Below are 56,811 nucleotides of genomic sequence, written 5' to 3'. Positions count from 1 at the left end.
GGCCTCGATGCGCAGCTCTTCCAAAGGAACGCCTCTCCTTCGAGGATAAAAGGTGGGTGTGACACCCATCATATACTCAAAGTTGCCTAATGTGCATCATCTGTTTACGAGATCCGGAAGCTATACATACCGGACGCTCAGCAGGAGCGCCCGAAGTTGGGCATACTGCCCGGTGCGCATCCACGCCTTGGCCGCATCGAGGCTGGGAAAGGCCACATCCTCGAAAATCACCCTGGCCACGAGCGCACCATTGGGCAGCAGGAACTGCGGCGAGCCGGAGCTTGCAAAGCCAGGACTAAACTCCTCACCCCTGCGAATGCCCATGGAGAAATGCCAGTAGCCGGAGACTTCGTCGGCGATGAAGCCGAAAGCGGCCTGCTCCCCGGCGGTGTTCACCAGGCCAGGCACAGGCTCCGCGTCCAGAACCGTTCGTACGACGGGCCCCGCGGCGCCGTCGCCGTACATGCCGCTGGTAATGGACACCAGGTCGTTGCCCGCAGCGTCCGCGAGGATCGCCTCGCGGGAAGCGCGGCGGCCCGCTTCGTCGAGGTAGGGCGCCTGGACGACGCGCACCGTCCAGGCGGCGGGGTACGAGAAGGACACATGCCCATCAGGAAAGGTGAACTTCTTCAGGGCTGCCCGAGCAGAAGGCGTCGGATTCGGGACGGCGGACCGAGGCGACGGCGCCACCGACTGGGGCGACGGCGTCAAGGACGGCGCGGCGGGAGGCGCCACTGGAGAGGAAGCGGGGGCAGAGGGGGCGGCCGAGGAGGCCGCGGGGGCGGCCGGCGGCGTGGACGTCAGGGCCGCGGAAGCCGACGGCGAGGTTGTACCTGGAGACGCCTCCGAGGGCCCGGAACCCCCCGCTGCGCATGAACTCAGCCCCAGGGCAACGGCGATCGATGCGGACAAAAACAAGCGCTGGCGACTGCCCATGCTTCCCCCAATATGCAATGCCCGGTGAAGCGCTACCGTGCGCTCATCGTAACGCCGGCGTTTCCAACGCAACAGTCACGATTGCGCAACCGGGAGAAGCGGGACCGGCCAGCAGACCTTAGCGGCTGGCGGCAGGAACCAGGACCCACAGCACCTCAACGGACTCATCCGTGGGGTTAGCCCAGGTGTGCGGTTCTCGGCCCGGGAAGGTGACAGTGTCACCGCTGTGGAGTTCGTATTCCTCATTGGTGAGGATGAGCTTGATGGTGCCCTTAATGACGTGCAGCACATCGACGTCGCAATCAACAGCGTAGAGCTCGGACTCGCCGCGCCCGCGCGGCTCAATGACAGCCTGGATGATTTGGAGCCGACGCTCCGAGCGGGCGGTCAGCAGCCGCTCAACGATCCCTTCGCCGCCCAGCGAGATGCGGGGGCCGGCGTCGCGCTTTGTCAGGTGGGTTTCCGGCGCGGCGAACAGATCGCCGATGGAGATGGACAGGACCTGGCACAGAGTCACCAGTGACGCGACCGAGGGCGAGGTCAGGTCCCGCTCCACACGGCTCAGGAAACCTTTTGTCAGTCCGGTGGCGTCCGCCACCTGTTCAATCGTGAGCCGCTGAGACTGTCGTGCGGCACGGATTCTTGAACCGATGGCAACCGGAACATTGCTCGGCTCAACTGGAAGTGCCTTCATTTACGAACCTTTCACGGCCGGCCGCTCGGCCCCATCTTTGGAGCCATACTAGCGGCACGCCGCTGATCAGATGCGGCAGGTAGCCCGTCACACAGGATTGCGTCTTGACTGTTACTCCGATCACAGCCTACGCTTTGAAGCAACAACTGTTGCCTACGAAGCAACAGGAACGAATCCCTTCAGTTTCCCCTCCGAGCAGCGCAACCCGTGCACCCAACTGCCCTCCCCCGGGTTGCCGCAAAGCTGCCAGAGCTCCAAGGAGCCCCAACATCATGGATGCAAATATCGTCAATATCGCCATCGTGGTGGCGTACCTGGCCGCGATGCTGGCCTTCGGCTGGTGGGGCAAGTCCCGCACCAGGAACAACAGTGACTTCCTCGTGGCCGGGCGCAGGCTCGGGCCCTTCCTCTACACGGGGACCATGGCGGCCGTCGTCCTTGGCGGTGCCTCGACAGTGGGCGGCGTGGGACTCGGCTACAAGTTCGGCATCTCGGGCATGTGGCTCGTGGTGGCCATCGGGACCGGTGTGCTGGCGTTGAGCCTGCTCTTTGCCGGCACCATCCAGAAGCTGAAGATCTACACCGTCTCCCAGATGCTGTCGCTCCGCTACGGCAGCCACGCCACCCAGACGTCCGGCATCGTCATGCTGGCGTACACGCTGATGCTCTGCGCCACGTCCACGGGAGCCTATGCCACCATCTTCGTGGTGCTGTTCGGCTGGGACCGGGCGCTGGCCATCGCCATCGGCGGCGCCATCGTGCTGGTCTACTCCACGATTGGCGGCATGTGGTCCATCACCCTCGCCGACCAGGTCCAGTTCATCATCAAGACGGTCGGCATCTTCATCCTCATGCTGCCCTTCACGCTCAATGCGGCCGGCGGCCTCGACGGCATCCGCAGCCGCGTCGATGCCAGCTTCTTCCAGATCGATGGCATCGGCCTGCAAACCATCATCACGTACTTCGTCGTCTACACCCTGGGCCTGCTGATCGGCCAGGACATCTGGCAGCGCGTCTTCACCGCCAAGACGCCCCGGGTGGCCCGCTGGGGCGGCGCCACGGCAGGAATCTACTGCATCCTCTATGGCGCAGCCGGCGCACTGATCGGCCTCGGCGCCCGCGTCGCGCTGCCCGACATCGACGTCGCCACCGCCGGCAAGGATGTCGTTTACGCCGAGGTGGCGCAGAACCTGCTGCCCGTCGGCATCGGCGGCCTCGTGCTTGCCGCCGCCGTGGCAGCCATGATGTCCACCGCGTCCGGCGCCCTGATTGCCGCGGCAACGGTAGCCCGTGCCGACGTCCTCCCGTTCGTGGCCAGCTGGTTCGGCAAGACCATCAACACCGACGACTCGGACAATCCCGAGCACGACGTCAAGGCAAACCGCATGTGGGTGCTGGGGCTCGGCATCATTGCCATCCTCATCGCCATCATCACCAAGGACGTGGTCGCTGCGCTGACCATCGCGTACGACATCCTGGTGGGCGGCCTGCTTGTCGCGATCCTCGGCGGGCTCGTCTGGAAGCGCGGCACGGGAGTGGCGGCAGCAGCATCGATGGCCGTCGGTTCAGTGATCACGCTCGGCACCATGATCGTCCTGGAAGTCAACGCGAAGGCCCCGCTGGACGGAATCTTCGCCAACGAACCGATCTACTTCGGTCTGCTGGCATCCGCCCTGGTGTACGTGGCCGTCTCACTGCTGACCAAGCCCACGGATCCATCTGTCATGCGGAACTGGTACCGGCGCGTGGCTGGCCAGGAATCCGAGGAAGTGCCGGTTCCCGCCGTGGCCAGCTAGCAGCCAACCCCTGGTTTTTGACAGGACAGCCATCGGCTCGCACGACTTAACGCCCGACGGCGGTGCCTTCCCTTCGAGGGGAAGGCACCGCCGTCGGGCGTTACGCGAGTGGAGCGTTATGCTTCGTAGTCTTCGTCGTCACGGAATTCGTCCGCGTCCAGCGCCACTACCCGCTCGTCCTCGTCCACCGCGGGCGGTGCGACGGGCACAACCCGTTCCTCGGAATCGAGGAACTCATCTTCGGCATCCCAGTCTTCGTCCACGGGCACGTCCTCGGCGAAGTCATAGGCGGGATCGGATTCGATGGTGCGGCGGGCGTCGGGCTCGGGGTGTGATCCGGTGGTGTTCATAATGCAGACCTCCGTGTGATTGAACTTCCGTGCCCTCCGTCAGCGAGGCACGTTTTCATCAGAACACCACCCTTGCAGGGGGTCAAGGGCCGCGCGGCAGGCTGGCCGGAAACCCCTAAAAGAACGGCAGAATTACGGGTTCCCTAAACTTTCGACTGAGGACCACCGGCCCAAAATCCCCGGAATTGCGGGGTATGCTGGGCGTGCAGTGGGGCCAAGCATGCCTCATCGAGTCCAGGAGTTCCCGTGTCGCAGCACGCAAAATTTGACCCCCTCAGCGAAACCGCCGCCGGTGTAGACGCCTCATCCGGAACCACCCCGAGCGCGGCCGACGTCAAACGCTGGCGTCAGTACTTGGCCGACGAACGAGCCGAGGCTGCCGTCTACCGGGATCTCGCGCAGAGCCGCACCGGCGAAGAACGCGCCATCCTCCTGGCCCTGGCCGAGGCCGAAGGCCGCCACGAGGCACACTGGCTAAAGCTCCTCGGCGGACAGGCGGGAAAGCCCCGCCGCGCCTCCGCCCGCAGCCGGCTGCTGGGCTTCCTCGCCCGGCACTTCGGATCGGTTTTCGTGCTGGCACTGGCGCAACGCGCTGAGGGACGCTCCCCCTATACCAGGGATCCATCCGCGACACCGGCCATGGCAGCGGACGAACAGATCCATGAGGAAGTGGTGCGCGGCCTGGCCACCCGCGGCCGCAACCGGCTGGCAGGCACCTTCAGGGCGGCCGTTTTCGGCGCCAACGATGGACTGGTCAGCAACCTGTCGCTCGTGATGGGCATGGCCGCCACGGGCGTGACCAGCACCGTGGTCCTGCTGAGCGGCATCGCGGGCCTGCTGGCCGGCGCATTCTCCATGGGTGCGGGTGAATTCGTTTCCGTCCGTTCGCAGCGTGAGCTCCTCGCCGCCACCCGGCCCACCCAGGTGACCCTCGCCGCGGCGCCGCAGCTGGATATTGAGCACAACGAACTCCTGCTCGTGTACCTGGCCCGGGGCATGTCCCGGGAAGCCGCCGAGCACCGGGTGGCGGAACGGATGGGCCTCTTCAGCTGCGACTGCGATCCGAGCCTCTCGCTCCAGCCTGAACTCCCCCGGGCGGCGGACGAGCACGAGGCGGTGGGCACCGCCTGGGGTGCGGCACTGTCCAGCTTCTGTTTCTTCGCCTCCGGCGCGATCGTGCCCATCATCCCTTTCCTCTTCGGCATGACCGGCACCGGCGCCCTGGTGGTGGCCGCAGTGCTGGTCGGCATTGCCCTGCTGGCAACCGGCGGCATTGTCGGCCTGCTGTCCGGCACTTCTCCGCTGACCCGGGGTCTTCGTCAGCTGGCCATCGGCCTGGGCGCCGCCGGCGTCACCTACCTGCTGGGCATGGCGTTCGGCGCCGTAATCGCATGACGCGGCATCGGGGAGGCCTCCGCTTCCCGGAGACGCCGTAGTGGAGGAGCCGAGCGGGGAAGGCACCCGCGCACCCGTATCCTCCGGCGAACCCCGGAACGGGAACAGCGGGCACCGCCACCGCATGCATCCACGCCATTCCGGATCCGCGCGCGCCGCCAGCCGGTTCATCCGCAGTCTGGTCCTCATCGCCGTCATGGCCTGTGCCGCCTTCGTGGCGACCGGGCTCGCCTACTGGGATCCCCGGCTCGCCGGCCTGCTGGAGTTCCGTCTGGGCGCCGGCAGTGAAGATCCTAAGACGGGTACGCCTGCACACCCCGGCAACACCGGGCACGCCGGGGAGCCAGGCTCACAGGCCGGGGCGGCCGACCGCAGCGAGCTCGCACCGCCACCCGGTCTCGAGGAAGCGGACGAACCGCTCGGAACACCGGAGGCGCCGCCGAACCAGAGCGATTCGTATAAGTTCCTGGCCACGAACGACGACGGCACGCCGGTCGGCTATTCACCGTGCCGGCCGCTGCACTATGTCGTGAACGCTGACCTTGCCCCGGAAGGCGCGGCCGGGCTGGTTCACGACGCTATCCGGACCATTTCGCGCGCGACGGGTATCCGGTTCGTCAACGACGGCGCCACCGACGAGCAGCCGTCGGCCCAGCGCTCCCCGTACCAGCCCGGAACGTATGGAGAGAGGTGGGCGCCGCTGCTCATCAGCTGGACGACCCCCGAGGCAGCCCCCAAGCTCAAGGGGCAGATCATCGGCACGGGAGGCAGCACGCACTTCAGCTTTGGGGACGGTCCCAAGAGCTTCGTCACCGGCAGCCTCGAACTCGACGCGCCACAGATTGGCGCGGAGCTGCACCGCATTGACGGGACCGGCTACGCCACCGCCGTCATCCTGCACGAACTCGGCCACGTCATGGGCCTTGAGCACGTGGACGACCCCGTCCAGCTGATGTACCCCGAGATCGGCACGCCTGACGGCCTGGCCGCTGGGGATCTCAACGGCCTGCAGGCGCTGAGCAAGGCCCCCTGCCGGAAGGACCTGTAAGCGGCAAGTGCCCCCAAGTGCTTCATCTGCGGGCAGCGGCGGTCACGTGCCCAGCACCGCGAGCGCCTCCTCCACGCTGTCCACCAGGAAGATCCGCTGCTCCATCGGCTTGCCGGCGGCCAGGCTTTGCAGCATGGGCCAGGCCGGATACCGGTGTTCCCAATGCTCCCGGCCCACCAGCACCATGGGTGTCATGGTTTCGGGTGCGCCGTAGTAGTTCTCGCACGCATCCTGGAATATCTCCTGGATGGTCCCGGCCGACCCGGGCAGGAACACAATCCCGCCCTTGCACAGCTCCAGGAGTATGGCTTCCCGGATTGCGTTGGCGAAGTACTTGGCGATGTGGGTCGCGAAGTAGTTGGGCGGTTCGTGGCCGTAAAACCAGGTGGGGATGCCCAGCGACAGCGTTCCGCCCGGAAACCGTTCGACGACGGCTGCCGCGGCACGTGCCCACGCAGACACTGAGGGCCGGAAGCCGGGGACAGCGGCCAGTTCGGCGATGACCTCCCGGAGATCTTTTTCTGGCATTTCACTGAGGTAGGCACCGAGGTTTGCCGCCTCCATGGCCCCCGGTCCGCCCCCGGTGGCCACCGTCCGTCCGCCGCGGGCCAGAAGCCTGCCCAGCCTTGCAGCGTCGGCAAAGCCCGCACTCCCCCGCTGGGCTGCATGGCCACCCATGACGCCGACGATCATGCGCCCGCCGTCGAGGACCGTGTGGGACAGCTCCTCCAGTGCATCGCCGATGGCGTGGTCGTGCAGGGCGGCCGCCAGAGTGGCGTCGAGACGGTGCCGCTGGCCGGGCCGCATGCTCCACTGGTACACCAGCGCATCCGGCGTTGCCTCATACGGGGTGTGTTGGATTCCGGCGTAGAGCTCCTGCGGCGTGTAGAGCTGTCCGCGGTAGGCGTTGAACGGCACGCCCTCCAGCTTCGGAAAAATCAGGGCGCCCCGCCGGCGGAGCGAGTCCTCCACTCCGGGATCGAACGTGCAGCCCAGGAAGATGGCGCCTTCCGCGTCCAAGGCAGCGAGCGCCGGAGCCCTGCCGCGCAGGTCCAGTGATTGCGCGTGCCAGCCGTGCATCGTCCGGGCTCCGGCGCGGACCAGCTGGTCGAATCCGGAAAGGCTCTCGACGTCGAGGGTCCGCGGGCTGGGGTTCAGGCTGCCGGAGGGGTTCATGATGCCAGCCTAGCGAGCCGTGCCAGCCTGGGAAGCAGGCCGGGCTGACGCCCCAAACCGGTGCTGGACGCGGAAGTGCCCCGCAGCCGGCCGCGGGGCACTTCCAGGGCGTTGCTGGTGGGACCGGGTCAGGAAACCTGGAGCCCGCCGTTGATGTCATAGGTGGCGGCGGTGATGTAGCCGGAGTCCTTGCCGAGCAGGAAGGAGATGAGTGCAGCCACTTCCTCCCGGGTGCCGACGCGGCCCATCATGATGCCTTCGGACATCTGTGCCTTGCGCTCTTCGGTCAGGGTGCCGCCCATGATGTCGGTGTCGATCGGACCGGGGGCGATGGCGTTGACAGTGACGCCGAACTCGCCGACTTCGCGGGCCAGTGCACGGGTGAAGCCGATGATTCCGGCCTTGGAGGCACTGTAGGCAACCTTGGAGTAGGTGCCGCCGCCACGCTGTGCCGAGATGGAGGAGATGCTCACGATGCGTCCAAGCTTGCGCTCGATCATGCCCTTGAGCACCCGCTGGGAAACGATGAAAGTTCCGCGCATGTTGATCGCGAAAACCTTGTCCCACTCTTCCACGGTGGTTTCCATGAAGGTCGTCGGAGAGCTGATGCCTGCCAGGTTCGCCAGGGCGACAATCGGCGGCAGCGACTCTTCGATCTCGGTGATCGCCCGGTCTACGGACGCGGCGTCGGAAACGTCGGCGCCGACACCGATGGCCTTCACGGCCCGGTTGGAACCGATCTCCGCGGCGGCCGCCTTGGCGTCCTCGGCGTTGATGTCCAGGATCGCGATGGACCAGCCTTCGCTGGCCATGCGGTCGGCCGCTGCTCGGCCGATGCCGCGGGCGGAGGCCGCGCCGGTCAGCACGACTGTACGGTCGGCGGGGAAGGGAGTGGTTGAGGTCATTGCAGGTATTCCTTTAAGTGGTTCTCTGGGTGGTTCTTAGTGGGTAACAGTGACCTTGGCGGCTGCCTCGACAGCAGGATCCAGGGCAGCGTCGCCTTCGGGGCGCTTGCGGGCGTAGAGGTAGGTGGCGACAGCCGTGACGCACAGGCAGAAGGAGAGGAACAGCAGGCCGCTCTGGTTGCTGCCGGTGGCGTCGTTGAACAGGCCGACGGCGTAGGGGGCAACGAAGCCGCCGAGGTTACCCAGGGAGTTCACCATGGCCAGGCCGGAGGCTGCTGCTGCTCCGGTGAGCGCTGCGGACGGCATGGACAGGAACGGGGCGATGGCTCCGTAGATACCCATGGCCGCGGCGGTGAGGGCGATCAGGGCCAGGATGGGGTTGACCTGGAGTAGATAACCTGCAGACAGCAGACCCACGCCGGCGAGCACCATGCTGACGGAACTGTGCCAGGCACGCTTGCCCGTCTTGTCGGCTCGCTTGCTCCAGAAGTACACGAAGACGGCCGCAATGGCGTACGGAATGAGGACGATGAACCCGACCTGGGCGGTGGAGAACTTTCCGAGGGCGGCAACGATCGTGGGCATCCAGAGTCCGAGGCCGTAGATACCGCAGACGAGGCCGAAGTAGAGTGCCGAGTAAACGATGGTTCGCTTGTCCTTGAGGCCGGCCAGGAAGTTGTGGCTGCCGCCTTTGGACTTGGCTGCCAGTTCGGCATCCATGGTGGCGGAAAGCCATTCGCGTTCGTCGGCGTTGAGCCACTTGGCGTCCCGGGGGCGGTCGGTCATCAGGATCGGGGTCAGCACGCCGAGGAGGATGGCCGGGATGCCTTCGATGATGTAGAGCCACTGCCAACCCTGGAGGCCCATGACACCGTCCATCTGGAGCAGCAGGCCGGAGACCGGAGCGCCGAGGGCGTTGGAGATGGGCTGGGCGAGGATGAAGATGCCCAGGACGGTGACGCGCTGCGCCGCCGGGAACCACAGGGTCAGGTAGAAGAGGATGGCCGGGAAGAAGCCTGCCTCGGCTGCACCGAGCAGGAATCGGATGATGTAGTAGGTCGTCTCGCCGTTTACCAAAGCCATCGCTGAGGCAAAGATGCCCCAGGTGATGAGGATGCGGGCCAGCCATTTGCGGGCGCCGAAGCGGTACATTCCTGCGTTGCTCGGGATTTCCAGCAGCGCATAGCCGAGGAAGAAGATGCCGGCGCCCAGACCGTATGCTGAAGCGCTGAGGCCAATGTCCTCGCTCATCGTCAGCTTGGCGAACCCGACGTTATTCCGGTCCAGGTAAGCGATGAAGTAGAGGAGAACGATCAGGGGCATGACGCGGCGGCGGACTTTGCGGAGGGTGCGGTCACCAAGCTCGCCGAGTCCCGTGGACTTAGTGGTTAATGAAGTCATCATCGACCTTCTGTCTGTCGGTTCCGGACCGGCGGCTTCGCGCGGAGGGATCCGATGATTTTTATTGGGGGGTTCTGTCCGCTCGAGTGCCGAGCATCATTGAGGATCTATTTGTATCTGATGTCAGACATCTGACGGAAGAACATGAGCAAAATACTAGAAGGTGATGCGTATTACGTCAAGGCTGGGATGAGCGAGGGGTCAGTGCTTGCCGTGGACGTAGCGCTCGTAGTCCTCGAAGGTCTGGTCCATGTGCTCGTCCATCGCCCGGCGGGCGAGTTCGCCGTCGCCCGTGAGAATGCTGTCCAGCACGCGCTGGTGGAAGGCGATGGCATGGCGCTGGATCTCTTCGACCGCGGAAGTTTCCCGGCGTGCGACATACAGATACTGGCCCAACTGAGCCAGCAGGGCCCGCACAAAGGGATTGCCCGATGCCTTCAGCACCGCATCATGGAAGGCGATGTCGGCCGTGACAAATCCGTCCAGGTCGGCGGATTCATGAAACCGCTTCATGTCCGAGATCGCCTGCCGCATCTCCTCGACGTGCTCCGGAGCATGGCGCTTGGCGGCAAGGGCGGCCGCGCCGGTTTCCACCATGCGTCGCACTTCGATCAGGCCGATGGACACCTGGTCCGCAGCGTTTCCGTGCGAGGCAGCCTTGAAGATGGCGTCCAGGCCCGTCCAGTTGTCTGCAGGGTTCACGAAGGTTCCGCGCCCGGCCTTGACGTAGAGGATGTGCTGAGCCCGCAACGCCTTAAGCGCCTCGCGTACAGTCAGCCGGCTGACATCGTAGGCCTTCGCAATGTCGGCTTCCGGAGGCAGGGCATCGTGCGGTTTCAGCTTTCCGGCAAGGATGTCGTCCAGCAGGCCGTCGACGAGGTGGTCAACCAGTGTCCTGCGACCCATTGGAACGCCTACTTTCATTTTTCCTGCTGCCGTCGATGCGACTAACACTACCGAAGCGGCGGCGTCCCTGGCCGGTTCCGGCAGGTAGCCGAAGGGCAACCGCGATTAAGCGGTCCCTGGCCACCAGGCATCGGATGTCCGTCAAGCAAGCGTAGCCGCTCACTCGTGGTGCAGAATTTGAGCATGCAGAATTCATCACCTGCCGGCAGTCCGCGCCCCCGCATCGGCATCCCTGTCCGCCTCAGCAGCTCGGCACATCCCGACCCCCGCGTGGCTGAGGCCAACGGCCTCTTCGATTTCATCGTGGACCTCGTGCACGACGGCGGCGGCGAACCGGTGCTGCTGACCCCCGAACTCGTCGAAGATGGCCTGTTCGACGGCGGCCGGCGGGCCGGCGCGCCTGGGGCGCTTGACGGCGTCGTACTTCCCGGTGGCGGCGACCTTGATCCGCGGCTCTATGGCGAGGAACCGGGCGACACACTCTACGACGTCAACCCGGAGCAGGACCGGCTGGATATTGCGGTGGCGCGCCAGACGATCGACGCCGGACTCCCCCTGCTGGGGATCTGCCGCGGCCACCAGCTCCTCAATGTCCTTTACGGCGGAACACTCATCCAGGACATGACGCCGGGTGCTGTGCCCCACCGCGACAGTCCGCAGGAGGGCGGCGGATTGTGGGCCTGGCATGATGTGGCGATCTCGCCGGGGTCCAGGGTGGCGCAGCTGTACGGTGCGGTCGCGGAAGCGGTGCCCGGGGATTCGGGTGCCTTGAGGGTAAAGGTCGCGTCCGGCCATCACCAGGCCGCGGCGCCGGTGGCGCCCGGCTTGGTGGTGACCGCAGTGGCAGAGGACGGCATCGTCGAGGCCCTGGAAGACCCGGAACGGTGGGTGGTCTCGGTCCAATGGCATCCCGAGGTTGTCGAACTGCCGGAAGCCGAGCGGATTGCCCCGTTCCGGGCCTTTGTGGAAGCCTGCCGGCAGGTCCGCTAGAGGAAGACGGCGGCGGCGAGCCGCACGGGCAGCCCGGTTTCGAGCGATTCCTGGGCCGCGTCCGCCACAAGGGAGGCCGCGACGGCGTCCTCCGCCGTGCAGGGATTTTCCCGCCGCCCAAGCACGAGTTCCACAAATGCGGCCATTTCGGAGCGGTAGGCCTGGTCGAAGCGCTCCGCGAAGGTCTTGTGGGATTCGCCGGACGGGAACTCGATGCCCGCTTCCGCCGAGGCCAGCGCTGTTTTCTCGTCAAGGCCCACCATGAGCGAACCGGTTGAACCCTGGATTTCGAGCCGGACGTCGTGCCCGGCCCCGTTGTAGCGTGAGGCACCCACGGAACCCAGCGAGCCGTCGTCGAACGTCACTAGCGCCAGCGCGGTGTCCACGTCCCCTACAGCCCCAATGGCGGGATCGCCCTTGTTGGACCCTTTGGCGTAGACTTCCACGATTTCACGGCCGGTAAGCCACCGCAGGATGTCGAAATCATGGACGGAGCAGTCACGGAACAGCCCGCCGGACGTCGCCAGGAACTCCACAGGCGGCGGCGCCATGTCACAGGTGACGGCGCGCAGCGAGTGGATCCAGCCTAGCTCGCCCGCCGCAAAAGCGCGCTTTGCCTCAAGGTAGCCGGCATCGAACCGCCGCTGGTGGCCGATCTGAACGGTTCCCTTGCTGGCACGGATGTAGTCCAGGACCGGAAGCGAGTCCGCCACGTTCATGGCCACGGGTTTCTCACAGAACACCGGAATGCCCGCATCCACCCCTGCCCTGATCAGTTCCGGGTGCGTCCCGGTGCCGGTGGCGATGACCAGGCCGTCGATTCCCGACCCGATCAGCACTTCCACCGACGGGAAGAACTCCGCGCCCAGCCCTTTGGCGACCGTACGTGCATGGTCCGCCGCCACATCCGTCAGCCTGAGACGGACGTTGATCCCGTGAGGCCGGAGCACGTCGTTCAGCGAAACGATGTTGCCGGCGTGCATCACCCCGATGCGGCCAACGCCGACGAGGCCGAGCGTGATGTCTTTCATGCGTTTCCTTACTGCTGGATAAGTGGCTAGGTTTTGAAACTCAGGCGCGTACGCGGTTTGGAGTGCCGGCGTCCGTGGCGCCCGCGTTCTCGGTTCCGGCTACTTCAGCCTGGACTTCCTTGACGATGTCGCCGTGCCCGCCGAGCTGTTCCAGCTCGTGGGCGAGTTCGGCGAGTTCGGCGCCGCCGGCCATTTGGGCGGTGAGCTCGTCGAGGGTGATGTCCTTCTTGTCGTAGTAGCCGATGGAGCGGCCGCGCTTGAGTAGCAGGAACCGGTCGCCCACCGGGAAGGCGTGGTGGGGGTTGTGGGTGATGAAGATGACGCCCAGTCCCCGGTCCCGGGCCTGCAGGATGTAACGCAGCACCACGCCGGACTGCTTGACGCCGAGGGCGGCGGTGGGTTCGTCCAGGATCAGGACCTTGGCGCCGAAATACACGGCGCGGGCGATCGCGACACACTGGCGCTCCCCGCCGGAGAGCTGGCCGATGGGCTGCTCGACATCACGCAGGTCGATGCCCATGTCGGCGAGTTCCTTCTTGGTGATGTCCTTCATCTTCTGGACGTCCAGCTTCTTGAACGGCCCGACACCGGTGGTCAGCTCCGAGCCCAGGAAGAAGTTTCGCCAGATCGGCATCAGGGGAACGACGGCGAGGTCCTGGTAGACCGTTGCGATGCCCACATCGAGGGCGTCGCGGGGCGAGGTGAACTTCCGCTCTTCGCCCATGATGTGCAGGATGCCTTCGTCGTGCTGGTGCAGGCCGGCGATGATCTTGATCAGTGTGGACTTGCCGGCGCCGTTGTCGCCGAGGACGCAGGTGACGCGGCCGTTGTCCACGGCCATGGTGACGTCAGTAAGGGCGACGATGTTGCCATAGTGCTTGCCGACGTTTTCCAGGGAGAGGAGATGCACGGGGGTGTGGGTCAGCGGGTCCTTTTCGTCCTTGAGGAGCTGCTGCTGGTCGATCTGCTTCGCATTCATGGTTTTCAGCCCTTACTTGCGTCTGCGCGGCGCTTGACGATCAGGTTCACGATGGTGGCCAGGAGCAGCATCAGGCCCAGGAAGAACTTGAACCAGTCCGGGTTCCACTGGGCGTAGACGATGCCCTTGTTGGCCATGCCGAAGATGAAGGCGCCGATGGCACCGCCCACGGCCGACCCGTAGCCGCCGGTGAGGAGGCAGCCGCCGATGACTGCGGCGATGATGTAGAGGAATTCGTTGCCCACGCCTTCGCCGGACTGCACGGCGTCAAAGGCGAACAGGTTGTGCATGCCCAGGATCCAGCCGCAGAAGCCGACGGCCATGAACAGGCCGATCTTGGTCGCTTTGACAGGAACACCCACGGCACGGGCGGCGTTCGCATCGCCGCCGACGGCGAAGATCCAGTTGCCCACCTTGGTGCGCAGCAGCACCCAGGACGCCACGGCAACCAGGGCGGTCCAGATGAAGACCGTGTTATTGACGTCCACCCCGGCGATGTTCACGGAGGAGGCAAAGATGGCGCGGGCCGCCTGGTAACCGTCCATGCTGGAAATGGACGGGGAGGACACGCCGCCACTGATCATGCGGGTCAGGCCAAGGTTGAGGCCGGTCAGCATCAGGAACGTTGCGAGGGTGACGATGAAGCTCGGCAGCTTGGTCTTCATAAGGATCCAGCCGTTGATGAAGCCAATGCCCAGGGACACTACGAGGGCCAGGATCACGCCGACCCACACGTTCATGCTGAAGTACCAGCTGAACATCGAGGCGGTCAGGGCAGAGCTGATCACGGCAACGCCGGTAGAAAGATCGAACTCGCCGCCGATCATCAGCAGCGATACTCCAACTGCCATGATGCCGATCGTGGAGCTGCCGTAAAGGACGGTGGCGAAGGCGTTAGGCTGCGTAAAAGTCTGGGAAACCGAAGCGAAAAACACGAACAAAACGATCGCCCCGACGAGGGCGCCTACCTCAGGGCGGCCGAGCAGTTTCTGCAGCGGGTTGCGCTTGCCGACCCGCTCGTCAGTCACCGCCGGCTTTGTAATGGTCTGGGTCATGGTCATTGGAATACTCCTTGCTGCCGGGCCCGGCGATCCCGCCGGGCCCGGGCTGGCGGGATGCTAACGGATACCCTGCTGGGCGAAAGTGAGGGCATTTGCTGCGCCGGCCTTGTCCACGATGGTGGGGCCGGTCAGGACGGGCTGGCCGCCACCGAGCTTAAAGCCGCCGCGCTTGACCTGCCACAGTGCATCAATCGAGCCATAGCCCTGGAGCCACGGCTGCTGGTCGACGGTGAATTCAACGGCGCCGTCGGCAATCTTCTGGGCGAGCTCGGCATTCATGTCAAAGGAGGCCACCTTTGCCTTGCTTCCGGCGGTGGTCACCGCCTTGAGGATGGTCAGCGTGTAGGGCGCCCCCAACCCGATGACGACGTCGGCGTCAGACGTGGCCTGCAGTTTGGCCGTCACCGTAGAGGAAACCTGGGTCATGTCCGTGCCCGTAACATACAGGATCTCTGTAGCAGGAACCTTCGACTTCACGCCTGCGCAGCGGGCTTCGAGGCCGACGTGGCCTTGCTCCTGGATGACGCAGACGGGATGCTTGAGGCCGAGAGAGTTGAGCTTCTCGCCGACCGCTTCACCAGCCAGCTTTTCATTTGAACCGAAGTGGGTGAACGCACCCAGCTGGGCGGAAACGGATTCACCAGCGTTGAGGCTCACGATCGGAATGCCTGCGTCGGTGGCCTTCTTGAGCGCGTCTTTCAGCGCGTCCGGCTTGGCCAGGGTTACAGCGATGCCGTCCACCTTCTGGTCAACGGCCTGTTGGATGAGCTGCGCCTGCCGGCCGCCTTCAGGATCGGAGGTGTACAGCAGCTCGACGTTGTCCTTGGCGGCGGCTTCCTCAGCGCCCTTGCGGACAATGTCCCAGAACGTGTCCCCCGGAGCGGCGTGAGTGATAAGTGCAACCTTAATGCGGGGGGTCGAGGCAACCTGCCCGGCGCCACCGCCACTGTTCGCCTCGGGAGCCCGCCCACCCTGGCTGGAGCATGCCGCCAGAGCGAGCATTGGGATTGCGACTACCGCGACGGCCGCGCGGCGCCAAAAGAACTTGGTCACAGTAAATCTCCTTTGATTTGGGGGCCGGGACCATCGCCACTATGCGGGGTCACCAAAGCCTTCTACACCGATCATGGTGATTCGGCTCACAGATGTCAATAGTTTGTCCTGACATTAGGATGTTTTTACCAAAGGCCTTTCTGCAAGGACGACTTTCGGGGCGATATCGCTGACTCCGAGGGCGGGCCGGTCGAAGGGGGATGCGGCGAAAGGAGCCTTGACCGCCGTTGACTCACTGCTATGATCAGAAAAGCAGTATGTCCTATCAAGCGAACATGTACCGGACATACGGGGTTCTGGACGCAGGACCGCCGCAGCGCAAAGGGAGCAGTTAATGGCGAACCAACTTCATCTCAGCATCGACAGGTCATCGCCGGTGCCCCTGTACCACCAGGTGGTCCAGGGCATCGAGGCAGCGATCCACTCGGGGCTGCTGGAGCCAGGAAGCCGGCTGGAGAATGAAATCGACCTCGCCGCGCAGCTGAACCTCTCCCGGCCCACCATGCGCAAAGCCATGGACGAGCTGGTCCGCTCGGGGCTGCTGGTCCGCAAACGCGGCGTGGGCACCCAGGTGGTTTCGAGCCAGGTCCGCCGTCCCCTCGAACTCTCGAGCCTTTATGACGACCTCACCAACAACGGCAGCAAACCCACCACCGATGTCCTGACCTTCGCGCACATCGAAGCCGACGACGCCACGAGGCAGGCCCTGCACCTGCCGGCAGGCGCGAAGGTCTACCACTTCACCAGGCTCCGCAAGGTTGGCGGCAAGCCGCTTGCCCTGATGGAGAACTGGGTCCGCGACGACATCACACACATCGACGAGGAAATGCTGGGTACGCAGGGGCTATACGGAATTCTTCGCAGCGGCGGGGTCAACTTCCGGCTGGCCACACAGCGGATCGGCGCGATGGTGGCCAACGAGTACCAGGCCCCGCTCCTTGAAACGGAACCCGGGTCCGCCTTGGTCACCATGGACCGAACTGCCGTGGACGACACCGGCCGGAACGTGGAGACGGGCCACCATGTGTACCGCGGCGATTCCTACAGCTTTGAAATGACGCTTGTTCAGCGTTAGGCCTCCAGCGTTAGGCACATTCAGCGTCAGGCACGCTCAGCGTTAGCCACGTTACGCGTAACGCCCTGACTGACACACGACCCGAAAGAGAAGAATTATGGCCGACTGGGTATATCCGCTGGGCAGCGCAGCCGAAGGCTGCTGGGATGTTTCGCTGGGCACAGCGGACTCCACCCTTACCGTCGAGGGGTGGGCGCACACCGGGCTGAAGGTGGCCACGCTGGCCCCAGGCGCCGCCGTCGAACTCCCCGCCGCAGACGAGGAGCGGATCGTCATTCCACTGAGCGGGGCCTTCACTGTGACAGTCGACGGCCAGAAATACCAGCTGGCCGGCCGCGCCGGCGTCTTCAGCGGCCCCACCGATGTGCTGTATTCCGGAACGGAGAGGGCAGTCACGGTCAGTTCGTCCGACGGCGGCCGGGTCGCCGTCGCCACGGCGCCCGCCAAAGTCCAGTACCCCACCCGCCTGGTCACCGCCGCGGAGACCCCCGTGGAGCTGCGCGGCGCGGGGAACTGCTCGCGCCAGGTCCACAACTTCGGCACCCCAGCGGCGCTCGAGGCCGACCGCTTCATTGTGTGCGAGGTCATCACCCCCGCGGGCAACTGGTCCTCCTACCCTCCCCACAAGCACGACGAGGAGAAGGACGGGGAGACGCGCCTCGAGGAGATCTACTACTTCGAGACGCGTGTGGCCCCGGGCGCTTCTGGACCCGCGGGCGACGCTGACGCTATCGGCTACCAGCGCGTCTACGCCTCCGACGATCGTCCCATCGACGTCGCGGCCGAGGTCCGAACCGGCGACGTGGTCTTGGTGCCCTACGGCTGGCACGGCCCGGCCATGGCCGCACCCGGCTACGACATGTACTACCTGAATGTCATGGCCGGGCCTGGACGGGTCCGCGACTGGCTCATCAGCGACGACCCGCACCACGGCTGGGTCCGCCAAAGCTGGGAAGGCCAGGACGTGGATCCCCGGCTGCCGTTCGGCGGCTAGGGCTGCCTGTCCGCGGCTTGGCCGGGTAAGGGCCGGGGCGCTCAGCCGTCGAACTCGCGGATCACCGGACGGCCGGAACTGCGGGAGCGTAGGCCTCCGACCCAACGGAAACTGCGGGAGCGTTGGCCGCGGCGAAGGCCATCGCGGCAAGGCCCAGCATGGTCATGCCGGCACCGGCCCAGATCGGCGAGGTGTAGCCGAAACCGGCCGTGATGGTCACGCCGCCCAGCCAGGCGCCCAGGGCGTTGCCCACATTGAACGCCCCGATGTTGGCGCCGGACGCGAGGGTGGGCGCGCCGTCGGCGTATTTCATGACCCGCATCTGGAGGCCCGGCACGGTGGCGAAACCGAAGCCGCCCATCAGCACCATGGAAACAATGGTCAGGGGCTGGTTGCCGGCCGTCAGGGCGAAGGCCACGAGCACCGCCACAAGAACTGACAGGACCACCAGCAGGGTGCGGTCCACATTCCGGTCCGCAGCCTTGCCGCCGAGCGTGTTGCCGATGAAGAGGCCCACACCAAAGACGATCAGGAGCCACGGGACGGTGGAGGCCGAGAACCCGGAGATCTCGGTGAGGGTGAAGGCGATGTAGGTGAAGGCGCCGAACATGCCGCCGTAGCCCAGGATCGTGACGAGGATGGAGAGCCAGACCTGGCCGGAGCGGAAAGCACGAAGTTCGCTGCGCAGGCCGCCCGGGGCAGCGTCACCGTGTCCCGTTTTCGGCACGAGGGCAAGAATGCCCGCGAGAGCGAGCACGCCGATTCCGGTGATGGCCCAGAACGTGGAGCGCCAGCCGGCGGCCTGGCCCAGCATCGTGCCGAAGGGAACGCCGAGTACATTGGCCGCAGTGAGGCCGGTGAACATGATGGCGATGGCTCCGGCCTTCTTGGTCGGCGCCACCATGCTGGCAGCAACCACCGCCCCGATGCCGAAGAAGGCGCCGTGCGCGAGGGCGGCCACGATGCGGCCAACCATCATCATCCAGTAGTCGGGCGCCGTGGCCGAGATGAGGTTGCCGGCGATGAACAGTACGAGCAGGACGGCGAGCACGGGTTTGCGCTCGAACCGGGTCACCGCCGCGGTCAGCCCCAGGGCACCGACCACAACGGCGAGCGCATAACCGGAGATGAGCCAGCCAGCAGAGGCTTCACTGACCTGAAAGTCTGCGGCCACTTCGGGCAGCAGGCCCATGATGACGAACTCAGTGAGTCCAATGCCGAACCCGCCGAGGGCGAGGGCAATTAGGCCAATAGGCATGGGAGTGCTCCTTAGAAAACTGTACGGAAGGAGGTGGGATGCGTACCCTAGTAGTTGCAGACGCGTTATTTATTGTTGCACATGCAAATATCCCGCGCAAGCAACTATTATTTCACCTGCCAGCGTTTCATACGCCGGGCAGGCCGAAGGAGGAAGAAGATGGGCATCAAAGACGACGCCGTGGAAGTGCGCGCACAGGGCTGGCGGACCCTCGCGGCGCTGCACGGCCTGATCGAAGCCGAACTCGAACGCTCACTGCAGGCCCACGCGAAGCTGTCCGTCGTGGAGTACACCGTCCTGGATGCGCTGAGCCGGCAGGACGGCTGGCACATGCGCATGCAGCAGCTGGCCCGTGCCTCCGCCCTCAGTGCCAGCGCCACCACGCGCCTGGTCAACCGGCTGGAGGACCGCGGGCTTCTGACGCGCATCCTGTGTGCCGACGACCGGCGTGGCATCTACACGGAGCTGACAGCGAATGGGATCAAGCTTCTGGAGGATGCCCGGCCGGTGCATGATGCCGCGCTGGAGCGGACCTTGGCCCAGGCGCAGGAGGTCCCTGAACTGGCCCCGCTGGTGGACGCCCTCCCCCGGCTGCATGCGGCCGTCTAGCCTCCACCGCTGCCGGTACCCGCAGCCGAGGTCCCTCCCGCAACCCAGGTCTTGGAGGATGGCAACGAAATTCAGTCGAGTTAGCCCAAAGATGTCATAGAAAATCTGCTCCGATATCCCATTGATTGTTCCGTGGTAGGTGTTGAGTACGGCCCGTCAGGTAGTAACACTGAAAAGAGATACTGACTGGAAGTGGAAACACCGTGGAAAGAAGCTTTGCCAATACCTAATCCACCGGACCTAGGAGTAAAGATGGCAATGGGAGAGCGCGCACGGGCCCCTCGCGGGCTAAGCACGGACATGCAAAAAGTGGCCCTTGGAATGGGCCTCATTTTCTTGGTGGTTGGTATCTTTGGGTTCGTACCCGGGATCACCACCAATTATCAATCCATGGCTTTCGCCGGCCATGATTCCGAAGCAATGCTGGTGGGCTACTTCCAGGTCTCGATCCTCCACAACATCGTCCATCTGCTGTATGGAGTAGCTGGACTCTTTATGTGTGGACTGCCCACGCAGGCACGGAACTTCCTGCTGGGCGGCGGGGCCATCTACCTAGTGCTGTGGATCTATGGGCTAATCTTCACCGGCGAAACTGCCGCAAATTTTATACCGGTCAACACCGCGGACAATTGGCTGCACTTTGGCTTGGGAGTGGTCATGATCGCGGTGGGAGTGCTCCTCACACGGATACCCGACCACCGCGAGGAAGAACTTCCAGGCTAATCGGCTTCTGTGTCGCCTTGTCCGATGGGAGGGTCGACGTCATGCGTTGGCCTTCTGGACATACTGCTTCATCGTCTCTAGCTGGTAGCGGGATACCTCTTCGGCATTTTCGTTTTCGGCGAAGACGCTGGACACCATCACGGTGTCCTCGCGGTCCAGGAAGCCGATTTCGTTCAGGCCGCCGAAGAATTCATCCCAGTTGACGTCGCCGTCGCCGATTTTCAGGTGCTGGTGCACCCGGACCGGATTGCCGGGCGGGTTGGTGATGTAGCGCAGGCCATGCGAGGCATGGTGGTCCATGGTGTCGGCAACGTGGACCAGGCGCAGCTTGTCCCCGGCCGCGCGCATGATGTCCAGCGGCGCGTTCTGCATGTGGAAGCTGTGGGACGCGACGTAGACAAGGCCGACGTTCTTGGAGTTCAGCCCCCGGATCACCCGGATGGCAGCGAGACCCTCTTCCACGAAGTCGTCCGGATGCGGATCGATGAGCAGGTCGATGCCTTCGCGCTCGATGATCGGCAGCAGTTCCTCCATGGAGCGGTAGAAGGCACGCTCGGATTCCTCAGCCTTTTCCGGCCTGCCGCTGAACTCGGTGTTCATGGTGCCCACACCGAGGTCCACGGTGATCTGAATGGCGCGCTTCCAATAGCGGACGGCTGCTTCGCGGGCGTCTTCATCCGGTCCGGACCAGCGCAGCACCGGCAGCACGGAGGCGATCTCGATTCCCGCGTCCTTGCAGGCCTTCTTCAACTGGCCAACGAGCTCGTCGTCGGCCTTGGGGTGGTTGTAAAACGGAATGAAGTCGGCGTGCGGAGTCATCTGCATGTAGTGGTAGCCAAGCTCCGCCACCACCTTCGGGAACTCCAGCAGGCTGTGGCTGTGGTGGAACGGGGTGGGATCGAGGGCAATTTTCACGGGGCACTCCATTTGGGATCAAGCAGGGAAGACTATGAGCTGTGGAAGGAGGGGACGGACTCATCCGCCCCCTCCCTGTTGCGTTCTAGCTGTAGAGGGCAGGCTTGGAGTGCAGCTTCACGGTCACCTTTTCGCCGTTCTTCTGCGCTTCGACGCCGGCCTCGCAGCAGGCTGCGGTGGCATAGCCGTCCCACGCGGTGGGTCCGCCGATTTCGCCGCGGAGTGCCGCATCCACCCACGCCTGGATTTCGACGTCGTACGCCGCGCCGAAGCGCTCCTCAAAACCGGGAGTGACCTTGCCGCCCCAGCGGCCGGCGCTGCGGACATAGGGTCCGTGGTCTCCGCCGATGCTGACGACGCCTTCCTCGAAAGACGCCTGCGTTGCCACTTCATAGCCGAACTTGGCATTGACGTAGATCTCGACGTCGGCGAGGACGCCGGACTCGGTCTCGATCAGGACGTGCTGCGGATCGTGCTGGCCGGCCGGGGCGTTCTTCGTGGGCTTGCCCAGGCGCACCTGCACGCTGGTGATTTCCTCGCCCGTGAAGAACCGGATAGCGTCGAACTCGTGCACCACCGAGTCGTTGATGAGCATCTCGTTGGTGAATCCGGGGGGCGTGCTCGGGTTGCGGTGCTGGTGGTGCAGCATGAGCAGTTCGCCCAGTTCGCGGTCCCGGATGACCTGGCCCAAAGCTGCGTACTCGGCGTCAAAGCGGCGCATGAAACCAACCTGGATGCGCTTGTGTCCCAGCTCCTCCTCCGCCTGGACAATGCGCCAGGAGGACTGGGCGTCGGGGGTCAGTGGCTTTTCGCACAGGATCGGGATGTCCTTGGCGATGGCCTTGAGGAGGATATCCTCGTGCAGGAAGCCGGGGGTGGCGATCAGTACGGCGTTGACATCGCCGTTGCTTAGGGCCTCTTCGGCGTCCGCCAGGGCCACTGCGCCGGGGATGCCTTCGATGGCGGCCTGCGCGCGGGCCAGGTCGACGTCGACGACGGCGGCGACTTCAGCGCCGTGGATGCGCTTGTTGAGGCGGTGGATGTGGTCCGCGCCCATGCGACCGGCGCCGATGACGGCGACGCGAAGGGTTTCAGTCATTGTTCTTTCCTTTGGATCGGGTCTCGCTGGAGGGTGGCTAGCTGACCGCGGTACGGGAGCCGCAGGAGAGCAGATAGTTTCGGGTGCGCTTGGCGATCGGCATCGGGACGTCGAAGGCCACGGGGTACATGTCCTGCTCAACGATGCCAAAGATCGGTCGGTTCAGGCCTTCGACGGCTTCGATGACGGCCCGCAGGTCCGGCAGCCCGTTGGGCGGCTCCGTCATGACACCGGCCAGGTTTGCCGCAGCCCAGGTCATGTTTTCCTCGTTGACTTTCTTCAGGATGTCCGGGTTGATCTGCTTCAGGTGCAGGTAGCCGATCCGGTCCGGATAATTCTTGATGAGCTCAAGGCTGGACGCGCCGCAGTATTCTGCGTGGCCGGTGTCCAGGCACAGGTTCAGGTACTTGGGATCCGTGGCCGCCAGCAGGGTTTCAATGTCCTCCTGCGCGCCGACGTGCGAGTCGGCGTGGGAGTGGAACTGCTGCTTCAGGCCGAAGTCCTCCAGCAGCGTCTTGCCAAGGCGGTTGTGGCCGGTAAACAGGTCACTCCAGGCCTTCTCGCTGAGCTGGCCGCTCTCCACAGCTTCGCCGGTGACGTCGTCACGCCACATCGCGGGAATGACCACAATGTGCTCGCCGCCCATTGCAGCCGTAAGCTCGGCGACCTTGCGTGCCGGCTCCCAGGCCGTTTCCCACTGGTCCACGCCACGGTGGAAAGCGGTGAACACGGTGCCGGCGGTGACCTTCAGGTCACGCTGCTTGAGCTCTTCGGCCAGGCGTGCCGGGTCGGTGGGCAGGTAGCCGTACGGGCCCAGCTCGATCCACTTATAGCCGGCTTCCGCCACCTCGTCGAGGAAGCGCTCCCAAGGGGTCTGCTTCGGGTCGTCCGCGAACCACACGCCCCAGGAGTCCGGTGCGGTGCCGATGATCAGCTTGTTTTCTACTTCAGTCATGACAGCTTTGTCTTTTCTCTTGTCGACTTGCACTGGCCGATGTTGGAGTCCGTGGGAACGGGGCTCAGTCTCGCCGCCCGCGGCCTTCTGTGTCGTCGTCGGCGCGTCCGGGAACGGTGTCCTGTCCTTCCAGGACTTCGTCGGGCAGGCCCTCCGCGATGCCGTCGTGGCGCACGGTGTGAGAGTCGTCGGCATGTGAGGGGAAGTTGTAGGAGGCGCCGGAGGCGTGGGTCGGCTCAGGCCAGCGTGACGTGACGACCTTGCCGCGGGTGTAGAAGGAGACGCCTTCGGGGCCGTAGATGTGCTTGTCGCCGAAGAGCGAGGCCTTCCAGCCGCCGAACGAGTGGTAGGCCACGGGGACGGGCAGCGGTACGTTGATGCCGACCATGCCGACGGTGACGGAGCGCTGGAACTTGCGGGCGGAGGCGCCGGAGGAGGTGAAGATGGCTGTGCCGTTGCCGTAGGGGTTGGAGTTGATGAGTTTGATGCCCGCGTCCAGGTCGTTCACGCGGACGACGACGAGGACGGGTCCGAAGATTTCCTCTGTGTAGGCGGTCATCTCGGTCTTGACGTGGTCAAGGACCGTGGGACCGACCCAGAAGCCGTCTTCGTGGCCGGGGACCACGAGGTCGCGGCCGTCCACGACCATGGCGGCGCCTGCCTGTTCGGCTTCGGTGACGATCCGCACGATGCGTTCCTTGGACGCTGGGGTGATGACCGGGCCCATTTCGGCGCCGGGGGCGGTGCCATTGTCGACCTTGACGGCGAGGGCGCGCTCTTCGACTTTCTTGACCAGCAGTTCGGCGGCGTCTCCGACGGCGACGGCGACCGAGATGGCCATGCAGCGTTCCCCGGCGGAGCCGAAGGCCGCGGCGGCGAGGTGGTCTGCCGCGTTGTCGAGGTCGGCGTCGGGCAGGACGATGGCGTGGTTCTTCGCTCCGCCCAGGGCTTGGACACGCTTGCCGTGGGCGGTGGCGGTCTCGTGGACGTACTTGGCGATCGGGGTGGAGCCGACGAAGGAGATGCCGTCCACATCCGGGTGGGTCAGCAGGCCGTCGACGGTTTCCTTGTCACCGTGCAGGACCTGGAAGACGCCGTCGGGCAGGCCGGCCTGCTTCCAGAGCTTGGCCAGCAGCATCGAGGCGGAGGGGTCGCGCTCGGAGGGCTTGAGGATGAAGGCGTTGCCGGTGGCGATGGCCATCGGTGCCATCCACAGCGGCACCATGACCGGGAAGTTGAACGGCGTGATGCCCGCCACGACGCCGAGCGGCTCGCGGAAGGAAAAGACGTCGATGCCGGTGGAGACCTGGTCGGAGTAGTCGCCCTTGAGCAGCTGCGGGATGCCGCAGGCGAACTCGATGACCTCCAGCCCGCGGCCGATCTCGCCCTTGGCGTCCGAGAGGACCTTGCCGTGCTCGGCGGTGATCAGCTCTGCCAGTTCGTCGACATGGGAGGCGACGAGTTCGCGGAACTTGAACAGCACCGCGGTGCGCTTGGCCAGCGAGATGTCGCCCCAGCTGTCCGCCGCGGCGCGGGCTGCGGCGACCGCGGTGTCCAGGTCGGCGCGGTTGGCCAGCCGCAGCTCGCCCGTGACAGCGCCGGTGGCAGGGTTGAAGACGGGCTGGGTGCGGCTGCCTTCGCCGGCAGTCTCGGCGCCATTAATGAAGTGGTTGATGATGGTGGTGTCCGAAGTGGTGGTCGTCATGGGGACTCTTCCTTGAGGTTGTCTCGGGGACGGTGGTGGCGTGAATTCAGCCGAGCAGCTTGCGCTGGCGGGATTTGTGGTCGATATAGGTCTGGAAGGCCTCTTTTGTGGATTCGAGCTCGGAGACCTGGGAGACGGGAACGTCCCACCAGGATTCAGAGCTCGGGGCATCCAGCAGCGGGTCGGACTCCACGTGGATCAGGATGGGCCCGCCGCGTTCCGGTGCGGCCTTCGCGTCGCGGATGGCCTGCTCAAGTTCGGCGATGACCTTCTCCCCCGGCTCGATCCGGATCACCTTCACGCCGAGGCTTTCAGCGTTCAGGGCCAGATCCACCGGCAGCGTCTCGCCTTCGTCGAAGCTGTGCTGCTCTTCGTCCAGGGCGCGGTACTGGGTGCCGAAGCGCTGGGAGCCGAGCGATTCGGAGAGCGAGCCGATGGAGGCGTAGCCGTGGTTCTGGATCAGGACCACGATCAGCTTGATCCGTTCGGCGACGGCAGTGACCAGCTCGGTGTGCATCATCAGGTAGGAGCCGTCCCCCACCATCACGACGACGTCGCGCTGGGCCCCGCCCGCTGCGGCCTCCGCCAGCGCTGCGCGCTTGACGCCGAGCCCGCCGGGGATTTCATAGCCCATGCAGGAGTAGGCGTATTCCACGTGGTAGCCGAACGGGTCGCGGACCCGCCACATCTTGTGCAGGTCGCCCGGCAGCGAGCCGGCGGCACAGATCACGACGTCCTGGGCGTCCATGGCGCGGCTGGTCGCGCCGATGATCTCGTTCTGCGCCGGCAGCGGGGTGTTGCGGGTGTCGAAGGCCTCATCAACCGTGGCGTCCCAGCGATTCTTCTCCGCCTCAATCTTCTGTTCCAGGTCCGCGCCGATGCGGTAGCCGCCGAGGGCCTGGTTCAGCTTGAGCAGGGCCTTGCGGGCGTCCGCGACGATCGGCAGGGTGGTGCCGTGCTTGTAGGCGTCGATCGGGGCGACGTTGATGTTGATGAACTTCACGTCCGGGTTCTGGAACGCGGTCCGGGACGCTGTGGTGAAGTCCTCATAGCGGGTGCCGATCCCGATGATCAGGTCCGCTTCCGCGGCGATGGCGTTGGCCGCCGTCGTGCCCGTGGAGCCGATGGCCCCGAGGGAGAACTGGTGGTCCCATGGCAGCACGCCGACGCCGGCCTGGGTGTTGCCCACCGGTATGCCGGTGAGTTCCACGAACCTGGCGAGTTCATCGTTCGCGTAGGCGTACAGCACGCCGCCGCCGGCGATGATCAGCGGGCGCTTCGCGGCGCGGATGGCGTCCGCGGCGCGGCGGATGTCCTCGTTGTCCGCATCGGGGCGGCGGATCCGCCACTCGCGCTCGGCCAGGAATTCCCCGGGCACGTCGAACGCCTCGGCCTGGACGTCCTGCGGCAGCGAAATGGTCACCGCGCCCGTTTCGGCCGGATCCGTCAGGACGCGCAACCCGTGGTGGAGCGCGGAGAACAGCTGCTCCGGCCGGGAGACCCGGTCAAAGAACTTCGACAGCGGACGGAACGCGTCGTTAACGGTGAGATCGTACGCGTAGGGCTGCTCCAGCTGCTGCAGCACCGGGTCCGCGGCACGGGTCGCGAACGTATCGCTGGGCAGCAGCAGCACCGGCAGCCGGTTGGTGGTGGCCAGGGCCGCGCCGGTAAGCAGGTTGGAGGAACCGGGGCCGATCGAGGTGCTGATCGCGAAGGTCTGGCGGCGGCGGGTATGCCGGGCGTAGCCCACAGCTTGATGCACCTGGGCCTGCTCGTTCCGGCCCTGATAATAGGGCATGATCCGCGGATCGAGCTGCTGGTACTGCTTCAGGGCCTGGCCCACACCGGCAACATTGCCATGGCCGAAGATGCCGAACGTGCCCGGAATGAGCCGCTCGCGGTAGTCCGTGCCGCCGATCGTGTCGACGGTGTACTGCTTCGAAAGGTACTCGACGACGGCCTGCGCCACCGTCATTCGGCGGGTAGCTGTTGCAGTTCTCGTTCCCATGGGACGTTACTCCGATCCTTCTGCTGATGCGCCCACAGTGGCGGGGCTGAGACGGGGACTCGTGTGCCGCAGCAACGAGGCGGCGGTGGCCACGGCGCCGGCCACGTCTCCGTCCTGCGGGTAGAGCAGCGTGCGGCCGACGGTCAGGCCCTGGACGTTTGGCAAGGCCAGCGCGGCCTCCCAGCTGGCGAACACCTCGTCCTGGGTGCTGTCCGGATCCCCGCCGAGGAGCACCGTGGGCATGGTGGTCGCGGCCATGACGCGTTCCATGTCAGCCACCACCGGCAGTTTCATCCAGGTGTAGGCGCTGGTGGAGCCTAGCCCCTCGGCGATGGCGATGGACTTGATCACCGCGTCTGTGGAGAGGTCGTTGCGGACGCGGCCGTTTTCGCGGACCGAAAGGAACGGTTCCACCATGGCGATGAGTCTGCGCTCGGCGAGTGAATCGATGGCCTTGGCCGTTGCCTCGAGCAGCGAGACGGTGTCCGGGTCGCCAAGGCAGATACGGGTCAGCATCTTGCCACCGTCCGCGCCCAGCGCTTCCAGCGCCGCGGCGGTGTGTCCGGTGAAGCGGTCATCGAATTCGTTGACCAGCCCGGCGAGGCCGCCCCGGTTCATGGAACCGAACACGAGCTTGCCTTCCAGCGCACCGAGCAACAGCAGATCGTCCATGATGTCCGGTGAGGCGAGCACGCCGTCGACGTCGGGATTGGCCAGCGCGATCTGCAGCCGGTCCAGCAACTGGCGGCGATCCGCCATGGCCACGGGGTCGGCGCCGACGGCCAAGGCGCCGCGGGCCGGGTGGTCGGCCGCAACGATGAAGTTCTGCTCGCCATACTTGAGGCCGGGGTGCCGGCGGCGGGCCTTGGCTGCCCGGGCAATGGCCTCAGGGTCTTCCAGCCTGGTGATGCTGAGATGCTCATAGCGGCGGGGATCGTCGTCAAAAGTGCTGGGAGTCCGGCTCACAGTGCGGCTCCTTCGGGGGCGAGTTCGACGGGATCATGCTGTCCGGGAACCGGGCGGCCTCGCTCGGCGAGCAGGGACGTCACTTCCTCGGGGGTCGGCATGGCATCGGCACAGGACAGCCGGGAGGCAACAATGGCCCCTGCCGCGTTGGCGTAATCCAGGACCTGGGCCAGCGGCCAGCCCGAGAGCAGTCCGTGGCAGAACGCGCCGCCGAAGGAATCTCCGGCGCCGAGTCCGTTGACGGTTTCTACCGGCACGGGAGCCGAGACAACCCGCTGGGTGCGGGTCTTGGCCATCACGCCGTCGGGACCGAGCTTTACCACGGCGATTTCAACGCCCGCGGCCAGCAGCCGGTCTGCCTGTTCATCCGGTGTACCTTCGCCGACAGCCATGGCGCATTCCTTGTCATTGCCGATCGCCACGGTGACGTGCGGCAGGACCTTGGCTACCTCGGCCCGGGCTTCTTCCTCGGAAGCCCAGAACATCGGCCGGTAGTCGAGGTCCAGGATGGTGTACTGGCCGTCTTTTAGCTCGGCACGGGGCCGCGCCTCATGGGCCTTAAGGTGTGCCTCGCGGCTGGGCTCCTGGCACAGGCCGGTGACGGTGGACCAGAAGACCCGCGCGTCCCGGATGGCGCCCAGGTCCAGCTCTTCGGCTTTGATCTGCAGGTCCGGGGCCGTGGGGAAACGTCCGTAGAAGTAGAGCGGGAAGTCCTCCGGCGGCTTAATGGCACAGAACGTGACCGCCGTGGGCCATTCCTTCACCGCCGTGACGAAGCTATCGTCCACGGTGAACTTGCGCAGTTCGCGGTGCAGGTATTTGCCGAAAGCGTCATCGCCAGTTCGCGTGATCACGCCGCTCCGGCGGCCGTGGCGGGCGGCGGCAACGGCAACGTTGGACGGGGAGCCACCAAGGTACTTGCCGAAGGACGTCACGTCCTCCAGGTCCACCCCAATATCGTTCGGGTAGATATCAACGCTGATGCGCCCGATCGTGAGCAGTTCGTGGGTCACGGTAATCGCGGACCTTTCTGTTTAAACTCGGTACCTAAGCAGCCGAACAGCCGGGGCTCCGGTGCATTTGCGGTCCCCGTGAGCGGGGCCACATCACCTACTTTGCCCTAGATTCAATGTCCTGTCAAAGGTTTGTACTGACATATTTACAACTTGCATTTAGACGGTTGCGGTAGTAATTAGACCGCTCCAACGAACAGCCATCACGCCTGCGTTTAGCGCCGGCCGGGAGGCTACTTCCTGGGGACCGCAAGTTCCCCCGTGACGTACTGGGCGCGGCCAAAACCGAAGGACCAGTCACTGGCGGTATTCTCCACATAGCCGATGAAGACGTTCTCGCCGGCAATCCCGAGCTCACCGAGCTTGGCCGCAACGGCAGCAAACAGGGATTGCTTGGCGTCCTGGCTGCGGCCGCCCTGCGTGAAGATCTGGATCATGACGATCTCGTTGGTGCGTTCAAAACCCAGGCCTGCATCCTGGGCCACGATCTGGCCGGCCGGGTGCTCAGTCAGGATATGGAAATAGTCGTGCTGGGGTATCCCATATTCCGCCCGGATGGCGTCGTGAATGCCGCGGCTGAGCTGCTGCAGTTCGGCGGGCGTGCGACCGGCATTGACATCGATGCGAACGAGTGGCAAAAGGCTCTCCTTTGATAGTTTGTCCTCACATACTATCAAAGTCGCACCGATCACGACAGGCTGGCTGAAGGTCATTGGCCGGCGACGCCGTGCGGTGAGAAGGCACATGGGGTAATGACGACGCCGGGCGGTCACCTTTTCCGATAAGGTGACCGCCCGGCGTCGTCATTATGGGGTCCGTGCAGGGAACGGAGTTACTTGGCGAGCAGTTCCTCGAGCCGTTCGTAGCCGTCGCTCATGCCGCCCTCCATGCCGGACTGGGCCATGCCGTCCCGGGCTTCCTGGGTGGGATAGACCGAATGGCCCCTGATCCGGCAGCGGCCATCGCCGAGGTCCTCGAAGTTCATGAATTCGATGCTCACGACGTCGGGATAGCCGCTGAATTCAAACGTCTGGATGGCAAAGTCGTTCTCACGGACGGTGTGGAAGATGCCATTGAATGCGTAGGCGACGCCGTCCGGTCCCGTGTGGTTGTACAGGTAGCTTCCGCCGGAGCGGAAGTCATAGTGGTCAATGTCCACGTTGGTGCCGCGGGGGCCCAGCCACTGGGAGATGAGTTCCGGCTCTCTGTGGGCGCGGAAGACATCAGCGACGGGGAAATCGAACTCCCGCTCCCAATCGATGAACGGGACGCCGTCAGGAACGGTGAGTTTAAGCGCGTTGCTCATTTTCTGTCCTTTTGACTGCTGCCGCCGTGGGCGGCGTTGGAGTGGAGCACGGCATCAAGCCCTCGGAACTGCGCCTCGCGGACCAGCCGATACTGGTCAATCCACGCGGTGAGCGCTTCGAGCCGTGCGGGGTTCAGGTGAACGGGCCGGCGCTGGGCATCGCGGCTGCGGGTGACCAACTGTGCCTGCTCGAGGACCTGGATATGCTTCGACACCGCCTGCTTGGAGATCTCGAAGGGTTCGGCCAGTTCATTGACGGTGGCAGGGCCCCGGCTCAGCCGGGAGATGAGACGGCGCCGGACCGGATCGGACAGGGCCATGAAGGCCAAGTCGAGAAGGTCGTCGTCATCCCCGATGTCCACTGTTACCGCCCTTGGATCTGTACCGAATTCGTTCTGGAAATATCTGACCTGGAAATATCTCCTGAAGGTAATCAACCTCAAGGTTTATCAACCTCTTGGTTGTTAACCACAATAAACCCCTGTTAGACCCGGTGCAAGGGTTAAAAAGCAGCAACGCGGGGTCACTCCCGGCCCAATCTACGAATGGATCGGGCCGGGAGTGACCCCGCGTTGCTTTAGCGGACGTTAGAGTGCTGCGTAAACTTCGCGCAGCAGCTTTGCGGTCTCGGACGGCGTCTTGCCGACCTTGACCCCGGCAGCCTCGAGGGCTTCCTTCTTGGCCTGGGCAGTACCGGCGGAGCCGGAGACGATGGCGCCTGCGTGGCCCATGGTCTTGCCTTCGGGCGCGGTGAAGCCTGCCACGTAGCCGACAACCGGCTTGGTGACGTTGGCCTTGATGAAGTCCGCAGCGCGCTCCTCAGCGTCGCCGCCGATTTCGCCGATCATGACGATCGCCTTGGTCTCCGGGTCAGCTTCGAAGGCGGCCAGGGCATCGATGTGCGTGGTGCCGATGACGGGGTCGCCGCCGATGCCGATGGCGGTGGAGAACCCAAGGTCGCGCAGCTCGTACATCATCTGGTAGGTCAGGGTGCCGGACTTGGAAACCAGGCCGATGGGGCCCTTGCCGGTGATGTTCGCCGGGGTGATGCCGACCAGGGCCTCACCCGGGGTGATGATGCCGGGGCAGTTCGGTCCGATGATCCGGGTGACCTGGTTGCCGTCGGCGTCCACCTTGGACTGCGCCAGCGCCCAGAACTCGGCGGAGTCCTGGACCGGAACGCCTTCGGTGATGACAACGACCAGGCCGATGCCTGCCTCGATGGCTTCAACAACGGCGTTCTTGGTGAAGGCCGGCGGTACGAAGACGATGGAAACGTCCGCGCCGGTCTCTGCCATGGCTTCCTTGACGGTGCCGAAGACAGTGATTTCGTTCTCGCCGTGCAGGACGGTGGTGCCGGCCTTGCGGGCATTGACGCCGCCAACAACGTTGGTGCCGGCCTTGAGCATGAGGGCGGTGTGCTTGGTGCCTTCGCCGCCGGTGATGCCCTGGACGATGACCTTGGAGTCCTTGTTCAGATAAATAGACATGTTTTCTTTCCTAGATCTCGACAGGCTCGATCAGCGGGCTGCGTTGGCGAGCTCGGCGGCCTTGTCGGCGCCCTCGTCCATGGTGGCGGCCAGGGTAACCAGCGGGTGGTTGGCCTCAGCCAGGATGCGGCGGCCTTCTTCAACGTTGTTGCCGTCGAGGCGGACAACCAGCGGCTTGTTGGCGGAGTGGCCAAGTTCGGCCAGTGCGCCAACGATGCCCTTTGCTACGGCGTCACACGCGGTGATGCCGCCGAAGACGTTCACGAACACGGACTTGACCTGCTCGTCGCCCAGAATGACGTCCAGGCCTGCGGCCATAACCTCGGCGGAGGCTCCGCCGCCGATGTCCAGGAAGTTGGCGGGCTTGACGTTGCCGTGGTTCTCACCGGCGTACGCAACGACGTCCAGGGTGGACATGACAAGGCCTGCACCGTTGCCGATGATGCCAACTTCGCCGTCGAGCTTGACGTAGTTGAGGTCCTGAGCCTTTGCCTTGGCCTCGAGCGGGTCCGCGGCGTCCTTGTCTTCCAGGAGAGCGTGCTTGGCGTGGCGGAAGTCGGCGTTCTCGTCCAGGGTCACCTTGCCGTCGAGGGCAACGATCTCTCCGGCGCCGGTCTTGACCAGCGGGTTGACCTCCACGAGGGTGGCGTCTTCCTTCTTGAAGACGTCCCAGAGCTTGAGGATGACGGCGGCGACTTTGCCGCGCAGCTCCTCAGCGAAGCCGGCTGCGGCGACAATTTCTTCGGCCTTGGCCTGGTCGATGCCCACGGCGGGGTCGATGGCAACCTTGGCCAGGGCCTCGGGGCGTTCGACGGCGAGCTGCTCAATTTCCATGCCGCCTTCAACCGAACACATGGCAAGGTAGTTGCGGTTGGCCCGGTCCAGGAGGACGGAGAAGTAGTATTCCTCGGCAATATCTGCACCCTGGGCGATCATCACCTTGTTAACGGTGTGGCCCTTGATGTCCATGCCAAGGATGTTGGTGGAGTGCTCAAGCGCCTCATCGGCGGACTTGGCAACCTTGACGCCGCCGGCCTTGCCGCGGCCACCAACCTTAACCTGCGCCTTGACGACAGTTACGCCGCCGATCTTCTCGGCAGCTGCCTTTGCTTCTTCAGGGGAATGCGCCACGATGCCAGCAAGCACGGGTACACCGTGCGCCTCGAACATATCGCGCGCCTGATATTCAAACAGGTCCACGGTTTAGTGTCCTTCTACGTCGAAGTAGTTTCTGTACAGCCGGAAAACACCACAGATGTGGACCGGGCTGCGGAATAAACGCTCCCTGCGGCAGGTCCGGAAACGAGCCACACGGCGCAATGCTCCTTTCGGAACTCTAGTCCTTAATGCGGACGAGCCCGTTCCAGACTACCTGTTATGTGAGTAAGGACACTATTCTATGCGGCGTAGAAAAACCGCATGATTACGGGGATTTTGAGGCCCTGGTCGGTGCAGTGGAGGCCTTTTTCGTACCCTCCGCGACGAGTTCGTAATGATTGCGGCTGACGAAGAACGCAACGCCCCCGGAGACGTTGCCGCAGGCCACGCCGTCATTGTAGGCGGAGCACCTCAGACCGTTGCGTTCGAGGTTTCCGCCGTCGGGCAGGACGGGCAACCGGGCAATCCGGCCGTCCCGGCTGCCTCGGGGCCCATATTCGGCTTCCATGCCGGTGACGCCGGACCGGCATTCGCCGTAACTGGCCCGGGCAGGCGTGAGCAGGGCCACCCCGCCAAGATAGCCCAGCCCTGTTCCGGCGCAGTTGTCCCTGATATCCGCGGCTTCGGGCTGCGGATACACCGCCAGCTCGCAGTGCGCCACGGGAACCGTGTCCAGTTTCCTGTTGGCCGGGTCACTGAAATTGTTCAGCTCGTACGGCAGGTTCACATGCCCCCCGCGCGCTGACGTCAGGGCGCACACCACGTTCCGGTCAGCCGTGACGAATGCCAGCACGTCCTCCTCTGCGGCGAACCCGGCGGCATCGGACAGCGGGGCCTGCTTGAGCTGTTCGAGGGCCGGCAGGGGTGGCGGCGGCGTGTATTCGGGATCCGGTACAGTGACGGAACAGCCTGTGGCAGCCAGCAGGCCGAACGCCGCCAGCGTCAAAGCCAGGCGGAGAGGCTCGGCAGGGCGAACGGGCACGGCAGGGCGAACCGCCATGGTCAGGCGTCGAGCTTGGTCAGCGGCGCGTAGCGCAGCAGCAGCCGTTTCTCGCCGACGTCGAACTTCACTTTCGCCACTGTCTTGTCCCCCGCACCTTCCAGCGCCAGCACAGTCCCGTTGCCAAAGCTGGTGTGATTGACCTTGTCTCCCACGCTGACGGCGACAATCTCTTTCTGCGGCTGCACGCGGTTCTTCGCGATGGCGGCGGGAATGTCTGCATTGAAGCCCGCCGATGCGTCGGCCTTGGCGCCGCGGGCTGTCCCCGCGCCCCAGAAGGAACCGCCGTAGCGGCTGGAGCCGATGGATGCCCCGCTCCCCCAACCGCCGGCCTGCCTGCTGATGCCCTCGCGCTTCCACTCCACCAGTTCGGAGGGGATTTCCTCGAGGAACTGGCTTGCCGGGTTGTACTGGCTCTGGCCCCACATGCTGCGCACCTCGGACCGGGTGACGTAGAGCCGCTTCCGCGCCCGTGTCAGGCCGACATAGGCCAGCCGGCGTTCTTCGGCCAGTTCCTTGGGGTCGGTGGCGGAGCGCTGATGCGGGAACAGTCCGTGCTCCATTCCGGTCAGGAACACCACGGGGAACTCGAGGCCCTTGGCCGTGTGCAGCGTCATGAGGGTAACGACGCCGAGGCGCTTGGCCTCGGCCACCGCGGCATCGATGTCGGCTCCCGGGGCGTCCGGAATCTGGTCGGCGTCGGCCACAAGGGAGACCTGCTCCAGGAAGGCGGCCAGGGAACCGTCGGGGTTGTCCTGTTCGTATTCACGCACGACGGCGACCAGTTCCGCCAGGTTTTCCACCCGGGATTCGTCCTGCGGATCCGTGCTGGAACGGAGCCCGGCGAGGTAGCCGGTCTGTTCCAGCACCGCTTCGAGCGCAGCGGCTGCACCGGAGCCTGCAGCGACCTCGGCGAGGTCGTCGAGGAGCTTCACGAAGCCCAGCACGGCGTTGACCGAGCGGGTGGCCATCCCGGGTGCCTGCTCGGCGCGGCGGGCTGCGGCCATGAAGGAGGTCCGTTCCCGTTCGGCCAGGGCCGCCACAGCCCCTTCGGCACGGTCGCCAATCCCGCGCTTGGGTTCGTTGAGAACGCGGCGCAGGTTGACGTCGTCGTCCGGGTTGACCAGCACACGCAGGTAGGCGAGGGCGTCCTTGATTTCCTTGCGCTCGTAGAACCGGGTGCCGCCGACCACCTTGTACGGCAGGCCCACCCGGACCAGGACGTCCTCTATGGAACGCGACTGTGCGTTGGTGCGGTAGAAGATGGCGACATCCCCGGGACGGAGGTTGTCCTCGTCCTGCAGGCGGTCAATCTCCTTGGCGATGAACTGGGCTTCGTCGTGCTCGTTCTCCCCCACATAGCCGATGATCTTGTGGCCTTCGCCCTCGGCGGTCCACAGTCTCTTCTCGGGGCGGTTGGGGTTCCGCGAAATGACGGAATTCGCCGCGCTCAGGATGTTCTGGGTGGAGCGGTAGTTCTGTTCGAGCTTGATGGTGCGGGCGTCCGGGTAGTCGTTCTCGAACTCCACGATGTTGCGGATATCGGCACCGCGGAACGCGTAGATGGACTGGTCGGAGTCGCCGACGACAGTGAGTTCCGCGGCCCCCTCGCCTTCGCCCACGATTTCGCGGACCAGGGCGTACTGCGCATGGTTGGTGTCCTGGTATTCGTCAACGAGGACGTGCCGGAACCGCCGGCGGTAGGAATCGGCCAGCGCCGGGAAGGCACGGAACATGTAGACGGTCTCGGCAATGAGGTCGTCGAAGTCCATGGCGTTGGCCTGGCGCAGCCGCTGGGTGTAGCCCTTGAAGACTTCGGCCACGGCCTGTTCAAACGGATCGTTGTAGTTTGCCGCGGATGCGTACGAATCGGCGTCGATCAGCTCGTTTTTGAGCGCCGAGATCTTGTGCTGGATGGCTTTGGGCGCAAACTTTTTGGGATCGAGGTCCAGGTTCTTGGCAACGAGCGTGATGAGCCTGAGCGAATCGGCGGAGTCGTAGATGGAGAAGTTGGATTTCAGTCCCACATTGGCGGCCTCGCGGCGCAGGATCCGCACGCAGGACGAGTGGAACGTGGAGATCCACATGGTCTTGGCCCGGCCGCCCACGAGGGCTTCGATGCGTTCCCGCATCTCGGCGGCGGCCTTGTTGGTGAACGTGATGGCCAGAATCTCGCCGTGGTGGGCACGCTTCGTGGCAATCAGGTAGGCGATCCGGTTACTGAGCACGCGGGTCTTGCCCGAGCCCGCGCCCGCCACAATCAGCAGCGCGCTGCCGGCGTGCTTGACGGCCTCTTCCTGCTGCGGGTTCAGACCCTCCAGCAGGGCGCCGGCGTCGGGCAGCCGGGGCCGTTCCCGATCACCGGGTGCGGCCCCGGCTGCTTCCCGCGGACCGGGTTCCCCCGAGGCGGGGCCCGCGGGGACAGCTCCCGGCGGGACAGGTCCTGGCCCGCCGAATCCAGCCGGCGTCAGCCCTGATTCAGGGCGCGACTTGGTAAGGGCGGCTGCCTGGGCGCCTGCCTTGAAGGGTCCGTCAGCGTACGGGTCAAACAACATATCCATGGTGACTACAAGTCTAGGCGGTGGGGCCGACACTGGATTCCGCCCTGTGGATGACGCAGGACGCGGCCCCGAAAATCGGGACCACCACGTACAAAAAGGCTAGTCCACGGAGCCTGACTCGAGGGCCGCACGCAACTGGTGAACCGCCGTCGCGCCTCCTGCCATGAACCATTCCAGGCCATTCACGTAGGTTGTTCCCACGGCGCCGCCGGCGGCGAGCACGATCGCTTTCCCCGGAAGCCAGTCCCACTCGGGGCAGCTGTGCTGGAACCAGCAGCCAAGCTCACCGTCGGCCACGCGCCCCAGGTCGCACGATCCCGAACCGAGCATGCGCAGCGTGGCGGCGGAAGTGGCGGCGGCGTGCCAGGGCATGGCGCACATGGGGTCGGCCAGCCAGCGTGGGTGGATGTAGGTGGCGGCACCGATGTCAGAGAGCGGGGCGGCGCTGCGGTCGATCCCGTTTGTCTGGAACGTCGTGAGCGGATCGCCGTTGAGCGTGGATGCACGGCCCGGGCCGCCGAGCCATAGCTTGTCCTCTTCGGGCTGGAAGATGGCCCCGAGCAGCACGTCGGACTCGTTTTTGAGGGCAATCGCGGAGCACCAGTAGCTGGAACCGTTCATGAAGTTGTAGGTTCCGTCCACGGGATCGATCACCCAGGTGCGGCCGCTGCTTCCGCGGACGGCTGCACCTTCCTCGCCGAGGACGCCGTCGTCGGGCCGGCAGCGCTGCAGCTGTTCCAGCACATAGGCCTCGGCGGCATGGTCCGCTGCAGTGACGATGTCGGAAACCGAGGTCTTGCGCTGGGAGTCAAGGCCGCCCTGCCGCATCATCAGCGCCAGCATTCCTGCTTCACGGACCAGCGCGGACGCCAGCTCAAAGTCGTCGAGGGCGGGGCTCAGGTTGGCCGCGCTGTGTTTGCCCAGTTTGTGTCTTCCAAGTTCCGTCACGGTCCCCAGCCTATCGTCCACCGGCAGTGAACAGGCGACCGGCCAGGGCGCCAGCCCAGCGTTCACGGGTCACCGTCTCCCGGGCGGACGGGGGGGCGATAATGGACCCATGGCCAAGACACCTGCACAGCGGATCAAGAAGCACGGCGCAAAGGCCGCGGTTCCCCAGCACCACCTGCCGCCGGTAATAAACCCCACCACGGCCCGGACGCCGGAAAAGGCGCAGAACAACAGCAACGTGATCATCATCGCTGGCGTGGTGGCCAGCCTGTTCCTGTTCTGGTACCTCCACCTGCTCACGCTGAACCAGCTCACCCAGCTGTCCGGCGGCCTGCCCATGCCCGATTCACAAGTCGGCGGCTTTGACCAGGGTTTCGCTGAACAACTGCGCCGGGCCTTGGACGGCGACGCCCGCGGGCAGCTCAACTACCTCCACAAGACGGCCGGCACGCTGTTCCCGCTGGTTTTTGGCTTCACGTGGCTGCTCCTGATCGGCACGAATGTGGCCCGGAAGGCGCTCCGCTGGGCGCTGTGGTCACTGCCGCTGCTGTTCGTAGTGGCCCGGCTGTGGGGCAACGTCGCCATTGACGCGATGGTGGCCGATCCCACTCTCGACGCCGGGCAGGTCGCTCTGGCTTCGTTCCTCACCGTTGCCGGCTGGGTACTTCTGGTGCTGAACCTCCTCGCCGGCGGCGCCGCCGTCTTCCTGGGTCGCATGCCCTCGAAGCAGGCTCCCCAAACCAGTCCCGCGAAGGACTAGTACCGCGAGTAGTCCGGCCTGCTAGGCAGCACGGGCCCGGACGGCCTTTCGGACTGCGCGTTCGTGGTGGACGCGCTGGGCAACGACGAGGCCTGCCGCTGCCAGGCCGATCGTGATCGGATAACCCATCAGCCGCTCCAACGTACCGGGTTCCGGCACGTTCATGCCGGTCACACCCCCGGTGACCAGGGCGCTGAAGGACACGATGCCGCACGCGAGGATGAACCAGCCCATCGGTGTCTGCCGCAGCCACAGGCAGCCCAGCAGAAGCAGCGCGAAGGACCCGGCGGCGAAGTACATCACGGCACCCGAAAAGTGCCAGCCGGAGCCCACATCCTCGGGCACGAGCCCCACAATGATGGTTCCGGTGCCGGCCGTTCCGGTGAAAAGACGCGTGCCAATGGCCGCGAACCACGGCACCTCACGGGTATGGCGTGCCGCAACCCGCACACCGGGCCGGGCGGCAATCCGCAGCAGCGCCGAACTCAACAGCAGGGCCCCCAGGAGCATTCCCATGCCCTGCACCACGAAAGATGCGTTCATCAGCGGGTGCAGCGGCGAGCAGACATTGCGTCCGTCAAAAACGCCGCAATGAACGGCGCCGAGATCGCTGATGAAGCCGGTCCGGCGGTCGTAGGGCTCGGGGCCGGCCCAGGCCCCGATCACGGCCGCCTCCGCCACGAAATACTGGACCACGCTCAGCACGGCCCAGGCCCCAATGTACTGCCTGGTGGAGGCGGTATCGGGCAGGAATGTTGCCCGGGCGGAGGGTGCTTGTGCTGCGGCGGCCATGCCAAGAGCGTAGTACGCGCCGGCACCTTGTATGCTTGTAAGCGTGTCCGAACGGGCCGGCCCCCAGCCGGCGGCGGCGGACGCCCGCCCTCGTAGCTCAGTGGATAGAGCACGGCTCTCCTAAAGCCGGTGTCGTTGGTTCGATTCCAATCGAGGGCACTTGAATGTGCAGCCGTATTCCGGGCTCCGCGCCTATCTGCTAGGCACGTCCCAGACAAGCGCGTCCGAGGGGCGCTGGTCCGTGGAACGGACCCTTTTCGACCGCGCTGCGGGCACCCGCGGAACCTTTACCGGCGTCGTGATTTTTTCCGAAACGGACGACGGCGGCGGGCTGCGCTTCCATGAGGAAGGCACCGTGCGCTGGCCTGCTTCGGGCGGCGGGACCTTTGCCGGCCCTGCCACGCGGGAGTACCTCCTCAGGCCCACGGACTCCCCCGACGCCCTGGACATGACTTTCCCCGACGGCCGTCCGTTCCACCGGATGAGCTTCTCCGCGGATTCGAGCCAGGACCAGCACTGGTGCGATCCGGATACCTACCGTGTCACCTACGCGCTCCTGGGTCCCGACGCGTTCAGCTATGTCTGGGACGTCACGGGACCCCGCAAGGACCTGCTGCTGGAGTCCGTCCTGCGGCGCCAGACTGTGCCCGGGGAGGCGCCGCAGGGGCCCGGGGAGCTAAGCTCGACGTCGTGAATCCCCGCATCATCGTCTCCGCCGTGTGTGTCTACGACACCGCCGGCCGGCTCCTGACCGTCCGCAAGCGCGGCACGGACAAGTTCATGCATCCCGGAGGGAAGCCCGAGCCCGGTGAGACGGCGGTCCAGGCGGCCGCCCGGGAGCTCGAGGAAGAGGTCGGGATTGTTGTCGACCCGCGCGAGCTCCAGCTGATGGGCGTATGGCTGGCGGACGCGGCGAATGAGGCCGCCACTGAAATCGAGGCCACGGTTTTCAGGGCGCCCGGCACCTGGATTGCCCATCCGTCAGCCGAGATCGCGGAAATCCGCTGGCTGGACCTGGAGGCAGAGCTGCCCGCCGACCTCGCGCCCTTGCTGACTGACCACATCCTTCCCGCGCTGGCCGCGCTGGCCGCGCTGGACGCCCGGGGCACCACCCACCCCTGACCTGACTTCGCGCCCTATGGCAGTCCTTACCGGTCGGCTTCCCATGGAGAGTGAAATTGAGTTGCTGTTCACCTAGCCGGAGGGATCCCGTAGCCAGGCATCTCCCAGCGTTTAGGTCCAAGAGGGCCGAACTCATCGAGTGGCCAGAGCCGAAGACGCCAGACGTCCCCTGGGTTCGTTGAGCCGGCCAGCCGTAGTTGACGAACCCGCGACCGCTCGCTTCCAGTACAAAGTGGTCAGCGCGGACAGCGCAATCGACACTGTTCAAGGTCGATGATTCAAGAGAGATCAAACCCCTATCGTCGACGACTATGGCGTCTTCCGACACCTGTTGCCAGAGATCCCGGTCGGTAGGCGGACGAGCATCCCAGACCTCGACATCCACAACCGTCGTACAACCCGGCTGATGAATGGCTAGAGTTCCGGGACTGCTTCCTCGGCCACCGCGCTGGCCTCCGCGAACTGCGTGCGGTACAGCTCGGCGTAGCGGCCGTCGGCGGCGAGCAGTTCCGTGTGCGTGCCGCGCTCCACGATCGCACCGTCCTCCACCACCAGGATCACGTCCGCTGCACGGATCGTGGAGAGCCGGTGGGCAATCACGACGGCGGTGCGTCCCTCAAGTGCCGCACCGAGAGCCGCCTGCACGGCGGCTTCGTTGGTGGAGTCCAGCGCGGCCGTCGCCTCGTCGAGAATGACCACCCGGGGCTGGGCGATCAGCAGCCGGGCAATGGTGAGACGCTGGCGTTCCCCACCGGACAGGCGGTAGCCACGCTCTCCGACCACAGTCTCCAGGCCGTCAGGCAGCGAACGGATCATGTATTCGAGCCGGGCCTGGCGCAGCACGTGCCACATCTCCTCCTCGGTGGCATCCGGACGGGCCAGCCGCAGGTTGGAGGCGATGGATTCGTGGAACAGGTGACCATCCTGGGTGACCATGCCCAGCGTGGCCCGCATGGAGTCGAAGGTGAGGTCGCGGACGTCCAGCCCTGTTGCGGCACCATGGCCGCCGAGGCGCACGGCGCCGGAGTCGACGTCGTACAGCCGTGCCAGCAGCTGGGCGATGGTGGACTTGCCCGCTCCCGAGGAGCCGACGAGCGCCACGGTCTGGCCAGGTTCCACTCGGAAGCTGATGCCGTGCAGCACCTCTTCCCCGCCGCGTGTATCGAGCGTGGAGACCTCCTCCAGCGACGCAAGGGAGACCTTGTCCGCGGACGGGTATGCGAACCGTACGTCGTCGAATTCGACGGCGACGGGCCCCGGCGGGACCTCCAGGGCATCGGGCTTTTCCTGGATGAGAGGCTTGATGTCGAGGATTTCGAAGACGCGCTCAAAGCTGACCAGGGCGCTCATGATCTCCACCCGGGCGTTGGACAGCGCGGTGAGCGGCGCGTAGAGGCGCGTGAGCAGCAGTGCCAGCACAACGACGTCGCCCGGCGCGAGCTGGCCTTCAATGGCGAGCCAGCCGCCCAGCCCGTAGACGAGTGCCAGCGCCAGGGCCGAAACCAGCGTCAGCGCCGTCACGAACGTGTACTGCAGCATGGCGGTTCGCACGCCGATGTCCCGGACGCGGCCAGCCCGCACGGCAAACTCGCGGGATTCGTCCTCGGGGCGGCCGAAGAGCTTCACCAGCGTGGCACCCGGGGCTGAGAAACGCTCCGTCATCTGCGTGCCCATGGCGGCGTTATGCTCGGCGGCTTCACGGCGCAGGTCGGCCAGCTTGGAGCCCATCCGCCGGGCGGGGATGAGGAAGATCGGCAGCAGGACCATGGCCAGTACGGTGACCAGCCAGGAAGTGTTGAGCATGACCACGAGGGTCAGAATGAGCGCCACCATATTGCTGACCACCCCGGACAGCGTTCCTGCGAAGGCCGACTGGGCACCGATGACGTCATTGTTGAGCCTGCTGACGAGGGCGCCCGTGCGGGTCCTCGTGAAGAAGGCGATGGGCATTTTCTGCACGTGGTCGAACACCCGGGTGCGGAGGTCAACGATCACACCCTCGCCGATGGTGGATGAGAGCCAGCGGCTCACCATCCCCAGCGCGGCCTCGGCAACGGCCACCCCGGCGATCAGGGCGGCCAGCCGGATCACTTCACCGGTGCCGGCGCTGGCCACGATGGCGTCCACCACCTGGCCGGCCAGCACGGGAGTTGCCACCGCGAGGAAGGCCATGGCAATGGACACCACCACGAAGGCAATCAGCTTGCCCCGGTGCGGGCGCGCGAAGCCCAGGACGCGTTTCAGCGTCTCCTTGGAAAACGGCTTGGAACCGCTCTTGGCCCGGGTGATGTTGTGCAGCGAGCGCCAGGCGACGCCATCCATGCTCATCGTTTGAACTCCGTCTTGCCCGTCATGAATTCGGAGACGACGCCGCTGTCCACGTTCCAGCGCGCATCGAGCCGGACGTTTTCCAGCAGCCGGCGGTCGTGCGTGACCAGCAGCAGGGCGCCCTCGTAGCTTTCCAGGGCCTCTTCCAGCTGTTCGATGGCCGGGAGGTCCAGGTGGTTGGTGGGTTCGTCCAGGACCAGCAGGTTCACGCCCCGGGCCTGCAGGAGGGCCAGGGCGGCGCGGGTGCGTTCCCCCGGCGACAAGGAATCGACCGTGCGGGAAGTATGGTCCGCCTTCAGCCCGAACTTGGCCAGCAGGGTACGCACCTCGGCCGGCGTCTGTTCGGCCAGCACCACTTCGACGGCGTCGCCCAGGTTCAGGTGGCCTGCCAGCAGCCCGCGGGCCTGGTCGATCTCACCGACAGCCACCGAAGCGCCTCTGGAAGCGTCACCGGCGTCCGGCTTCTGCACTCCCAGCAGCAGGCGGAGCAGCGTCGACTTGCCGGCGCCGTTTGGACCGGTGATGCCGATCCGTTCGCCGGCGTTGAGCTGGAGGTTTACCGGCCCCAGCGTGAAGCTCCCCTGCCGGACCACGGCGTCGCGGAGCGTTGCCACCACGGAACTGGAGCGCGGCGCCTGGCCGATGCTGAACTGCAGCTGCCATTCCTTCCGCGGCTCCTCCACCACGTCCAACCGGGCGATGCGAGACTCCATCTGCCGGACCTTCTGCGCCTGCTTTTCCGACGATTCGGTGCTCGCTGCGCGCCGGATCTTGTCGTTGTCCGGGCTTTTCTTCATCGCGTTCCGGACGCCCTGCGAGCTCCACTCGCGCTGGGTCCGGGCCCGGGACACCAGATCCGCCTTCGTGGAGGCGAACTCCTCGTAGCGTTCGCGGGCGTGCCGGCGGGCCACTGCGCGCTCCTCCAGGAACGCCTCGTAGCCGCCGTCGTAGACCGCCACGGAATTCTGGGCGAGGTCCAGTTCGACGATGGTGGTCACGCAGCGGGCCAGGAACTCGCGGTCGTGAGAGACCAGCACGGCGCCGCCGCGCAGGCCCTGCACAAAGGACTCCAGCCTGGCGAGGCCGTCCAGGTCCAGGTCGTTCGTGGGCTCGTCCAGGAGGACGACGTCGAACCGGCTCAGCAGCAGGGCGGCGAGCGCCACGCGTGCCGCCTGGCCACCGGAAAGGCCCGTCATTTCCGCATCCGCTCCGACGTCCAGGCCGAGATCGGCGAGGACGGGCGCGATGCGCTCGTCAAGGTCAGCGGCGCCGGACGCCATCCAGCGGTCGAACGCCGAGGAGTACGCATCGTCCGCGCCGGGGGCTCCCCCGCCAAGCGCTTCGGCAGTGGCCTCCATCTCCGCGGTGGCTTGGGCGCAGCCGGTGCGGCGGGCAATGTAGGCTGCCACCGTCTCGCCGGCAACCCTCTCATGTTCCTGCGGGAGCCACCCCACGAAGGCATCCGACGGAGCCAGGCTCACAGTTCCCTCCTGCGGCTGGTCCACGCCGGCAAGGAGGCGGAGCAGCGTTGATTTGCCGGCTCCGTTGGCCCCGACCACGCCCATCACATCACCGGGGGCCACCGTCAGGGAAAGCTTTGAGAAGAGGGTGCGGTGATCATGGCCGCCCGCAAGGTCTTTGGCAACAAGGGTTGCAGTCATTAATCCATCCTCTCACCGCCGCCCGCATCGGCATGAAATACCGGCGGCATGAAAGAACCCGCTGGTCCGGACTTGGGGGGTATACGGACCAGCGGGTTCGAGCAACTAGCATAGTTGAAGCTGCGGGCTGGGTAAAATCGAGACTACTGGCAGCTACCATCGTGCCAACCCATCGTTCAGCAGAGAGCGTTCCATGCCACTCCCCGCCAAAGCGTTTCAGCGCTGGCTGCACGGCATTGCACCTGACACCAGCATGGCCGACGTCTGCAGGCTGTCAAAGGTCAAGCGAACCACGCTGGCCCAGCAGCTCGTCCGGGGCAAAGTGGCCGAGGCGACGGTGGTCAGCATCAGCCGGGCCTTCGGCGTGAATCCGGTGGATTCGCTGGCGTACTTTGAGAACTACCGCGACCTTGCCGGACCCCAGATCCCGCCCTCTCCACAGGAACTGGTCAGCCAGATTGCCACTGTCGACCTGCTCCGCGCGGTCATCGCGCGCTCCACCCCCGCTGTCGAAGCTGGGGCCGAGGCTGAGGCAGAAGCCGGCACCCCGGCCGGCCTTGAGACCGGAGCAGGCCAGGGCACGGGACCAGCGGGTTCCGCAGGTCCCCGGCGTCCCGGGCCGCTGGAGCTCAGCCCAGCCCCGCATGCAACTTCCGTGAAGAACTGGGTGGACGCGATCGACGACGGCGAACTCCGGCACCGCGTCTCCGCCGCCACGGGCATTGCCCCACAGAACTACTCCGCACAGCTGACCGCGAACCGTCTTGCCCCCGAAGTGGCCATTGCCACCTCCCGGGCTGCCGGCGTCGGACTCACCGGCGGACTGGTGGCCACGGGACTGATCACGGAAGAGGAAGCCAACTGGGAGCCGGGCGCGCGGCAAGCTGCGCTGGACAGGCTGACCGACGGCGAACTCACGGCCCTCGCGGGAGAACGCCTCCAGGCGCTCGGGAAAATGCTGCGGCGCCAGGAACAAGACCAAGAACAAACGGAAAAGATTTGGGAGAACCTCGGATGATCGAGACACTGCAGTGGACCACCCTGATCGTGTGTGGGGCTGCGGCGCTGTCGCGGATCCCCAACCTGATCCACAAGAAGAACAGATCGCTCTTCTATATTTTCGCGTTGCTGACCGTTGCCACGCTGTTGAGCATCAAGGGTCCCTATGCGGCAATTGACGGCCTGCTCGGAAACACCAATGTGGCCAATCTGCTCCTGCGGTTCATTATCTTCGGGACCATCTACTTCCTCGGCATCCGGATCGCCAAGGCGTTCGGAGATACTTACGGACTCCAGCTCATCCGAGGGCGGGCCGGCTATGTGGTCCTGGCGGCGATATCCGCCGCCCTGATAGTCCTCTTTGCCCTGCTGGATACTGAGGGGTCATCGGCGGGGATGGCGGCCGTCAGCATGAAGGATGAACGGAACGCTACCCTCGTGGAGTACTACGGCGCTGCAGGTCGCGCATACCCGGCCTACGTTTGCCTTGCCATACTGCCTGCCATGCTGCGCGGCGTTCGCAGCAGCCTGCCGGTCATGCTCCGGCTCGGGGCCCTGCTGCTGGCGATCGGAGCGGCAGCGATCACCCTCAGCCTACTTTTCCCGCTCATTCCGCAGTCCCTGGGCTCCGTGGAGTTCATCATCAATTACACCGCCATTTTGTGCTTCGTCTTTGGGCTGACGCTGATCTGGCTCGCCAGGCTGCGGGCGGGCAGGACGGTCACGGCCCATCCGGGGCGGCCTTCCGCCGGCCGTGGATAGCGGCCAAAGCGCCGCCCGGAAAGTCATCTACCGAAAGGCAGCCATATGGGATTCACAAAATCATTAGACCGTGAGAGAATCATGAATGTGTGAAAGCAGCTGCTGCCTGGCCCTTCCGTCAAGATCGGGCCGTGGCGCCTGCTGGAGCACGCATTGGGGGGATGAGTGGTGGCGGCCGTTGGGGACCGCCCCCACTCAGCCTGTTTAAAGGCGCTGGTTCCCGCCCCGTAAGATGGCGAAATAAAAGGGCTTCACCCGGACGTTGCAAGGGGTAGTCTCGCGGGTGTTTGGCTTTGGCCGCCGTGAAAAGCCCTCAGCAGCCAGCAGATGAAGGAACGCCATGAACCGTCTCAGTACCCGCCGCAGTGCAATCGCAGCCGCTCTCGCCGCCCTGGCCCTGGCGCTGTCCGGCTGCGGCGGTTCGCAGACGCCGACGGCGACAACCGGCTCGGACACGTCGCTGAGCGATGTGAAATCCAAGGGCGAGATCGTCATCGCCACCGAGGGGACCTACAAGCCGTTCAGCTTCCACGCCAAGGGAGCCGGCGAGCTCACCGGCTTCGACGTCGAGATCGCCAAGGCCGTCGCGGACAAACTGGGCGTGAAGGCCAAGTTCGAGGAAACCCAGTTCGACGGCATCTTCGCCGGCCTCGACGCCAAGCGCTTCGACACCATCGCGAACCAGATCTCCATCAATCCCGAACGCAAAGCGAAGTACGAATTCTCCGCCCCGTACACCGTCTCCACTGGTGTGATCGTGACGAAGGCCGACAACAACAGCATCACCGGCTTCGAAAGCCTCAAGGGCAAGACCACGGCACAGTCGCTGACCAGCAACTTTTACAAAATCGCTGTGGACGCCGGTGCCAATGTCCAGGCCGTGGAAGGTTGGGCGCAGGGCGTGACCCTGGTCCGGCAGGGCCGCGTGGACGCCATCGTCAATGACAAGCTCACCTACCTCGACTACGCGAAGACCAACCCGGACTCCGGGCTGAAGATCGCCGCCGAATCGACGGAAAAGACAGAAAGCGCCTTCGTCTTCCGCAAGGGTTCCACGGAACTCACCGCCGCTGTGGACAAGGCCCTGGCTGATCTTCGTGCCGACGGCACCCTGGCCAAGATCTCGGAGAAGTACTTCGGCGCGGACGTCACCAAGTAAATGCCGTTCAACTGGGACCTCGTCTGGAGCTCCTTCGGCCCGATCATCGCGGGAGCCGTCACAGGCACCATCCCGCTGACCTTGGCTTCCTTCGCCTTCGGCCTGGCCCTGGCACTGCTCGTGGCGCTCATGCGGCTCAGCCGGAACGCGGTCATGTCGGGGGCGGCCAGGTTTTACGTCTCAGTGATCCGCGGCACGCCGCTGCTGGTGCAGCTTTTCGTGATTTTCTACGGCCTGCCCAGCCTGGGGGTGAAGCTCGATCCGTGGCCGAGCGCCATCATCGCGTTCTCGCTGAACATCGGCGGCTATGCCGCCGAAGTGATCCGGGCGGCCATCCTTTCGGTGCCCAAGGGTCAGTGGGAGGCAGGGCACACCATCGGCATGTCGCGCGGTCAGTCGTTGCGCCGCATCATCCTGCCGCAGGCCGCTCGGGTGTCCGTGCCCCCGCTCTCCAACACCTTCATTTCGCTGGTCAAAGACACCTCCCTGGCGTCGCTGATCCTGGTCACAGAGCTTTTCCGGAACGCCCAGCAGATCGCTGCCTTCAGCCAGGAGTTCATGGTGCTGTACCTCGAGGCCGCACTGGTCTACTGGGTCATCTGCCTGGCGCTGTCCTCGGGGCAATCCGTCCTCGAAAAGAGATTGGACCGCTATGTCGCCCACTAGCCAGTCCGCCGGCCAGCCAGCCGGCGCCGGCTCGCCCCAGCCCAAGCCGGTGCTGTCCGTGCGCAACCTGGCCAAGGCCTTCGGCAGCAATGTGGTGCTCCGGGACATTGACCTCGATGTGCGCCGCGGTAACGTGGTGGCCCTCATCGGGCCCTCGGGTTCCGGCAAGACCACCGTGCTCCGTTCGCTGAACGGATTGGAAACGCCCGACGCCGGCACCGTCACCTTCGCGGACACCGCCACCGGCAAGGACCTCTCGCTCGACTTCTCGTCCAGGGTCGCCAAGAAGGACATCTCGGACCTGCGCGACCGCAGCGCCATGGTCTTCCAGCACTACAACCTCTTTCCGCACATGACCGTCTTGCAGAACGTGATTGAGGGCCCGGTCCAGGTGCAGAAGCGGAAGCGTGCCGAAGCTGTCGCGGAGGCGGAGAAGCTGCTGGCGCGGGTGGGCCTGGCCGACAAGCGCGACGCCTACCCGTTCGAACTGTCCGGCGGGCAGCAGCAGCGGGTGGGGATTGTGCGTGCCCTGGCCCTGAAGCCCCAGCTGCTGCTGTTCGACGAACCCACGTCCGCCCTTGACCCGGAACTGGTGGGCGATGTCCTGGGTGTCATCCAGGAACTGGCCGAGGAAGGCTGGACCATGGTGATCGTCACCCACGAGCTCGCCTTCGCCCGGCAGGTGGCCGATGAGGTCATCTTCATGGACGGCGGCGTGGTGGTGGAACGGGGCCCGGCTGCCGAAGTCCTCCGGGCGCCGCGCCAAGAGCGCACCCGCCAGTTCGTCAAGCGGCTGCTGCACGAGTTCTAGCTGTATTGCCCGCTGGCTGTCAGCGCACGAACCTGAGGGTGACCAGCTGGAACGGGCGCAGCACGAGGTCCGCTGAATTCTTTCCCGCAGCGACTCCCGGCGCCTCAATCCTCCGCTCCAACAGGTCCACGGCGTGGACCTGCTTGGTGGGGAAGTTAGCCGTGACATGCCCCGTGGAGCGTTCGCCCAGCGACTCGTACAGACGCACGATGACGTCCCCGGACCCGTCCTCCGCCAGCTTCACGGCCTCAACCACCAGCGCCACGCTGTCCACGGAGACCAGCGGCTCGACCGCGTGCCCGCCCCGCATTTTCCGCGGGGCGAGGTTGGCGAGGTAGCCCTCTTCGACAGCCTCTGCAATTCCTGCGCCGGGGCGGATCCAGACGTCCAGAACGTGCCTGCCACGGTCTGCCTGGGGGTCAGGGAACTTCGCCGCACGCAACAGGGAGAGTCGGACGGTGGTGGTGGTGCCGCCGTCGTCCCTGATGCTCCTGGCAACATCGTGCCCGTAGGTGGAGGCATTGGCTATGGCCACGCCATAGCCGGGTTCTGCGACGTGGATCCAGCGGTGCGCGCAGATCTCGAACTTGGCCGCCTCCCAGGAAGTATTGACATGGGTGGGCCGGAAAACATGCCCGAACTGCGTCTCGGCGGCTGAGCGGTCAGCCCTGAGATCCAGCGGGAACCCCAGCTTGAGCAGCTTTTCGCGCTCCTGCCAGTCGACCTCGGTGGAGATGCCGAGCGAGCTGCTCCCCGAAGCCATCCTGATGCGCTGCGTGATGCGTGAGGCGCCCGTAAGACGTTCAACCACGACGACGGCGTCACCGCCCTGCCGCTCCAGCGTCACCGAGGCCGCTTCGGTCAGTGACGTGACGTTCCGCCGGTAGAACTCGTCAATGTCCCAAGCGTCCCATTCGTTGGGGGTGTCGCGGTGAAGTTCCAGGTGGTTGCCGAACTGACCCGGGGCGATGGCTTCCCTGCCGCTCGCGTGATCGCGCAGCGACGTCAGCAGGCCATTGGCGTCCAGCACGGCACGGATGATGCCGTTGTCCAGCAGGAAGCCGCCGTCCCGGGCGGCTACCTGCACGGAGGTCTCCGGCCCCGGAGGCGGAGCGGCGGCCGCGAGCGCCGCAACCCCGTTGCGTTCGTGCGGGCCCGCGTTGAGCAGAAACTCCTCGCTGCCCTCCCCCAGTGCGGCGGCCCCAGCCTGGGCGATGAGCTCTTCGAGTCCCTTGGCGATGGCGGCGTAATTCCGTTCGGCGTCCTGGTGCACCCAGGCGATGGAACTGCCGGGCAGGATGTCGTGGAACTGCTGGAGGAGGACAAGCCGCCACAGCCGTTTCAGTTCGGCTGCGGGATAGGTGAAGGCACCGCCGGTGCGGATCGCAGCAGTGGCGCACCACAATTCGGCTTCACGGAGCAGATGCTCGCTGCGCCTGTTCCCCTGCTTGGTCCGGGCCTGGCTGGTGTAGGTTCCACGGTGGAGTTCGAGGTACATTTCCCCCACCCACACGGGCAGCGCCGTGTACTCGGCCTCTGCCTGCTCGAAGAAGCTGCGCGCCGTTCCGATCCGGACTTTCGGCGAACCCTCCAGATCCGCTGCGCGGTGGGCGGCGGCGAGCATCTCGCGGGTCGGGCCGCCTCCGCCGTCGCCGTATCCGAAGGGGACCAGCGAGATGGTGCCGTGGCCGTGGTCCCGGTAGTTCCGTTCGGCGTGGGCGAGGTCCCGGGCGGTGAGCTCGGAGTTGTAGGTGTCCACGGGCGGGAAGTGGGTGAAGAGCCGGGTGCCGTCGATCCCCTCCCAGTTGAAGGTGTGGTGCGGCATCCGGTTGATCTGGTTCCACGAGATCTTCTGGGTGAGGAACCACTGGCTGCCCGCGGCTTTGACGATCTGCGGCAGGGCGGCGGAATAACCGAACGAGTCCGGAAGCCACGCCTCCTGGCAGTCGATGCCGAATTCGTCCAGGAAGAAGCTTTTGCCCTCGAGGAACTGCCGCGCCATGGCTTCCCCGCCCGGCATGTTGGTGTCGGATTCAACCCACATGCCGCCGACGGGAACGAACTGGCCGGATTTCACTTTCTCCCGGATCCGCCCGAACAGCTCGGGATAAAACTGCTTGATCCATGCCATCTGCTGCGCTGAGGAGCACGAGAACACGAAGTCCGGATCATCGTCCATGAGTGCGACCACGTTCGAAAAGGTGCGCGCGCATTTCCTCATGGTCTCCCGGACAGGCCACAGCCATGCGGAATCGATGTGCGCATGCCCGGTGGCGAGCAGCTGGTGGGCTGAGCCGTAGGCGGGCCGGGCCAACACCCCGGCCAGTGCTGCCCGGCCGGCAGCTGCGGTACCAGCGACGTCGTCCGGATCCATGATGTCCATCATCCGCTCCAGAGCGCGGAGGATCTCGTGGCGGCGCGGCAGCTCCATGGGCAGCTCGTGCATCAGCCCTCTGAGGGTCGCAATGTCCTGCTGCAGCTCCCAGACGGACCGGTTGAGTTCAGCGATGGCAATGCTGCCAAAGCGGTACTGCGGCAGGTTCCCGGCTGTTGCCTTGTCCCCGTAGGGCGTGGCCGCGAAGGTCCATCCCTGGGCGACATCAGGGTTGGACGCCGCCTCCACATAGAAGTCAACGGCCATCCCGCTGCCCAGAAGCTTGAGCGGAATGTACTGGTTGCGTGGCGAAATTGCCTTGATGATGCTGCCGTCCGGCCGCCAGGCCGTCCCTTCACACTGGAATCCGGGGATCTCGGTGGTGAACCCCAGGTCCACGACCATCTCCACCTCGGTGTCCGGCGCCGTGCCCCAGGAATCAGGAACCTCGCCCTGCAGGCGCAGCCAGGTGGTGCCCCAGGGGCGGCCCCAGGCGGCGCCGTGTTCCTGCGGCCGGAAATCCTGGCGCAGGGCCTCCATCACGGGGACAGGCTCGTCCGGGACCTCCCAGCTGCTCAGAGCCAGGGGTACGCTTCGCGAGTAGATCGCGAGGGTGATCCGCTCCCTCAGGAAGCGGTCGAGACGGACTTCCGTGATCCGGCGGTCGTCGTGCAATGTCTTCCTCTTTAATTCCTGAGGCTGGGTCGCCCTGTGCCGGCTGCCTTGCCGGCCCGGGCGTCAGCAGCAGCTGATGTCCGGGCAGGTCGGCAGCCTTGAAGGGCGGATCAACGTGTCCATTCGATGGATAAAATCTACTGCGTGCAGCCTGATTAGCCAAGGCCCGCGCGTGCTACTGCGGCAGTGCCGCCGGGAGGGAAATGCGCTCGGAGCCCGCATAGACGTTGACGCTGGTGCCTCTGCTGAAGCCGGCCAGGGTAACCCCGCTAGATTCCGCGAGTTCGACGGCCAGGCTCGAAGGAGCGCTGACCGCGGCCAGCACCGGAATCCCCGCCAAGGCGGCTTTCTGCACGAGTTCAAAGGATGCGCGGCCGGAGACCTGAAGCACCGTCCCGGACAGCGGCAGGCGCCGTTCGCGCAATGCCCAGCCCACAACCTTGTCTACAGCGTTGTGCCGGCCCACGTCTTCGCGCAGACACAGTAGCCGGGCGCCGCCGTCGTCGTCGATTCTGAAAAGGCCGGCGGCGTGCACTCCACCGGTGGCATCAAAAACTGTCTGCGCTTCCCGCAGTTGGTCCGGCAGGGACGCCAGGGTCCGGACGGGTACCGTCAGCGTGTCCTGGGCCGGGCTGAAATGCGAGGACTTCCGGACTGCCTCAATCGAGTCGGTACCGCAGATCCCGCAGGAACTGGACGTGTAAACGTGGCGCCCGGTGTCCGGCAGCACCACATCCGACCGCAGCTGGGCTTCCACCACGTTGAACGTCTGGACGCCGTTTTCGTCCTCACCTGCGCAGAACCTCAGCGAGATCAGCTGGTCCGGGTCCCAGATGACCCCCTCGGACACCAGGAACCCTGCCACCAGGTCGAAGTCATCCCCCGGCGTGCGCATGGTCACCGAGAATGAAAGGTTGCCGAGCCGGATCTCCAGCGGCTCTTCCACGGCCAGGACGTCCTCCCGATGCCGGACCGGAAATTCCAGCGAAGCCGGAGAGCCGTCCAGGACATACCGGTGGATCTTGCGTCGTTGCGTCACACGTCCCATGGGGTCACCCCGGGTGTCAGCCTGTTCATGCCTCCATCATTGCAAGTGAGGTGCGCGGACACCAACGCCGTCCGTCCACCGCGGCCTAAGAATGGGCTTCAGACCAGCAATCGCATCAGTCCAGCAGTGCGCTCCAGTCCACGGGGCCGCTTTTCTCCGCGGGTTTGGCGGCAGACCGGTTTCCGGCCTTGCGCGGTGCTGTTTTGGGTTTGGGCTCGGCGGCCTTCGGCTCGGGGATGGCCGGGCCCCAGGGGAGCGCGAATGCCGGGACGGATTCTCCCAGCTGTACGGCGTGCGGCGGAACCACCATAACCCCGTCGGCGGAGGCCAGGCCGCGCATCATGCCGGGTCCGGTGTGCTGGGCGGGCGAGGCCATACCGTAGAGGAGCCGGAAGGGCATGAGGCGGGTCCGGCCGGGGTCGGGGTCGATCATGGCCCCGCAGGGCACATCCTGCACGGGCGGCATGGCGGCATGCCCCAGGGCCGCGAGAAGCGGTGCCCCTACCGTGGACAGCGCCATCATGGCCGCGAGCGGGTTACCGGGCAGTCCCAGCACAAAGCGTCCGTCCGGCAGCGCGGCAAGGACAGCTGGATGGCCGGGACGCATCGCCACGCCGTCGATCACCAGGCGTCCACCGAGTTCCGCCACCGCGCGTCTGAAGTGGTCGGTTCCGGATTGTCCGGTGCCTCCGGTGGTGATGACGACGTCGGCAGGAAGCACCGCCACCGAAGCCTCATCGGGGAGATCCGCGGGGACAGCAGCCGGCCCTTCATCCTCCAGGGCATCCAGCCATTCGCTGTAGCTGTCCCCGATCCTGACCTGTCCGGTGCAGATGCCGCCCAGCATCTCCACCACGGACGCCAGCTGCGGGCCGAAGGTGTCACGGACCTTGCCCGGTTCCGGGAGGCCGCGGTCCACGACCTCAGAACCCGTCAGGAGCAGTTTCACCACCGGTTTGCCTTGGACCGTCACGTCGTCGTAACCGGCGAGTGCGGCAAGCGCCAGGTGGGCAGGATTCAGGGCGGTACCGGCTTTAACCAGCACTTCACCGGCAACGGCTTCTTCGCCTGCCTCGCGGATGTGCTGGCCGTTGCGTGGCTCTCCGGGGCGGGCGGTGCCACCCGTGGTCAGCACCGGCAGACCTTCATCGTCGGTGGATATGACGCCGCTTTCACTGCGCAGTACGGCCTTGGCTCCGGGCGGAAGGAGTCCTCCGGTGACTATGACGCTCGCCTGGTGCGGGGCGAGCCGCTGGCCGGGTTCGGCCAGGATCCAGGGACCGGTGCCGTTGACGGCCCAGCCGTCCATCGCCGAGGACGCGTAGTGGGGCATGTCCTGCAGCGCGGTGATATCGGCAGCCAGCGTCCGGCCCAGTGCCTCCCGCAAGGGCACCGGCGCTGCGGGAATCGGCGTGGCACAGTCAAAGGCTGCTTGCCGCGCTTCCTCCCAGGTATGGGCCAGATGCTTGGCGGGCGCGCCGTCGGCAGGTGTTTCGTCGTCGGCAGAGATCCCGGACTCCGGTGTCCCGGCGTCGGCAGGTGTTTCCACCCCAGCAGGTGTCCCCGCTTCCCGTGTCCCTACCTCGTCGGGGGCATCGGCGGGGTGCGCGGCCTCGGCGGCAGGATGTCCAGGTGCGGCGGCGGTCATTCCCCCGGTGTCCCGCTGGGAGTAGCAACGCCGGTGGCTGTGCCGGAGGCCGGCGGGACGTAGTCCTCCCCTGCCTCATCGGCCGAGTACGCCTTGGACACCGAGCGGGCAACGTCCATGGCTGCCCTCATGGACGTGGCATCCGGCGCCTGGCCGGAACCTGATGCAAGACCGGCTGCGAAGCCTGCAATGAATGTGGTCAGCGGAGCCGCGGGACGCACCACCGAGTGGGCGGCAATCCCGGCGAGGGACAGCACCTCATTGACATCCACCTCCACATCTTCGAGCTCGAAGGCCCGAAGCAGCAGCCGGCACCACTCTTCAAGCGTTTCGTCCTGGCTTTTCATCCCTGCCTCCAAGTCAACTGCGGCTGCGGCGCCCGGATCATTGCTGCCGGCCGTCCACTCCTAATGCGGCAGCATCATCCCAGGTATCCACGTCATCTGTGGAGCCGGCGGGGACGGTGACAGCCTGTACGTCAAGCCTAGCAAGGAGAGCGAAAACAGACCCGTGATTGAGCGCATTCCGGGCGGAGGCGTCGTCGATGGCGGCTCTGAGTGCGGCTGTGCGGTAAAAACCGGCCAAGGGCTGGAGCCGCCCGTCGGCGGATGCCGCCATGACGCCGTCGTTTCCTTGCCTTACAACTGCCTGACTGCCAGCAATCCCAGCGTGCAAAGCCTCTTGCAGAGCCTGCACAGCCCCGGCGGCATGCGGCATGTCACAGGCCAGAATCAAGGTGTAGGCGGCCACGGCATCCTCAGCGCCGGTGGTGCCTGCGTTCCCGCCTGCCAGCGACCGGTCCGGATGCCGCAGCCGGGCGAGGCCTGCGGCTATCGCCGCAGCAGGACCAGCGAAGGGCGGGTCCTCGCGGCATGTCAGGACGCCAGGGGGAAGGCTCTGCGGTTCCGGGCCCACCACCACGATCCGGCGGGCCCCCCGGGCAGCTGAGATCGCCCGGTTTAGGAGGGTCTCGCCGTCGTAGATTAATTCGGACTTAGGGGAACCGCCGAGCCTCGAGGAGCGGCCGCCGGCAAGGATTAGCGCGTCAAATTCCACATACCCAGCGTAATGCGGGACAGGTTACGCGGCTGTTTCTGGAAGCAGGAACGGATCCCACGCCGGCGTGGGTTTCTCCAGTTCCTTAATTTGCCAGATGGTTCCAACAGGGGGCGCCGGAACGAACCGCAGCTTCCAGCCCATTTCTGCGGGGGTGTGGTCGCCCTTGATGTTATTGCAGCGGAGGCAGGCAGCAACGAGGTTTTCCCATGAGTCCGCACCGCCCCGCGATTTCGGCTGGACATGGTCAATGGTGTGGGCTGCTTTGCCGCAGTACGCGCACCGGTGCCCGTCCCGGCGAAGCACCCCTCGCCGACTCACAGCGGTCACTATGTTGTACCGGGGCCGGATGTAGCGGTTCAGGAGAATCACGGACGGGCGGCCCATGATGTCCTGCGGGCCGACGACGGGATCGTCACCTTCGGCCACGACGCTAGCTTTTCCGGTTAGCACAAGAACCAGCGCCCGGCGGAAAGTCACAACCGCCAGCGGTTCATATCCAGCATTCAGAACGAGAGTGCGCATGCACATACCTCTTCACGGCCGCACCCGGCAGAGGCGCGAGGGCCGGCTGCCCTCTGCATGTCCGGGCTATGGATCGACACCACAAGAGTAAACACTCACAGGGCAGATCGGCGAATCGGCGGAATTCCGGTCCTTCCCGCAACGGAGCCAGCCGGGCGCACCGGAAGGCGAAAGTCGGCGAAAAAGAGGCAAAAAAGGACCCCTGCCGCAGGGGCAGGGGTCCTGTTAAAGCCTTGGCTTTGTCTTAGCTGACGCGGATGAAGACCGGGCCGGAGCCGACGTTGACGCTGAACAGCGCGGTGGTTCCGCCGTTCCAGCCACCATGAACAGCCTGGCCGTTGCCGACGTAGACAGCGATGTGGGCCAGGCCCATGCCGCCGTTTTCGTAGTAGGCGAGGTCGCCCGGCTTGGCTTCGGCAGCGCTGACAGTGCGGCCCAGGGAGAGGTAACCTGCCGGCCAGCCGTGGTAGTGGATGCCCACGGCGGCCAGGGAGTTCGTGGCCAGCATGGTGCAGTCCTGCGAAACACCCAGCTGGGCGTATGCAGCAGCGGCGATCGAAGCGCCCTTGCTGCTGGCAGAGGTATTGGCTGCGGGAGCAGCTTCGACACTGGCAGCGGTTTCAACTGCCGGAGCAGCGTCAACGGCCGGAGTAGCTTCCTGAACCTGGACGACGGGCTTGGGTGCCTCGACGACGGGGGCCGGAGTGGTGGAAACAGCAGGCTTCTCATAGGAGATGGCAATGCTGGATGCAGCGGAAATGGCTTCCGGGGCAACGGACTGAACCTCAAGATTCGAAGCCGGAACCGATTCGCGCTGAACGTTGGTCTGCGCAGCGTTGGCTGCGATGCCGCTGGTCAGGACCAGCCCTGAAGCCGCAGCGATAACTGCTGCCTGGCGGCCCATGCCACCAGCGTTGTCGC

Annotated in this window: 54 protein-coding genes, 1 tRNA gene and 1 pseudogene (2 of these 56 cut by a window edge); 18 read left to right on the top strand and 38 right to left on the bottom strand. The window is 65.4% G+C overall.

Annotated features, from left to right (window positions below):
* Together speB and J7E80_RS08485 are read right to left on the bottom strand one after the other, a co-directional pair.
* Positions 1-24, bottom strand: partial view of an agmatinase gene (speB, locus tag J7E80_RS08490; RefSeq protein WP_215051028.1) — the beginning only. The gene continues 1,092 nt to the left of window position 1, outside the view; 24 of the gene's 1,116 nt are visible here — the first part of the coding sequence; its start codon is at positions 22-24; its stop codon lies beyond the left edge, outside the window.
* Positions 25-120: 96 nt separating this feature from the next.
* The gene (locus J7E80_RS08485; RefSeq protein WP_215051027.1) at positions 121-603 is read right to left on the bottom strand and encodes a hypothetical protein; all 483 of its coding nucleotides are present in this window, start codon (positions 601-603) and stop codon (positions 121-123) included.
* Positions 604-619: 16 nt separating this feature from the next.
* On the opposite strand from J7E80_RS08485, the gene J7E80_RS08480 reads away from it, so the two are divergent.
* Complete coding sequence (locus J7E80_RS08480) at positions 620-964, top strand: hypothetical protein (RefSeq protein WP_215051026.1); 345 nt, start codon at positions 620-622, stop codon at positions 962-964.
* 90 nt (positions 965-1,054) lie between these two features.
* Here J7E80_RS08480 and J7E80_RS08475 read toward each other — a convergent pair whose 3' ends face one another.
* Positions 1,055-1,630, bottom strand: coding sequence for a helix-turn-helix domain-containing protein (locus J7E80_RS08475; RefSeq protein ID WP_215051025.1), 576 nt, complete (start codon positions 1,628-1,630; stop codon positions 1,055-1,057).
* A 272-nt stretch (positions 1,631-1,902) separates the two neighbouring features.
* Between J7E80_RS08475 and J7E80_RS08470 the strand changes: the two genes are divergently transcribed.
* Positions 1,903-3,426 (top strand): sodium:solute symporter, encoded by a 1,524-nt coding sequence (locus tag J7E80_RS08470; RefSeq protein ID WP_215051024.1) that lies wholly within the window; start codon positions 1,903-1,905, stop codon positions 3,424-3,426.
* Positions 3,427-3,542: 116 nt separating this feature from the next.
* Here J7E80_RS08470 and J7E80_RS08465 read toward each other — a convergent pair whose 3' ends face one another.
* Positions 3,543-3,776 carry a hypothetical protein gene (locus J7E80_RS08465; protein ID WP_215051023.1) on the bottom strand — a complete coding sequence of 78 codons (234 nt, stop codon included), beginning with the start codon at positions 3,774-3,776 and terminating at the stop codon, positions 3,543-3,545.
* A gap of 246 nt (positions 3,777-4,022) precedes the next feature.
* Here J7E80_RS08465 and J7E80_RS08460 point away from each other — a divergent pair, with 246 nt between their 5' ends.
* Both J7E80_RS08460 and J7E80_RS08455 read left to right on the top strand, forming a co-directional pair.
* A complete protein-coding gene (locus J7E80_RS08460) occupies positions 4,023-5,171 on the top strand; it encodes a VIT1/CCC1 transporter family protein (RefSeq protein WP_215051022.1) in 1,149 nt (382 codons plus the stop codon).
* A 124-nt stretch (positions 5,172-5,295) separates the two neighbouring features.
* The gene (locus tag J7E80_RS08455) at positions 5,296-6,219 is read left to right on the top strand and encodes a matrixin family metalloprotease (RefSeq protein ID WP_215051021.1); all 924 of its coding nucleotides are present in this window, start codon (positions 5,296-5,298) and stop codon (positions 6,217-6,219) included.
* Between the two features lie 42 nt (positions 6,220-6,261).
* Here the strand turns inward: J7E80_RS08455 and J7E80_RS08450 are convergent, their stop codons facing one another.
* From J7E80_RS08450 to J7E80_RS08435, 4 genes are all read right to left on the bottom strand, one after another.
* Positions 6,262-7,395 carry an LOG family protein gene (locus J7E80_RS08450; RefSeq protein WP_215051020.1) on the bottom strand — a complete coding sequence of 378 codons (1,134 nt, stop codon included), beginning with the start codon at positions 7,393-7,395 and terminating at the stop codon, positions 6,262-6,264.
* Between the two features lie 128 nt (positions 7,396-7,523).
* Entirely contained in the window at positions 7,524-8,300 is a 777-nt protein-coding gene (locus tag J7E80_RS08445) for an SDR family NAD(P)-dependent oxidoreductase (protein WP_215051019.1), read from the bottom strand.
* Between the two features lie 36 nt (positions 8,301-8,336).
* Entirely contained in the window at positions 8,337-9,704 is a 1,368-nt protein-coding gene (locus tag J7E80_RS08440; RefSeq protein WP_396020734.1) for an MFS transporter, read from the bottom strand.
* A 198-nt stretch (positions 9,705-9,902) separates the two neighbouring features.
* Positions 9,903-10,607, bottom strand: coding sequence for a FadR/GntR family transcriptional regulator (locus tag J7E80_RS08435; RefSeq protein WP_215051018.1), 705 nt, complete (start codon positions 10,605-10,607; stop codon positions 9,903-9,905).
* 183 nt (positions 10,608-10,790) lie between these two features.
* Between J7E80_RS08435 and J7E80_RS08430 the strand changes: the two genes are divergently transcribed.
* A complete protein-coding gene (locus J7E80_RS08430; RefSeq protein WP_215051017.1) occupies positions 10,791-11,597 on the top strand; it encodes a gamma-glutamyl-gamma-aminobutyrate hydrolase family protein in 807 nt (268 codons plus the stop codon).
* On the opposite strand, the gene J7E80_RS08425 is transcribed toward J7E80_RS08430, so the two are convergent.
* From J7E80_RS08425 to J7E80_RS08410, 4 genes are read right to left on the bottom strand one after another with little or no spacing between them, the layout of a single operon-like run.
* The gene (locus J7E80_RS08425; protein ID WP_215051016.1) at positions 11,594-12,628 is read right to left on the bottom strand and encodes a Gfo/Idh/MocA family oxidoreductase; all 1,035 of its coding nucleotides are present in this window, start codon (positions 12,626-12,628) and stop codon (positions 11,594-11,596) included. The two genes, J7E80_RS08430 and J7E80_RS08425, sit on opposite strands and share 4 nt — an antisense overlap.
* A 40-nt stretch (positions 12,629-12,668) precedes the next feature.
* Complete coding sequence (locus J7E80_RS08420) at positions 12,669-13,607, bottom strand: ATP-binding cassette domain-containing protein (protein WP_215051015.1); 939 nt, start codon at positions 13,605-13,607, stop codon at positions 12,669-12,671.
* A gap of 5 nt (positions 13,608-13,612) precedes the next feature.
* Complete coding sequence (locus tag J7E80_RS08415) at positions 13,613-14,668, bottom strand: ABC transporter permease (RefSeq protein WP_215051014.1); 1,056 nt, start codon at positions 14,666-14,668, stop codon at positions 13,613-13,615.
* Positions 14,669-14,725: 57 nt separating this feature from the next.
* Positions 14,726-15,721 (bottom strand): substrate-binding domain-containing protein, encoded by a 996-nt coding sequence (locus J7E80_RS08410; protein ID WP_215051013.1) that lies wholly within the window; start codon positions 15,719-15,721, stop codon positions 14,726-14,728.
* A 334-nt stretch (positions 15,722-16,055) separates the two neighbouring features.
* Between J7E80_RS08410 and J7E80_RS08405 the strand changes: the two genes are divergently transcribed.
* On the top strand, positions 16,056-16,796 hold the full coding sequence (locus J7E80_RS08405; protein ID WP_215051012.1) for a GntR family transcriptional regulator: 741 nt from the start codon (positions 16,056-16,058) through the stop codon (positions 16,794-16,796).
* Between the two features lie 97 nt (positions 16,797-16,893).
* Positions 16,894-17,790, top strand: coding sequence for a 5-deoxy-glucuronate isomerase (gene iolB, locus J7E80_RS08400; protein ID WP_215051011.1), 897 nt, complete (start codon positions 16,894-16,896; stop codon positions 17,788-17,790).
* A gap of 61 nt (positions 17,791-17,851) precedes the next feature.
* Here the strand turns inward: iolB and J7E80_RS08395 are convergent, their stop codons facing one another.
* A complete protein-coding gene (locus tag J7E80_RS08395) occupies positions 17,852-19,048 on the bottom strand; it encodes an MFS transporter (protein ID WP_215051010.1) in 1,197 nt (398 codons plus the stop codon).
* Positions 19,049-19,207: 159 nt separating this feature from the next.
* Between J7E80_RS08395 and J7E80_RS08390 the strand changes: the two genes are divergently transcribed.
* Together J7E80_RS08390 and J7E80_RS08385 are read left to right on the top strand one after the other, a co-directional pair.
* A complete protein-coding gene (locus J7E80_RS08390) occupies positions 19,208-19,657 on the top strand; it encodes a MarR family winged helix-turn-helix transcriptional regulator (protein WP_215051009.1) in 450 nt (149 codons plus the stop codon).
* A 258-nt stretch (positions 19,658-19,915) separates the two neighbouring features.
* Positions 19,916-20,380: a DUF4383 domain-containing protein gene (locus tag J7E80_RS08385; protein WP_215051067.1), complete on the top strand. Its 465-nt coding sequence runs from the start codon at positions 19,916-19,918 to the stop codon at positions 20,378-20,380.
* 39 nt (positions 20,381-20,419) lie between these two features.
* Here the strand turns inward: J7E80_RS08385 and J7E80_RS08380 are convergent, their stop codons facing one another.
* The 15 genes and pseudogenes from J7E80_RS08380 to J7E80_RS08310 all read right to left on the bottom strand — a co-directional run bounded on the left by J7E80_RS08380 (position 20,420) and on the right by J7E80_RS08310 (position 37,504).
* On the bottom strand, positions 20,420-21,295 hold the full coding sequence (locus tag J7E80_RS08380) for a sugar phosphate isomerase/epimerase family protein (protein WP_215051008.1): 876 nt from the start codon (positions 21,293-21,295) through the stop codon (positions 20,420-20,422).
* 85 nt (positions 21,296-21,380) lie between these two features.
* A complete protein-coding gene (locus tag J7E80_RS08375; protein WP_215051007.1) occupies positions 21,381-22,394 on the bottom strand; it encodes a Gfo/Idh/MocA family protein in 1,014 nt (337 codons plus the stop codon).
* A 37-nt stretch (positions 22,395-22,431) separates the two neighbouring features.
* Positions 22,432-23,349, bottom strand: a complete 918-nt coding sequence (locus J7E80_RS08370) for a sugar phosphate isomerase/epimerase (protein ID WP_215051006.1) — start codon at positions 23,347-23,349, stop codon at positions 22,432-22,434.
* 193 nt (positions 23,350-23,542) lie between these two features.
* Positions 23,543-25,054: pseudogene (locus tag J7E80_RS08365) on the bottom strand (CoA-acylating methylmalonate-semialdehyde dehydrogenase); the annotation flags it as partial.
* Positions 25,055-25,100: 46 nt separating this feature from the next.
* Positions 25,101-27,029, bottom strand: a complete 1,929-nt coding sequence (gene iolD / locus J7E80_RS08360; protein WP_215051066.1) for a 3D-(3,5/4)-trihydroxycyclohexane-1,2-dione acylhydrolase (decyclizing) — start codon at positions 27,027-27,029, stop codon at positions 25,101-25,103.
* Positions 27,030-27,068: 39 nt separating this feature from the next.
* Positions 27,069-28,028, bottom strand: a complete 960-nt coding sequence (locus tag J7E80_RS08355; RefSeq protein WP_215051005.1) for a deoxyribose-phosphate aldolase — start codon at positions 28,026-28,028, stop codon at positions 27,069-27,071.
* Positions 28,025-29,041 (bottom strand): 5-dehydro-2-deoxygluconokinase, encoded by a 1,017-nt coding sequence (gene iolC / locus J7E80_RS08350; protein ID WP_215051004.1) that lies wholly within the window; start codon positions 29,039-29,041, stop codon positions 28,025-28,027. Before iolC ends, J7E80_RS08355 begins: the two co-directional genes overlap by 4 nt.
* Before the next feature lie 233 nt (positions 29,042-29,274).
* On the bottom strand, positions 29,275-29,679 hold the full coding sequence (locus tag J7E80_RS08345) for a tautomerase family protein (protein WP_215051003.1): 405 nt from the start codon (positions 29,677-29,679) through the stop codon (positions 29,275-29,277).
* 194 nt (positions 29,680-29,873) lie between these two features.
* Positions 29,874-30,347, bottom strand: coding sequence for an SRPBCC family protein (locus J7E80_RS08340; RefSeq protein WP_215051002.1), 474 nt, complete (start codon positions 30,345-30,347; stop codon positions 29,874-29,876).
* Positions 30,344-30,667 (bottom strand): helix-turn-helix transcriptional regulator, encoded by a 324-nt coding sequence (locus J7E80_RS08335; RefSeq protein WP_205653447.1) that lies wholly within the window; start codon positions 30,665-30,667, stop codon positions 30,344-30,346. Before J7E80_RS08335 ends, J7E80_RS08340 begins: the two co-directional genes overlap by 4 nt.
* 267 nt (positions 30,668-30,934) lie before the next feature.
* Positions 30,935-31,837, bottom strand: coding sequence for a succinate--CoA ligase subunit alpha (sucD, locus tag J7E80_RS08330; protein WP_104140481.1), 903 nt, complete (start codon positions 31,835-31,837; stop codon positions 30,935-30,937).
* A gap of 30 nt (positions 31,838-31,867) precedes the next feature.
* On the bottom strand, positions 31,868-33,037 hold the full coding sequence (sucC, locus tag J7E80_RS08325) for an ADP-forming succinate--CoA ligase subunit beta (RefSeq protein ID WP_215051001.1): 1,170 nt from the start codon (positions 33,035-33,037) through the stop codon (positions 31,868-31,870).
* A gap of 223 nt (positions 33,038-33,260) precedes the next feature.
* Positions 33,261-33,977 (bottom strand): hypothetical protein, encoded by a 717-nt coding sequence (locus tag J7E80_RS08320; RefSeq protein WP_311380787.1) that lies wholly within the window; start codon positions 33,975-33,977, stop codon positions 33,261-33,263.
* A gap of 20 nt (positions 33,978-33,997) precedes the next feature.
* Positions 33,998-36,556, bottom strand: coding sequence for a DNA helicase PcrA (gene pcrA, locus J7E80_RS08315; RefSeq protein ID WP_215050999.1), 2,559 nt, complete (start codon positions 36,554-36,556; stop codon positions 33,998-34,000).
* Positions 36,557-36,655: 99 nt separating this feature from the next.
* Entirely contained in the window at positions 36,656-37,504 is an 849-nt protein-coding gene (locus J7E80_RS08310; RefSeq protein WP_215050998.1) for an inositol monophosphatase family protein, read from the bottom strand.
* Between the two features lie 109 nt (positions 37,505-37,613).
* Here J7E80_RS08310 and J7E80_RS08305 point away from each other — a divergent pair, with 109 nt between their 5' ends.
* Positions 37,614-38,264 (top strand): hypothetical protein, encoded by a 651-nt coding sequence (locus J7E80_RS08305; RefSeq protein ID WP_215050997.1) that lies wholly within the window; start codon positions 37,614-37,616, stop codon positions 38,262-38,264.
* A 21-nt stretch (positions 38,265-38,285) separates the two neighbouring features.
* Here the strand turns inward: J7E80_RS08305 and J7E80_RS08300 are convergent, their stop codons facing one another.
* Positions 38,286-39,056 (bottom strand): hypothetical protein, encoded by a 771-nt coding sequence (locus J7E80_RS08300; protein WP_215050996.1) that lies wholly within the window; start codon positions 39,054-39,056, stop codon positions 38,286-38,288.
* 86 nt (positions 39,057-39,142) lie between these two features.
* Between J7E80_RS08300 and J7E80_RS08295 the strand changes: the two genes are divergently transcribed.
* From J7E80_RS08295 to J7E80_RS08285, 3 genes are all read left to right on the top strand, one after another.
* Positions 39,143-39,215, top strand: a tRNA-Arg gene (locus J7E80_RS08295).
* A gap of 1 nt (position 39,216) precedes the next feature.
* Positions 39,217-39,750: a DUF6314 family protein gene (locus J7E80_RS08290; protein ID WP_396020733.1), complete on the top strand. Its 534-nt coding sequence runs from the start codon at positions 39,217-39,219 to the stop codon at positions 39,748-39,750.
* A complete protein-coding gene (locus J7E80_RS08285; protein ID WP_215050995.1) occupies positions 39,747-40,178 on the top strand; it encodes an NUDIX domain-containing protein in 432 nt (143 codons plus the stop codon). Before J7E80_RS08290 ends, J7E80_RS08285 begins: the two co-directional genes overlap by 4 nt.
* 414 nt (positions 40,179-40,592) lie before the next feature.
* Here the strand turns inward: J7E80_RS08285 and J7E80_RS08280 are convergent, their stop codons facing one another.
* Together J7E80_RS08280 and J7E80_RS08275 are read right to left on the bottom strand one after the other, a co-directional pair.
* The gene (locus J7E80_RS08280) at positions 40,593-42,506 is read right to left on the bottom strand and encodes an ABC transporter ATP-binding protein (RefSeq protein WP_215050994.1); all 1,914 of its coding nucleotides are present in this window, start codon (positions 42,504-42,506) and stop codon (positions 40,593-40,595) included.
* Entirely contained in the window at positions 42,503-44,167 is a 1,665-nt protein-coding gene (locus J7E80_RS08275) for an ABC-F family ATP-binding cassette domain-containing protein (RefSeq protein WP_215050993.1), read from the bottom strand. The genes J7E80_RS08280 and J7E80_RS08275 overlap by 4 nt, the downstream gene beginning before the upstream one ends.
* A 193-nt stretch (positions 44,168-44,360) precedes the next feature.
* On the opposite strand from J7E80_RS08275, the gene J7E80_RS08270 reads away from it, so the two are divergent.
* The 5 genes from J7E80_RS08270 to J7E80_RS08250 all read left to right on the top strand — a co-directional run bounded on the left by J7E80_RS08270 (position 44,361) and on the right by J7E80_RS08250 (position 48,564).
* Positions 44,361-45,185, top strand: a complete 825-nt coding sequence (locus J7E80_RS08270) for a hypothetical protein (protein ID WP_215050992.1) — start codon at positions 44,361-44,363, stop codon at positions 45,183-45,185.
* Positions 45,182-45,928 carry a hypothetical protein gene (locus tag J7E80_RS08265; protein ID WP_215050991.1) on the top strand — a complete coding sequence of 249 codons (747 nt, stop codon included), beginning with the start codon at positions 45,182-45,184 and terminating at the stop codon, positions 45,926-45,928. The genes J7E80_RS08270 and J7E80_RS08265 overlap by 4 nt, the downstream gene beginning before the upstream one ends.
* A 340-nt stretch (positions 45,929-46,268) precedes the next feature.
* Positions 46,269-47,087 carry an amino acid ABC transporter substrate-binding protein gene (locus tag J7E80_RS08260; RefSeq protein ID WP_215050990.1) on the top strand — a complete coding sequence of 273 codons (819 nt, stop codon included), beginning with the start codon at positions 46,269-46,271 and terminating at the stop codon, positions 47,085-47,087.
* Positions 47,088-47,753, top strand: a complete 666-nt coding sequence (locus tag J7E80_RS08255; RefSeq protein WP_215050989.1) for an amino acid ABC transporter permease — start codon at positions 47,088-47,090, stop codon at positions 47,751-47,753.
* Entirely contained in the window at positions 47,740-48,564 is an 825-nt protein-coding gene (locus J7E80_RS08250) for an amino acid ABC transporter ATP-binding protein (RefSeq protein WP_251036635.1), read from the top strand. The genes J7E80_RS08255 and J7E80_RS08250 overlap by 14 nt, the downstream gene beginning before the upstream one ends.
* Positions 48,565-48,583: 19 nt before the next feature.
* Here the strand turns inward: J7E80_RS08250 and J7E80_RS08245 are convergent, their stop codons facing one another.
* The 7 genes from J7E80_RS08245 to J7E80_RS08220 form a co-directional block, all read right to left on the bottom strand.
* Positions 48,584-51,613 carry a glycoside hydrolase family 38 C-terminal domain-containing protein gene (locus J7E80_RS08245; protein ID WP_215050988.1) on the bottom strand — a complete coding sequence of 1,010 codons (3,030 nt, stop codon included), beginning with the start codon at positions 51,611-51,613 and terminating at the stop codon, positions 48,584-48,586.
* A 175-nt stretch (positions 51,614-51,788) separates the two neighbouring features.
* Positions 51,789-52,661 (bottom strand): formate dehydrogenase accessory sulfurtransferase FdhD, encoded by an 873-nt coding sequence (gene fdhD / locus J7E80_RS08240; protein WP_215050987.1) that lies wholly within the window; start codon positions 52,659-52,661, stop codon positions 51,789-51,791.
* Between the two features lie 115 nt (positions 52,662-52,776).
* Entirely contained in the window at positions 52,777-54,309 is a 1,533-nt protein-coding gene (locus J7E80_RS08235) for a molybdopterin molybdotransferase MoeA (RefSeq protein ID WP_251036634.1), read from the bottom strand.
* Entirely contained in the window at positions 54,306-54,656 is a 351-nt protein-coding gene (locus J7E80_RS23745; protein ID WP_251036633.1) for a DUF6457 domain-containing protein, read from the bottom strand. Before J7E80_RS23745 ends, J7E80_RS08235 begins: the two co-directional genes overlap by 4 nt.
* Before the next feature lie 37 nt (positions 54,657-54,693).
* Complete coding sequence (locus J7E80_RS23740; RefSeq protein WP_311380786.1) at positions 54,694-55,365, bottom strand: NTP transferase domain-containing protein; 672 nt, start codon at positions 55,363-55,365, stop codon at positions 54,694-54,696.
* Positions 55,366-55,389: 24 nt separating this feature from the next.
* Positions 55,390-55,890, bottom strand: coding sequence for an HNH endonuclease (locus tag J7E80_RS08225; protein WP_215050986.1), 501 nt, complete (start codon positions 55,888-55,890; stop codon positions 55,390-55,392).
* Positions 55,891-56,134: 244 nt separating this feature from the next.
* A protein-coding gene (locus J7E80_RS08220; protein WP_215050985.1) for an NlpC/P60 family protein crosses the window boundary here: on the bottom strand, positions 56,135-56,811 show its 3' portion. 82 nt of this gene lie beyond the right edge of the window; only the last 677 of its 759 coding nucleotides appear in the window; its start codon lies beyond the right edge, outside the window; its stop codon occupies positions 56,135-56,137.

The sequence above is a fragment of the Arthrobacter sp. ISL-28 genome (genome assembly GCF_018613875.1).
In the GTDB taxonomy this organism is placed as follows: domain Bacteria; phylum Actinomycetota; class Actinomycetes; order Actinomycetales; family Micrococcaceae; genus Arthrobacter.
This window is presented reverse-complemented; position numbering and strand designations above follow the sequence as displayed.

Bases quoted from the DNA above. Each gene is read 5' to 3' on its own strand.
- J7E80_RS08440 (WP_396020734.1), bottom strand. From the start codon at position 9,704: ATGATGACTTCATTAACCACTAAGTCCACGGGACTCGGCGAGCTTGGT.
- J7E80_RS08420 (WP_215051015.1), bottom strand. From the start codon at position 13,607: ATGAATGCGAAGCAGATCGACCAGCAGCAGCTCCTCAAGGACGAAAAG.
- J7E80_RS08390 (WP_215051009.1), top strand. From the start codon at position 19,208: ATGGGCATCAAAGACGACGCCGTGGAAGTGCGCGCACAGGGCTGGCGG.
- J7E80_RS08225 (WP_215050986.1), bottom strand. From the start codon at position 55,890: ATGCGCACTCTCGTTCTGAATGCTGGATATGAACCGCTGGCGGTTGTG.
- J7E80_RS08255 (WP_215050989.1), top strand. From the start codon at position 47,088: ATGCCGTTCAACTGGGACCTCGTCTGGAGCTCCTTCGGCCCGATCATC.
- J7E80_RS08305 (WP_215050997.1), top strand. From the start codon at position 37,614: ATGGCCAAGACACCTGCACAGCGGATCAAGAAGCACGGCGCAAAGGCC.
- J7E80_RS08445 (WP_215051019.1), bottom strand. From the start codon at position 8,300: ATGACCTCAACCACTCCCTTCCCCGCCGACCGTACAGTCGTGCTGACC.
- J7E80_RS08275 (WP_215050993.1), bottom strand. From the start codon at position 44,167: ATGACTGCAACCCTTGTTGCCAAAGACCTTGCGGGCGGCCATGATCAC.
- J7E80_RS08470 (WP_215051024.1), top strand. From the start codon at position 1,903: ATGGATGCAAATATCGTCAATATCGCCATCGTGGTGGCGTACCTGGCC.
- J7E80_RS08235 (WP_251036634.1), bottom strand. From the start codon at position 54,309: ATGACCGCCGCCGCACCTGGACATCCTGCCGCCGAGGCCGCGCACCCC.
- J7E80_RS08280 (WP_215050994.1), bottom strand. From the start codon at position 42,506: ATGAGCATGGATGGCGTCGCCTGGCGCTCGCTGCACAACATCACCCGG.
- J7E80_RS08260 (WP_215050990.1), top strand. From the start codon at position 46,269: ATGAACCGTCTCAGTACCCGCCGCAGTGCAATCGCAGCCGCTCTCGCC.
- J7E80_RS08475 (WP_215051025.1), bottom strand. From the start codon at position 1,630: ATGAAGGCACTTCCAGTTGAGCCGAGCAATGTTCCGGTTGCCATCGGT.
- iolD (WP_215051066.1), bottom strand. From the start codon at position 27,029: ATGACGGTGGCGCAGGCCGTCGTCGAGTACCTTTCGAAGCAGTACACC.
- J7E80_RS08265 (WP_215050991.1), top strand. From the start codon at position 45,182: ATGATCGAGACACTGCAGTGGACCACCCTGATCGTGTGTGGGGCTGCG.
- J7E80_RS08455 (WP_215051021.1), top strand. From the start codon at position 5,296: ATGCATCCACGCCATTCCGGATCCGCGCGCGCCGCCAGCCGGTTCATC.
- pcrA (WP_215050999.1), bottom strand. From the start codon at position 36,556: ATGGATATGTTGTTTGACCCGTACGCTGACGGACCCTTCAAGGCAGGC.
- J7E80_RS08435 (WP_215051018.1), bottom strand. From the start codon at position 10,607: ATGGGTCGCAGGACACTGGTTGACCACCTCGTCGACGGCCTGCTGGAC.
- J7E80_RS08250 (WP_251036635.1), top strand. From the start codon at position 47,740: ATGTCGCCCACTAGCCAGTCCGCCGGCCAGCCAGCCGGCGCCGGCTCG.
- J7E80_RS08395 (WP_215051010.1), bottom strand. From the start codon at position 19,048: ATGCCTATTGGCCTAATTGCCCTCGCCCTCGGCGGGTTCGGCATTGGA.
- J7E80_RS08340 (WP_215051002.1), bottom strand. From the start codon at position 30,347: ATGAGCAACGCGCTTAAACTCACCGTTCCTGACGGCGTCCCGTTCATC.
- J7E80_RS08415 (WP_215051014.1), bottom strand. From the start codon at position 14,668: ATGACCATGACCCAGACCATTACAAAGCCGGCGGTGACTGACGAGCGG.
- J7E80_RS08385 (WP_215051067.1), top strand. From the start codon at position 19,916: ATGGGAGAGCGCGCACGGGCCCCTCGCGGGCTAAGCACGGACATGCAA.
- J7E80_RS08375 (WP_215051007.1), bottom strand. From the start codon at position 22,394: ATGACTGAAACCCTTCGCGTCGCCGTCATCGGCGCCGGTCGCATGGGC.
- J7E80_RS08335 (WP_205653447.1), bottom strand. From the start codon at position 30,667: ATGGCCCTGTCCGATCCGGTCCGGCGCCGTCTCATCTCCCGGCTGAGC.
- J7E80_RS08405 (WP_215051012.1), top strand. From the start codon at position 16,056: ATGGCGAACCAACTTCATCTCAGCATCGACAGGTCATCGCCGGTGCCC.
- J7E80_RS23745 (WP_251036633.1), bottom strand. From the start codon at position 54,656: ATGAAAAGCCAGGACGAAACGCTTGAAGAGTGGTGCCGGCTGCTGCTT.
- iolB (WP_215051011.1), top strand. From the start codon at position 16,894: ATGGCCGACTGGGTATATCCGCTGGGCAGCGCAGCCGAAGGCTGCTGG.
- J7E80_RS08370 (WP_215051006.1), bottom strand. From the start codon at position 23,349: ATGACTGAAGTAGAAAACAAGCTGATCATCGGCACCGCACCGGACTCC.
- J7E80_RS08430 (WP_215051017.1), top strand. From the start codon at position 10,791: ATGCAGAATTCATCACCTGCCGGCAGTCCGCGCCCCCGCATCGGCATC.
- sucD (WP_104140481.1), bottom strand. From the start codon at position 31,837: ATGTCTATTTATCTGAACAAGGACTCCAAGGTCATCGTCCAGGGCATC.
- J7E80_RS08270 (WP_215050992.1), top strand. From the start codon at position 44,361: ATGCCACTCCCCGCCAAAGCGTTTCAGCGCTGGCTGCACGGCATTGCA.
- J7E80_RS08450 (WP_215051020.1), bottom strand. From the start codon at position 7,395: ATGAACCCCTCCGGCAGCCTGAACCCCAGCCCGCGGACCCTCGACGTC.
- J7E80_RS08465 (WP_215051023.1), bottom strand. From the start codon at position 3,776: ATGAACACCACCGGATCACACCCCGAGCCCGACGCCCGCCGCACCATC.
- J7E80_RS08300 (WP_215050996.1), bottom strand. From the start codon at position 39,056: ATGGCCGCCGCAGCACAAGCACCCTCCGCCCGGGCAACATTCCTGCCC.
- J7E80_RS08425 (WP_215051016.1), bottom strand. From the start codon at position 12,628: ATGAAAGACATCACGCTCGGCCTCGTCGGCGTTGGCCGCATCGGGGTG.
- fdhD (WP_215050987.1), bottom strand. From the start codon at position 52,661: ATGGGACGTGTGACGCAACGACGCAAGATCCACCGGTATGTCCTGGAC.